Genomic DNA, 56,807 nt, shown 5'->3' with positions numbered 1-56,807 from the left:
GCTTTTCTTATGGAAAAAATACCCGACAGTCAGCATTCAGTGTCGCAGTGATTTTATAAACATGGAGGGATCTACAATGTCAACGCAAGCTAAGCTCACCAAACGTCAATACCTCACACTCGGTTCTTTGTTATTCGGCATGTTCTTTGGAGCCGGAAATTTAATCTTCCCGATTCATATGGGGCAGCTAGCCGGAGCGGCTTGGCTACCGGCTGCCATCGGATTCTTACTATCGGCCGTTTTACTGCCGCTGCTATCCATCATGGCCATTAGTCTCACCCGTGCGAGTAGTATGTATGATCTCGCTCGTCCAGCAGGCCATGGATTCGCCTTATTCTTCCTGCTTGCCACCCATGCCAGTCTCGGCTTGCTAATTGCTTCGCCAAGAACTGCCACTGTTACTTACGCTATTGGTATCGCACCTTTTCTAAACAAAGGGCAACAGCAAATCGGTTTGTTGATTTTTTCGTTTATTTTCTTTTTGATAACATTTCTGCTTGCCCGCAATGAAAGTAAAATCACGACCTACATCGGTAAGCTGCTGAATCCGCTATTGTTGCTTTTACTGGCCATTATTTTCTTCTGGGCCTTGTTAATTAAAGGCGACATTCGAGCTATTAGCTTCACTGCCAACGCAAAGCTTATCACCGGCAATCTCACCAATGGTTTCTTACAAGGCTACAACACGATGGACGCACTTGCCGGATTGGGCTTTGGCGTTACCATCATTACCGCGCTGAAATTGATGGGATTACATCATGCTTCCAGTCGGGCTAAAGCCGTTGCCAAGGTTGGCTCATTGGCAATGGGACTTGAAGCACTCATCTATATCCTGCTGATTATGTTAGGTGCCATTAGCCTCGGCTTTTCTAAGATCACCGCAAATGGCGGCACCGCGTTTAATCAAATTATGACGCATTACACCGGCCTTATAGGTACTGCCTTGCTCGGAGCGATGACGCTGCTGGCTTGCTTAACCACTGCCATTGGTCTGGTCACCTCTTTTTCACAGGATTTGGGACATCGCTTTCCGAAACTGGGCTATCATTTCTTTCTTCCGATCACAACTATTGGTGCTTTTCTGATTGCCAATTTTGGGCTCGATCAAATTATCGCCTATTCCACGCCGATCTTGATGCTGCTTTATCCATTAGCCATTGCGCTGATTATGTTAGGCTTGCTTCATCCTTGGATTGGCAAGAATACCCGGATTTACAAAACGACGATCGGTTTCACGCTGGTTCCCGCATTGCTTGATGCGATTCATGCCCTGCCGACGAGCTTAGCGCAACTGCCATTCTTCGCAGCCATTCAGCACTTTGCTACCACCTTTATTCCTTGGTTCTCAGTTGGCATGGACTTTGTACCGTTCCTTATCATTGGCTTCTTAAGTGGTCTTGCTGCTGCTAAATTAAGCGGCGCAAAATTGGCACCCGATTTACCTGATCCAGAGTAACCATTTTAAATGCCACCTTCATCATCATTTCCATAAGACACAAAAAAGCATGGTCGCCTTCAAATACCGAAGTGGCCATGCTTTTTGACACTAACTTTATCAAACGCTTCAAGGTCCTGTGGTCACACCATCAAGTGAAACCGTATAAACCGGATTATTGCCAGTCCAATCGAACCCAAGTGAATTGTTAATTTCGTTTTGGTGGGTATTGAAATTATTCAATGTCTTCTTTGACAAGCCTAGCTGAGCACGCATTTCATCAGATGCTTTTTGAAGCGTATCAGTCTTCATAACCTGATAAGCCGCGTTATCAATATAAACACCAATGCCTTGCAGCTGTTTGCGCTCAATCGTTGAAGCCGAACTGCGATAATTTTGGGCGATTGCCATCATGTCATCAAAAGTAAGATTGGTTCGCATGCTAGATGACAGCGAGTCCATAACCTTCTGATAGTTCGTCAGTGATTTAACTGACATCAGGTGTTTAACAATCTGATTGATGACTTCCTGCTGACGTTTTTGCCGGCCATAATCGCCTTCAGGATCTTCATCACGCATCCGGGCATAGGCAAGAGCGAGTTCACCGTTAAGATGCGCCTTACCTTTTTTAAAGGTTTGCCCGCCTGTATTCGCATCCGTCCAGGTAAACGGCACATTAACGTCCACTCCACCGACAGCATCGACAATCTTTTGTAGTCCTTCCATGTTGACGGTCACGTAATAATTAATCGGAACATTTAGTAATTTTTCAACGGTTTTGATCGCCGCGTCTGACTTGCCATACGAGTATGCCGCATTGATTTTTTCATAGGTAGGTGATTGATCGCCTGTCCCCACCATTTCTGCTAACGTATCGCGGGGAATACTGAGCATCGTTGTCTTCTTTTCTTTAGGGTTGATGGTCACAAGCATCAACGTGTCGGAACGACCTGTATCCGTGCGGCCAAAAGCACCGGTATCGGTACCCATCAAAAGAATACTGATTGGCTTTTTGCCATTGAGGTCGGAATTGACTGTTTTCGTGCTAACCGGGTCATAAGTCTTCGCAACTGCTTTTTTTGCTTGTGAGTAGAACCTGGCTGCATAGCCACCCGCCAGAAAAAGCGCCACGAGCACAATGAGAACCACCGCACGTAAAATTGGATGGCGCCGTTTGGGTTTGCGATTTTTGATTCGTAGATCAGATTTTTGTTGCTTGGACATATGTGCTTCACTCCAGTTTTAGTTTCCACGGTAGTGTATCAGATAATTATGAAGAAAAAAGGGAATTAGCTCAAAAATCGGCTTGATATGGTAACATTAAAGAAATATTAGAAATTGGAGCTGATTAGATGCAACATTTACCAGCACGAGAGGATGTCCCAACGCAATTGACCTGGGACCTGACAACGATTTATCCAGATGATTCAGCTTGGGAAACCGACTTTAAAGCTGTCCGTGCCCAAGCCAAAGCGGCCGTCGCATTGAAAGGAACGTTAGGCAACTCGGCAGACGCCCTTGTTACCGGCATTAAAGCCGTACTTGCAGTTTTTCGACGCTTCGAGAAGGTTTACGTCTATTCAAGTTTAAAAAGCGATCAAGATACCGGTAACGCCACTTATCAGGCGATGAATGCCAAAGCTGAAAGCCTGGGTGCTGAATTAGCCAGTCAGTTAGCGTTTTTGGATCCGGAAATTCTGGCGATCCCAAGCGACAAATTAACGGCCTGGCGTGACACTGAAAGCTTGAAGCCATTCGGACATTTTATCGATGCCATCACGGTAAATCGAGAACACGTCTTGACAACCGCTGCCGAGGCCTTGATTGCAAGTGCGGGTGATGCCTTAAATGCCAGTCACGCGACCTTCAATGTATTAAACAACTCTGATCTGCAATTCGGGTTTGTTGAAAATGAAGATGGCGAAACCGTCCAGCTTAGTAACGGTTTGTACGGTCAATTGATTCGCTCGACTAACCGTAAATTACGCAAGGAGGCTTTCGAGGCCCTTCTGCGTGCTTACGAAAGTTTGAAAAATACGTTTGCGCAAACGTTAAGTGGTCAAGTGAAAGCCCATAATTTCAACGCGACGGCGCATCATTACAAAAATGCGCGTGCTGCCGCTATGGCAAGTAATCACATTCCGGAAAGTGTGTACACGACGCTTATCGACCAGGTTAACACCCACCTGCCGCTTTTACATCGTTATGTCGCCTTGCGCAAAAAGGTGTTGGCAGTCGATCAGTTACACATGTATGACATTTACACACCACTGACTGGCCAGCCGCCGTTGACTTATACGCTTGAACAAGCCAAAGCAGAGGCCTTAAAAGCTTTAGCCCCACTAGGCGATGATTATCTTGAGCATGTTCGCGAAATTTTTGACAATCGCTATATTGATGTTGTCGAAAATAAAGGCAAACGTTCAGGTGCCTATTCCGGTGGTGCTTATGATACCAATCCGTTCATCTTATTGAACTGGCACGATGCCGTTGATGAACTCTATACGTTGGTTCACGAAACCGGCCACAGCGTTCACAGTTGGTACACGCGTCACAATCAGCCGTATGTCTATGGTGATTATCCGATCTTTGTTGCCGAAATTGCTTCAACGACCAACGAAAATCTGTTAACTGATTATTTCCTGACACATTCGGATGATTCCAAAGTACGAGCCTACATTTTGAATTACTATCTCGATGGTTTTAAGGGAACTGTTTTCCGTCAGACACAATTTGCCGAGTTCGAGCACTGGATTCACCAACAGGATCAGCAAGGCGAACCGTTAACGGCCACCAGCATGTCACAATATTACGCCGATCTCAACGCCCGATATTATGGACCGGAAGTTGCACGCGATCCGGAAATTGCCTTTGAATGGGCCCGCATTCCGCACTTCTATTACAATTACTATGTTTACCAGTATGCAACCGGCTTTGCTGCTGCCTCAACCTTAGCAGCGGGCATCAGTAGCGGCGAACCTGACGCGGCTGCCCGTTACTTAGACTATTTGAAGTCAGGGAGTTCTAAGTATGCCATTGACACCATGAAAACAGCTGGCGTTGATATGACCAAACCCGATTATCTTGAAGCCGCCTTTTCAGTATTTGAACAGCGCTTGATGGAATTGGAAAAAATCTTGCAGAAAGGATGAGTCGTTTGAAACTCGGATTTATTGGTACCGGTGTTATGGGCACCGGGATCGTTAAAAACTTTCTTAATGCCGGTCACGAGGTCATCGTTTACAACCGCACAAAAGCCCACGCGCAAACAGTGCTAGATGCCGGGGCCACTTGGGCGGAATCTCCGCATGCGGTGGCGGCACAGTGTCATGTTGTCATGTCCATGGTCGGTTTTCCTCAGGACGTTGAAACCGTTTATTATGGCTGTGACGGGGTTCTTGCTGGTACCCACGCTGGTGACTTAATCATTGACATGACCACGAGTACGCCAACACTAGCCAAAAGTATTGCTTCCAAAGCTGCAGACAAAGGAGCTCATGCCATTGATGCGCCGGTTTCGGGAGGCGACATTGGCGCTAAGAACGGCACTTTGACGATCATGGTAGGCGGTGAAAAAAACCTGCTGTCTCGATTGAAAGATTTATTTGCACCGATCGCGACATCGGTTAACTATTTCGGCCCGGCCGGATCTGGTCAACATGCCAAGATGGCCAATCAGATTATGATCGCTGGCACGATGACCGGACTCACTGAAATGCTGGTTTATGGCAAAGCGGCCGGGCTTGATTTAAATGAAATGCTCACGGTGGTCGGCAGCGGGGCCGGTGCCAACTGGAGCTTAAGCAATTACGGTCCCCGCATGTTGCAGGCTGATTATACCCCCGGTTTTTTCGCAAAACATTTTCTCAAGGATCTCCGAATTGCTTTAGATGAAGCCAAAAAAATGCATCTGCAGTTACCGGCAACCCAACTGGCCGAACAGTTATACGCTAACATGGTGGCAGCCGGTAAAGGCGATCTGGGAACGCAAGGCTTAGTCACAATGAACGATCACTGGAGGAACGCATGACAAAAATCGCCATTTTATCAGATATTCACGGCAATATGACCGCCTTTTCAGCAGTGCTTAAAGACGCACAGGCACATCACGCTGACGAATACTGGTTCCTTGGCGACTTATTCCTACCGGGACCGGGAGCAGCCAAGCTTTGGGACCGACTGCATGCACTGCCGTTGACGCATCTGGTTAAGGGCAACTGGGATGATGACCTATTCTGGGTATTGGACGGCCCGGTAGACTTAAACCAGCCCACCGATGTCTACTTTAGTCGGCTCGTTGCTTATTTATGGCCGCAGCTAAATGCTGACATACTGACCGCCATTCGCCACTGGCCATTACATGAAGTCTTTGAACAAGACGGTCTGACGATCAGTCTCGCCCACAACTTGCCGACTAGCAACCACGGCCATCGACTCTATCCGGATCAACCACAAAGCAATTTCGACCAGATCGCGCCTGACCCCAAAATCGACGTTGCCATTTACGGGCATACCCATCAGCAATTACTGCGCTACACCAGCAGTGGTCAGGTGATACTGAATCCTGGCTCAATTGGTCAAGCATATTCACCGCGACCACATTTACAAACCACGACTTATGCAGACTATGCTTTGCTGAGCCTTCATCATGGGGCAATGACGGATCTGGATTTACGTCAGGTTCCATATGACGCTGCGGCCGAATTAGCCCAAGCCAAACAAGCTGCCTTGCCTTACTTAGAGGTATATACGAAGCTGCGGCATACCGGAGCCACTAGCACCCACAATGCTCCTTATCTGGCACAATTCGAGCAAAAACACGATTATCGCGCAGAAGTAACGACTTTTTTGCGTCAACTTAAACCGCATCGATAACCCACTGGCGCCAACAACGGTTCTTTACAGCTTCAGATATAAAAATGGCCCTAGAGCAACGAGATTCTCGTCGCTCTAGGGCCATTTTTATTTGAAGACAACCAAGCAGCTCTTAGTTTGTCTTTTGGTGATACCACAATGCCAAAAAGTAAAAACCAAACTCAATCGCAGCAATGAAGAACGTAACCGGCCAGTTTGTCAAAAAGCCAAGGTAAAGGCCGCTCCAGACACCGATCAATGCGGTCACAACCGAGATGACAATCATCTGCGGCAACGTTTTGCCCAGATACTTGGCAACATTCGGCGGTAAGGTCAAAAGGATGAACACAAGCAAGCTGCCGACAATCTGGGCGCCAATTGATACCGAAACTGCCAGAATAAGTAGGAAATAAATCGAGATATACTTACTCTTCAACCCCTGTGCGGCAGAACCGACCGAATCAAACGAATCAAATGCCAACCGCCGATAACCAAAATACAAGGTGAACAACACCCCCGCGGCTAATGCAACCAGCTGCCACACGTCACCCTGGGAAATACCAATAATACTGCCGAATAAAATCGTTGTGGCATAACTGGCATTCGCACTCGAAAGTGATAAGAACAGAATACCTAAACCGATAAACAAGCTAGAAACCGCACTGATCGATGCTTCCCGACGCGAGGCTTGAACCGACATGCGCCCAACGCTGATACTGCTGATCGCGGTAAAGAGCAGCATCCCGTCCAATGGCCTAATGCCGGCAAACACCGCAAACGCAGCCCCGGCAAAACCAACCTCAGACAAAGTGTGCGCCAAAAAGGACATGTTACGCGCCACCACAAAGACCCCGACAATCCCCGTTGTAATCGCAATAAAGGTGCTGGCCATAAAAGCATTTTGCATAAAAGCATAGGCAAATAGATTCATGCGATCACCCCGCGATTCTCGGCATCGTTGCGTAACTCTTCCGGCATTGAAGCCAAATTCATTTCCGCAGTCGGCTTCATTTCGTAACTGTCCCCCGTCAGCAATAAATACTGGTTGGTATATTGCTTGGCTAAACTGAGATCATGGGTGACAAACAGGACCGTTAATTTTTGGGTTTGGTTAAGCTCTTGTACCAAGTCCATTAACTCGTGCTTCGTATTAACATCTAAGCTAGCAGTCGATTCATCAAGAATCAGAAAATTAGGCTCATCTAACAGCGCCTGAGCTAAGTACGCCTTTTGCTTTTCGCCACCACTCGCCATGCCCAGCCGTGTATTCGCGATCTGAGTTAAATGTGTCGCCTCAATCACCCGAGCTAAAGCCGCCTTTTCCTTGGCAGTATGCCAGAAAAAAAGGTGATCCAACTGGCGCAACTGAATAAAACTACGGATCGACAGCGGATACTCGGCATCCACATTTCGAAACTGCGGCACATATCCCAATCGAACTGAAGGTTGCTTACGAAAACGGATGGTCCCGGCTTGCGGCTTCAACTGGCCCATCAACAGGCGAATCAAAGTCGTTTTACCCACCCCGTTCGGCCCGACCAAGCTCGTCATGGAGCCAACATCCAAATGAAAACTCAAATCCTGATAAAGCTGCTGATCCCGGAACCCGAAACGAAGATGGTCCACGGTCAAAATTGGTTCACTCATAGCTGCCTCCCAATAGCAAACGGTAACGATTACGATTTACTATTGTACCGAAGTTTTCATGAAAAGACCAGTGCTATTTAGATCACACGAAAGCCGGTATCCGTGGATGATCGGTATACGAGCAGCCATGAGTGTGAAATCACGCCTCTGTGACCACCCGCAGATCAGTCCTTTTCCGCAGCTTTGAGTGGATTGGCCGCACTGAAGTCAATTCGGATCGTTTTAGGCTTGTCCTTGACCACTAAGATATAGCCATGACCTAAGAATGGCTTGTCGCCTTTGTAAGTGAGCGGAAACTCCTGCGCCGGTGCCAAATTGCCCTGAATAATCATCGCATACATTTCGTCATCGGTATAATCATCGGAAAAAGCAATCGCAACCGGCGCCGTCACAATCTGTTTGGCCTTACGCATCACCGCAATGACATCAAAAATCTGATTTGTCACTTCTTCAGGAAAAATCTTGGCAACATCTTCGGCAACGCGCCGTTTTTTGGTTGGTTCGTACATAATTTTATAATCTCCGTTTCTGTATCTATAGATGGCGTAAGTTTATCATATTGAACGAATCATCGCGACCACTACCACCATTATATTCACGCAAAAAGGCCGACTCTATGCCGACCTTCTACTCCCTATTATTTAAACAAACAAGCTTAACAACAACACCCCGCCGAGACCGACTACTGAGATAATCGTTTCCAGCAATGTCCATGTCAACAACGTTTGCTTGATAGTCAGATCAAAATATTCACGGAACATCCAGAATCCGGCATCATTCACGTGACTGGCAGCTAACGAACCGGCACCGATTGCCAACACCATTAATGCCGGTTGAATGCCTGCGCTTTGCATCAGCGGCAGCACTAGTCCGGAAGCGGTCATTGCAGCTACGGTTGCCGAGCCAAGGGCAATCCGAAGTACAACCGCAATTAGCCATCCGAGTATTAATGGTGAAATTGATGACCCGACGAAAAGATTTTTCACGGAATCACCAACGCCACCATCTATTAGAACCTGTTTGAAGGCACCGCCACCACCAATGACCAGTAGCAACATCGCAATCGACTTCACTGCCTCTTCAAGTGTGGTCATGATGTCTTTAGCCGGTAACTGACGCGCATAACCCATTGCCCACATCGCAAACAGAAGCGAAATCAACATGGCAATGCTTGGCGAACCAATAAAGGCAATCACATTATCCATGCCTGACGGGGTCTTTGGCATTTTGCCACCGTGAATCACTAATTCATAAATCGTTGCAATTGCCATTAAAATGACTGGAAACAACGAGGTCAAAACCGAGATCCCAAAGCCCGGGGTTTCTTCCAGTTTAAAGGACTTTTGCGGGCCTAATGCTTTTAAATTACCGCGCCGTTCAAACGCATCAGGAACAAACCGATGCGCGAGTTTTGAAAATAATGGACCAGCAATGTAAACAGTCGGAATCGCTACGATAACTCCATATGCCAGCACCAAACCGGCAGACGCTCCTAGTGCTGTGGAAATTGCTGTTGGCGCCGGATGTGGCGGCAAGAATCCGTGGGTGACCGATAACGCCGCCGCCATCGGAATGCCAAGTGTCAGAATCGGGACTCCTGCTTCAGCCGCAATCGCAAACACGATCGGCACTAACAAGACAATCCCCACTTCAAAGAATAACGCGATCCCGATAATGAATGACGCCAAAACAACAGCCAGCTGTAACCCCCGTCGACCAAATGCGTTAATCAGGGTATGGGCAATCCGATACGCACCCCCGGCATCAGCCACCAACCGGCCAAGCATTGCCCCAAACCCAAAGACAAGTGCCAACTCGCCAAGCTGTGACCCAATGCCGGTTTGTATACTCGTAGCAATCTTAGCCGGCGCCATCCCCAAACCAAGTGCGACAACAACTGCAGTAATAATCAGGGAAACATACGTATTAAACTTAAATTTGATGATGAGTACCAATAACAACAAAATACCTAGTATCAAGACAAGCAAGTCCATTTAATTTCCTCCTCAGGATTTAGTGAGCGCGAGCCGGCGCGGTTAGGGATCGGAGTGTAAGTGGCCTTGGGCGTGATGGCCCGGGCTTGGCCATTGCGACCAAGGTTCTTACACGCAGATCCCTGCGCCGGGGAGCGCGTTATGAGCGCGAGCCGGCGCGGTTAGAAGTCGGAGTGTAAGTGGCCTCAGGCGTGATGGCCGGGCTTTGGCCATTGCGCCTGAGGTCCTTACACGCAGACTTTTGCGCCGGGGAGCGTGTTATGAGCGCGAGCCGGTGCGGTTAGGGATCGGAGTGTAAGTGGCCTTGGGCGTGATGGCCTGGGCTTGGCCATTGCGACCAAGGTTCTTACACGCAGATCCCTGCGCTAGGGAGCGCGTTAATATGAGCGCGAGCCAACCAAAATCTCGCATCCCGGCAACCGAAACCGCTTACAATACCACTTATAAAAAACGGCAGCCGCGTCTAAACTCAAAATGCGTCTGTCGACCTAACCGTTCATCATTTAGTGTTTTAAAACCGGTCACCTAATAATTGCAAGACATAAACACAAACTGTCCACTCTTTAAACTTAAAGCCTAATCCTGCGCCTGATTGCGTGCCGCCGGATCAGGATGCGCCCGCTGATAATCCGCAATGGCTTGATATTCGCTACCCAATTTGCGTGTCAAACGAATCCAAATTGGCAATAACGCTCGATACGCCGCGAAATTCGCTTCGTTAGGTTCATGGGTATTCGTCACCCCGATCATATCCTTAACTGCACTAAGGTCATCAATCAAACCCAACGACTTCATCCCGATGACGACCGCCCCTAGCGCTGAGCTTTCGAAACTTTCCGGAATATTGACTTCCTGCTCAAAGACATCAGCAAGCATTTGGCGCCACAACGCGCTGCGGGCAAACCCGCCAGTTGCCTGAATTGCCCGGGGTTTTCCGGTGATACCTTCAATCATGAGCATGACCATATACAGGTTATAAACAATGCCCTCCAGTGCTGCCCGAACCATGTGTGCGCGCGTATGCTGACGGGTTAAGCCGAAGAAGCTCCCGCGGGCGTTTGCATCCCAAATCGGTGCACGTTCGCCGCCAAGGTACGGGTGGAATAATAAGCCATCTGCCCCGGCAGGAATCTTGCTCGCGATTTCCGTCAAGATCTCATAAGAATCAACCTTCAATTGTTCGGCGGTCAACTTTTCCGGAGCAAAAAGTTGATCGCGAACCCATCGAAATACAATCCCGCCATTATTAACGGGACCCCCAACGACCCACTGATTAGGCGCGAGGTAATACGTGAACAAACGCCCTTGTGGATCGACAACAGGTTTGTCCGTCACAACCCGCACTGCGCCTGAGGTCCCAATCGTCACTGCAAGGACACCTGGATCAATGGCCCCTACACCCAGATTGCTCAAGGTACCATCACTCGCGCCGAGAATAAACGGCGTCTGATCGTCAATACCGGTCACCGCAGCATAATTGGCATTCAAACCGGTTAGTTGATAGCTGGTATCCACAAGCTCAGGCAACTGATCGCGGCGAACTTTGGCAACACTCAACGCCTGATCGTCCCAGTCCATCGTATGAATATTAAACAGCCCAGTCGCATTAGCAAGCGAGTAATCCTGAACATAGCGGCCAAAGAAACGGAATAAAATATAATCTTTAATGCCAATAAAATGGGTCGCCCGCGCCATTAACTCCGGATGCGCATCATTCAACCACAATAACTTAACCAACGGCGACATCGGGTGAGTCGGTACGCCGGTAGCCTTAAACAACGTCATCCCTAAATCACTTTGTTTCAGTTTGGTCGCATACGCCGCAGCCCGATTATCCGCCCAGGTAATGACCCGCGTCATCGGCTTATCATGTTCATCCATCAAGATTAAACTATGCATGGCCGCAGAAAATGAGACACCACCTAGTTCGCCAGGTTGAACATTGCCACGATGCATGACCTCGGTTAAACCACCAACCGTTGCGGCAAAAATTTCTTCTGGGTCTTCCTCCGCCATGTCCGGCGTATCCTGATACAACGGATATGGGTTATTAGCAGTCGCAATGGCGTTGCCTTTTAGATCAAATAAAACAACTTTAGTGCTGGTGGTGCCTAAATCAACCCCGATCATGTATTTGACCGTCATCATCATCTTCTCCTTTTTCAATCTGTATCCGCCAGCGTCAAACCTTCGCGTCACATGCCGAAACACTTCAAACAGCTTTTACCTGATCCGTTTTTGCGATATGAAGTTTCAGCGGCAATGATCGTAGCCGTCCATTCTCCAAAACGTTGCTCTCATCCAGCACCATAACGCATAGATCGGCTCAGTGACGTTGAGTTGTGGGATCAACTGCATGCCCACCAAACTGATTACGCAATGCGGCTACGACTTTACCGGTCATTGTATCGGCCTCTTCTGATCGATAACGCATCATGAGCGCGCTGGCAATAACCGGTGTAGCAACGTGCAAACGTAACGCTTCTTCAACTGTCCAGGCACCTTCACCGGAACTATGCATAATCCCTTGAATTTTCGCCAAGTCAGCATCTTCACTAAAGGCGTCACCGGCCAGTTCCATCAACCAGCTGCGAATCACGGAACCATGATTCCACATTTTGGCAACCGCCGCATTGTCATAGGCATAGGGACTGTGGGCTAAGACATCAAAGCCTTCGCCGATTGCCTGCATCATTCCATATTCAATCCCGTTATGCACCATTTTCAAATAATGACCTGAGCCAACCGGACCGGTGTAGAGATACCCGCCTGGAGCTGCGATGGCTTTAAAAAGCGGCTCGATCTGAGCAAACTGTTCTTCATCACCACCGATCATGAAGTTACCATTTGCGCGGGCTCCAGCCATGCCGCCTGAAGTGCCGACATCGAAAAAGTGAATGCCTTCCGCCGCTAACAACTTACCATGCGCAATTGAATCCTGATAATAAGAATTCCCGCCATCAATGACCACATCGCCGGGACTCAGTAGCTTAGCCAGCTGCTGAATCGTTGCCGCGGTTGGTTTGCCAGCTGGTACCATACTCCAAATAATCCGCGGTGAGGCCAAGCTCATTACCAAGGCATCCAGACTTGCAACCGCCTTAACCTGATACTTACCAACTTCCGTGCGCGCCTGATCATTCAAATCAAACGCCACAACCTCAATATCATGATCGCGCATATTTGCAACCAGATTCATTCCCATTTTGCCTAAACCAACCATACCTACTTGCATGTTTGCAACCTCCTGTGCGTGCGCGTGAGCCGGCGTGGCTACCACGCGAGCATCAATCAATCTCTGTACCAATGAATCTACCATTATTTAACTTCTGTGCATCTTCAAGACACCGCCGATTCATCTTAGATAGCAACAACGAATCATTCTTCCTGGAAGCCATCTTTCTTGATTACGGTGCCATTGTATGTAAAATAATTACAAAAATAAAGCAATTTGTTCGTAAATAATTTTCAATTCAAACGAATGATGCTATAATAATCTTGAAATGGAGGGGGCAACATGCACGACTTTCTGGTCCAATTGCAGATTTATAAACCGAATCTAAGTCGCCAAGAAAAAAAACTGGCTGATTATTTGCAGCAGCACCCTGATCGTGCGAGCCACGCGAATATTGCGGAACTAAGCGCCATCACCGGTGTCAGTACGGCCACAATTTCGCGTTTTGCCAAGGCCCTAGGGTATCCAAGTTTTCAAGCCTTGAAAATGGCACTGGTCCAATCAACACCTGAACCAGATCACACGCTGTTTGCTGAGCTTAGTCCCGCTGATTCGGTCGAAACGCTGGCTCATAAGATCTTCACCTCCAATATAGATGCATTACGTACCACGCTGACAAATTTAGACTCGGCTGCTTTAACCAAAGCGGTCGACTGGATCACCCATGCAAATCAGTTAGGCCTTTTTGGATTGGGCGCCAGCAATCTCGTGGCCTTGGATGGTTATCACAAGTTTTTACGAACCGCTATTCCGGTCGTTTACGCGGCGGATTACCATATGCAACTGATGGCTGCAACACATCTTACTGCTGCCGATGCGATGATTTTGACTTCCCACTCCGGCAAAGACAAAGATGCAATCGCTTTGGCCGAACTAGCAAAAAAGCAAAACGTTCCCTTAATCGTCATCACCGGCGCTCCCGGCTCACACTTAGCCAAAATGGCCGATGCCGCCTTTGTTGCCGTGGCTGAAGAATCCCGCTATCGCACCGAAGCCCTTCACGCCTTGATCGCCGAGCTCAGTCTTATGGACACTTTGTTCATGATCAGCGCGATTCAAACCAACAGTCAAACTGCACCGCTTTTCCGTCGCGTCAGATCCACCATTGACGCAACCCGGCAGTAACAATAGGGACAACATCGTATTAACCAAAGACATCATTTTAAGTATACAAAAACGGCAGCTCGGATTTCTTTTTCGAGGTGCCGTTTTTCAGAAAAAAGCTAAACCTGATTCAATTGCCGCGACAGGCTCGTCACGTTTTCAATAAATGCAAACCAGACTGAATTGATTGTAAGGTGACGTCATTTGACCAATCAACGCGATCAGGCCACGCAAACACATTGTTGGTGATGATCCCGTCAAAATGGCGCTCATTCAACACCTGATAAAGCGTTGTAAAATCGACTTCTCCTCCCCCTGGGTTCAAGTGTTGGTGAATCGTTACCGGAGCCCCAGGCGGATTGATAATATACCGCAAGCTGAAATTACCTTTATGGTTAAATGTATCCGCGATTAAAACATGGGTAATCCGCTCCCCCGACTCAGCAAACTGCTGACGAATATCTCCACGCCCGTCGTCCATATAAAATGCGTGCGCGCTACACCAAACCTGATGCACCCAATCCAAATCCAATGAACGAATCAAGCGTGTGGCAGCGAGATTAGATTCGATGAAGTCATTGGGATGCGGTTGAATTTCCAGCTCAATATTATTTTTTTCAAACACCGGCGCTAATTCTGCCATGGACTTATACCACTGTCCCTGAGAAACAAGCGGCTGAAACTTATCGCCAGCAAATTCAGTATTCAAAACCGGCACCTCAAGCTCTGCGGTAATTTCAATCGTACGTTTCAAATTGCGAACCGCAAACTCGCGCTCCTGTTCATCAGGAGAAGACCATTGCTGTACCGGCAGTACCGACGAAATTTTCACGCCGGCATCCTTAGCGTACTTTTTTACCTGCTTAATTAGCGTGTGATCGGCTACTGGGTGCTCATAGAACCAAATAAAATCGCGGCGTGGCGACAATTCAACATACTCATAACCTAACCGCGCAACCTCATCAAACATTTGCTTCAAGGTCATTGAGTCGCGGAACATAGAAGGATCATAGGCTAACTTCATGGTTGCGTCACCTCCGTACTAAACACTGCAGTTGGCTGATTCAACCGTTCAATACTTGCTAATATCTGCTGAGTAAGTTGCTGGTTGGTTTCGGCTGCCAACCGGCTTGAAAATGGCTCAAATGAATAATGGCCCCGATAACCCATTGCCTCAAACAAATGAACCTGCTCAATATTTTGCATGATATCGCGTTCGGTAATCAGAATCCGATCTTCATCCACAACTTCTCGCAATGCGTGGATCGGCTCAATTCCCGACAGATGAATTAATCCCACGCGGTTAATATCAACACCTGCTTTGAATTGTTCGGCTGTTAGATGTGCCAAGAAGAAATGAAACGTATCAATCGTCAGCTTAAACTCGGTCCGGCCAGATAAATTAATGGCATCCAGCGCTGTCCACGGATACCGCATTGTGCTGGCCCTAAAGCCCAACGGTTCAATGAATCCCGTCAAATGGTAAGCAGCCAGAATGTCCCCAAACACCTGTAAACTGCTAACGGTATCATCAAGTCGCTGTTGCTCGGTTCGCTTGTCCCGTGCGTTAACTTCCGGTACAAAGATAATCGCCTGATTGCCAATTTGCGCCGACAATTCCGCCAGCTTGGTCAAAAGATCGCGATTTTTGCTTAATTTGGCTGGATTATTGAATTGCTGAATCGCATTAATCGTTAAAATCTGCATGTCGTATTTTTGCTTTAACGTCTGAAATTCTGCAACCTGCATGCCATCAATGACAGTCTCTGAGCCATCAGAAGTGGTCATATCATTGCGTAACTCGACTTGATGAATGCCAGCAGCTTCGGCTAATTGAAAAAATTTCGCCAGTGGCCGCTGCTGAGCAATTTTTCGATTCAAAGCCATTTGTGTCAGTTCTATCCCCATCACGACTCCCCCACTTCTCTTCGCCTACCCAAACAATCTGCGACTTAGTGTGAACGCAATTGTGGCGTCAACTAAAGCAGTTGCCCGCCACCGATACAGACGCCTCGGTGCAGCAACCTGCACATATACGAACTTTGAGCACCATGACCAAACGCCCCTATGCTCCCGTTTCTGACCACACCGACTCGCGTTCACAAAAATGCCTTGGTCGATTCCTCTGGCAAAGTTCCAGAAGCGGCCAAGGCATCCTGCTTTACTTGATATTCTCTTTATAAACTGCCATCCAAAAATTGGGCTTTGCCTTGGCCAAAACTCCAGCCTTGATCATGATTAAACGAAACATTGACCATGAGATCGTTCTTATCCACTAATCCTGCTTCGGATAAGCGCCTTGCCAAACTTTCATAAAACTGCTCTAATTGGTGAACCGTACGAACGCGACTCACTAACGAAATCACAACCACCTGATCCGTTCGTGGTATGCCCAACCCGGTATCCTCAACCACCATTTCATATGGCTCATGTTGGTGGACAATTTGATAACGATCACGCTCGGGTACCTCAAACGCTGCAACCATCACTTCATGGGTTATTTGCAAAATAGCTTTAATAGTCTCGGGTGACCGCCCTTTTAACATGTCAAATCGAACTAATGGCATCGTTTCCCCTCCTCATACGCAGCGGTAACTGACAATCAGTATTCTTATTAGACTATGACCGACATGAGCCAGTTCAATCGCCATGCGACCGGACAATTATTCAAAGGTCACTGAGCGTTTACTCTTTCCCAGAATATGAAATGCCTTCATCTTACTTTCAACTAATTGCGCAATCGCCTTTTTGCCTGCCAAAAGAATCGGTTGCGGATCATGACCGGAACGTTTGACTTGCACCGCTTTTGTGATAGCTGCAGTCCATACCGTGTTCACTTCTGTATTGATATTGATCTTAGCCGTTCCGGTTTGGATCGCCTGTTGAATCTGATCATCAGGAATGCCAGATGCACCATGCAAAACGAGTGGTAACTTGGTAGCGGCGGCAATAGCAGCCATCCGTTCAAAGTTCAGATTCGGACGGCCCACATAATCGCCATGAACCGATCCCAGTGCTGCAGCTAGGGCATCGATCCCGGTTGCGGCCATTTTAACGGCATCGGTGACACTAGCATAACGGATACCATTGATTAAGCCATTTTCATTGCCACCGACACTGCCGACTTCTGCTTCAACCGAAACATGATGCTGGTGCGCATAACGAACTACTTCGTCGGTTAAAGCCACGTTTTCTTCAATGGGCAGCTTAGAGCCATCAAACATAACGGACGTATATCCCGCATCAATAGCCTGATAAACATGCTCAACTGACAGGCCGTGGTCCAGATGCAATACGACCGGTACGGTGATATGCAATGCCTGCACCATAAAGCGTACATAGCTAGCAATGAAATCGAATCCGCCAAGAAAATCAATAATTCGATCAGAGGTAGCAACAATAATCGGCGTTCCGGTTTTCTGCGCAACTTTAAGATACGTTTCCAACCAATCGGCACCATTAATATTAAAGTGACCGATTGCTGCGTGATCTGCCAGTGCAGCTTGAATCAGTTTTGTTGCCGGTATCAACGCCATAAAACCATATCCCTTCTCGAACAGAACCCTTAAACTGCTTGGGGAATCGTCATGATCGTATCTAGATAATGCTTAGCCTTTAGCGCATATTCAAACGGATTTGCTTTTGCTGGATCTTGTTCAGCTTCAACCACAATCCAGCCGTCATAGTGTTGCTTTTGAATGGCTTCCCAAATCGGCTTGAAGTCAATCATGCCATCGCCAGGCACGGTAAACATGCCATTTTTAACGCCTTGAAGGAAGCTTAAGTGGTCAGTACGTTCTTGCTGGGCTTGTTCAGGACGAACATCCTTGAAGTGAATATGCTTAATCCGATCATGGTAGCGATCAAAAATTGTTAATGGGTCCTCACCAGATAGAACCAAATGTCCGGTATCAAACAAAAGAGACACTTTATCCGGATCCGTCATGGCCATTAATTTATCAATTTCTGCCGTTGTTTGAACTCCGGTGCCCATATGATGATGGTAAACAATCTGCATCCCGACTTCATGGGCGCGATCCCCCAACCGTTCCAAACTAGTGGCCAAGCGTTGCCACTCTTCATCGGTAAAATGCGGTTTATCATCAAAGACCGACTTATCCAACATGCCTTGAACACTATGGCCTTGTTCTGCTACCACGATTACCTTGGCTCCCATGGCGTGTAGAAAATCACGATGCTTGATAAACGCTGCTTCGGTTTCTTCATAGGGCTTGGTCGTTAAAAAGGCGCTAAACCAGGCACTGGCAATTTTCAGATGTCGCAGGTCCAAGTAATGCTTTAAAACCACTGGATCTTTAGGATATTTATTCCCAACTTCCGTTCCTTGATACCCTGCCAGCGCCATCTCATCAATGGCCTGTTCGAAAGTCACTTCTTTGCCCAAGTCAGGCATATCATCATTCGTCCAGCCAATCGGGGCAATTCCTAATGCAATCGTCACTTTAAGCACCTACCTTTTTATCAACATCGGTCACCTTGACAATATCGTTCTTTTCGTACGCGCGTTGCAGTGCCAGCGCGGCTTTGGTCCCTTGAAGGCCATCTTCCGCCGTAATGCCGACTGTCTCACCAGTTAAAATACTGTCGACAAAAGCCTGTTCTTCACTTAAGAATGCCTGGGCAAAACGCTCTGGGAAGTTTTGTGAGGTTGGCCGAATGATGCCTTCTTCATTCATGACCGTCACCAGATTCTTCTCAGGCACTTGCGCAACCCGCAGCATGCCCTTGGTTCCGATAATCTCCGTTTCGACATGATAGCCATGAGCAGCGTTGCGTCCGGCTACTAAGATCGCCATCGTCTTATCCTCAAGTTGCATCAGTGCAGCACCTGTCTCAAGCTCGCCTGCCTGATCCAAAACCGGATAGGCGCGATTTAAGCCGATAGCCCAGACTTTATCAATTTCCTTACCGGTCAACCAGCGAATAACGTCAATATCATGAATCGACATATCCAGGAACAAGCCACCGCTATTGGCTGAAGTTGCGAACTTGACAAAACTTTCCATCCCGGCTGCAGGGTCAATACTGTAACTGCGAATAAGGGTGATATCACCAATTTTGCCTGCATCAACTAATTGCTTGGCATAAACATATGAATCATCAAAGCGCCGCATAAATCCAAGTTGGAATTTTAACTCCGGGTGATCGGCAATCACTGCCTGAGTGTGTTTAATGGCATCCAGATCTAATCCAATCGGCTTTTCACTGAAAACATGCTTGCCTGCTTGCATGGCACTTTCTATTTGCGGCAAATGAAACCCAGACGGTGACACGATAAAGACGGCGTCAATATCGGCATGTTGAACCATGTCATCAAAGTCTTCATAGGTTTCTTCAACTCCGAGTTCTTGACGTGCCCAGGCTAACTCCTCCGGTACCACACTCGTTGCCGCTTGCAACTTAGCATGTGGAATCTTCGTGGCGAGATTGGTTGCATGGATTTTACCAAGTCGTCCTAACCCCACAATGCCAATTTTAACTTCCCTTTGAACCATCGCGTTTTCCCCCTCTTTTTTACATTGCTTGACTAGATGGCTAAGCCTTTACCGGTTGATTCGTTTGATAAAATGTTGGCGTCTCGGCAACATTGATCAAAACCGGTTCTTGATCCTTTTGCGAACGAATCGCGGCCTCGGCCGTCACCGCTGCAACATACCCATCCCAGGCACTCGGGCCGACCGGTGATTGATCCTTAGCCACGTGATCGATAAATTCCTGAACTTCGGTGTTGTATGCTTGCAAGAAGCGGTTTACCCAACTTGTTTCCATAGCGGTTTGCTGAGTTGCTTGGGTGCGAACGATTGGCTCGAATCCGTAATCCGGTAGCTTTAATTCTCCGGTTTCGCCGACAACTTCGAGTTTGACTTCATAACCGTACTGCGCCGTCACATGAACCAACACTTGAATGACCGTTCCTTTTTTGGTGGTCAATGTGGCTAATTGCGGATCCCGCAACCCTTCATTGGTCACCTGACTTGACTGGCGCGGATAGGTGATTTGAATCGATGCATAATCATCATCAAGTAACCAATGCATTTCATCGATTTCATGAATCAATGTATCCGTAATGGCCATTTCATTTGAATAATTGGCCGCAACATTAGGATTAATATGACTGGCGCGCACAACCAACGGCGTTCCGATGATGCCCGAATCCAGCTTAGTCTTCAAGGCATGGATGCCCTCATCATACCGGCGCATAAAGCCTACTTGAATGACTTTTCGCGGTTTGCTTATTTCCTTATCCACGATCCGTTTAGCTCCCTCAAGGGTCGTTGCCAACGGTTTTTCGGTGAAAATGAATTTATCGGTGTCTAAGGCTTTGAGAATAGTCGCCTCATGTGCACCGCCAAAACTAACAACAAAAACGGCATCAATGTCCGGATCCTTTAACAAACTCGTGTCATCCGGATAAACCTTTGCGTTAAGCTTAAAATCCCGAACAGCGGCTTGGGCAGCTTCTTGATCAATATCCGTGACGGCAATGACTTCAGCTCCGGTTAAAACATTGGTTAGCCGATCAATGTGTGCGCGTCCCATTGCGCCTGTACCGATAACCCCAACTTTGACAACCATGTCAATCGCTCCTTTGTATTGTTGTTTTCCTCAGTATTTAAATGCCTGATCAATACCTGTCTGAATGTCTTGATACGCTTTTTGGACGTTTGGATTGTCGGATACTTCGGAAACCCCGACTCGCCACCAACTTTGGCCGTATCCTTGTGTCATCGTTTTAGGCAGCACTTTGATATCAATTAATGTCGAAACTGTTTGCTTCTTGGCATCCTCCAAGGCAGCGACTAAACTGTCACGATCATTGACGTGATAAGTTTTAGCCCCATATCCTTCCGCAATTTTGGCAAAATCGATTGTTAAGATATCATGGTCGGCAGTTCTAAATTCGGTTCGATAGCTATTGCTGCCTTGAGCCATTTGTAAGTTATTGATGGAAGCAAATCCGGAATTATCAAAGACTAAAATGTTGATCTTCTTATGATATTGCAGCGCGGTGACAAGTTCTGAATGCAACATGATGAAGCTGCCGTCACCAACCAAGGCATAACTTTCTTTATCCGGTTGTGCCAACTTAATCCCCAATGCTGCCGGAACCTCGTAACCCATCATGGAATACCCATATTCCATGTGATAGGTATTGGGCACAATTGGATCCCAGATTCGTTGAACATCCCCTGGTAACGATCCCGCTGCAGCAACAATAATGCTATCCGGCGCAATCGTGTCATTCACAGCAATAACCGCTTCCGTCTGAGTGAAATGGGTTTGTAACTTCTCGGCATACTCAGCTAATGTCGCCGCACTGAATTGACCCTTAACCTCAGGCGTATAATCTGGCGCATCATAGTTTGTATGGGCCAAACGCTGCCGTTCCTGTTGCCAAGCAGCTTTGAGGTCTGCGAGGTTGGTAAAGTCACTTTGATATCCAGACAATTCACTAGTCAGTTGGCTCAGTGTATCCCGGACATCTGCCACAATCGGAAAGCCGTCAAACTTATACGACTGCATGCGATTCAAATTAATGTTAAGCACGCGGGTTTTCTCCGGATGAATAGCCGTCTTGGAAGCTGTTGTAAAGTCTGTGTAGCGAGTTCCAGCACCAATAATGAGATCAGCTTTTGCGACCACTTCATTAGCCGCTGTTGTTCCTAGAATCCCGGTACCGCCCATATTATTGGCAAACGTTGCCGAAATAGTGGACTTGCCAGTTGGTGTTTCAACAATCGGAATATTTAGCTTATCCGAGAAAGCTTCAATCGCCGAACCGGCTTCACTGAACTTGGCGCCACCACCCACAATTAAGACAGGATAGCGACTGGCCTTAACAAGTTGAACCGCTTCCGTTAATTCCGCCGCACTCGGTTGAATCCGCTTGATCACATGCACGCGCTTATTGAAGAAACTACGCGGATAATCATAAGCTTCACCCTCGGTATCTTGTGGCAACGCAATCGTGACCGGGCCTGCTGTTTCAGGATTTGTCAGCACTTCAAAGGCTTTTAAAAGTGCGCTCATCAGCTGCTCGGGCCGTTCGATGCGATCCCAGTACCGCGACACCGGCTTCAACGCATCGTTCGTGGTAGTAGTTGCGCTGCTGTCCACTTCAATTTGCTGCAAAACCGGATCCGGCTGACGTGTGGCAAATGTATCCGCGGGCAAAAAGAGAATCGGAATGTTGTTCACGTATGCATTTCCCGCCGCCGTGACAAAGTTAGCCGAACCCGGACCTGCCGAAGCAGTCACCGCAAAAATCTTATGGCGATACAACTGACGGCTATAGGCAATCGCAGTACTGGCCATTCCTTGTTCGTTATGCCCTTGATAAACCTTTAAGTGCCCCGGGTCTTCCTGCAAGGCTTCCCCCAAACCCAGTACATTGCCATGGCCAAAAATTGCAAAGATCCCTTCGACAAACGGGGTGACCTCACCATCAACATCAAGATATTGTTGGTTTAAAAAGCGCACGAGGGCCTGCGCGGTTGTCAATCGAACGGTATCGGCCGCGGCCGGTTTTGCTTCTCCTCCCTGCGCCTTCAACTCCATTGCGCTCATCCTAATGCACCTCCTGCCTCTCTGCTTCGTGAATAAATGCCGTGAGTTTCGCCAAATCCGGCATCGCTTCTGAAGAACTTAACTGACTAATCACAATAGACGCTGCAGCACTGCCATACTTCAAGGCAGTTTCTATTCCCAAGTCGTGGCTGTAAGCATATAGGAACCCGGCAGCAAATGAATCGCCAGCGCCGAAACTCTTAAGAACCTTCGTCTTGAAAACTCCAAAGTGATAATGATCGCCGGCTTTTGTATACGCATTTGACCCCTGAACGCCGCTTTTGATCACGATTAGCTTAGGATCGTATTGGAAAAGTGTCGCAATTGTCTGCTCGTCCGTGTTGCCGTGATGATTTTCCAGAACATCAAATTCGTCACGCGTGCCAATAATCACATCTGCACGCTGGGCAACTAATTGATAATAAAGACTCGTTTCTTCGGCATTTTTCCAGGTATACGGGCGATAATCCAGTTCAAACACCACTTCCACTCCAAGTGATTTTGCAACTGTGAGTGCCTTTAAAATCGCCTCTCGCGACGGGCTTTGGGCTAATCCGGTCCCGGAAATCACCAACATCTTGGCTTGCGCTAAATATTCTTCTGAAACATCAGCCGTTGTCAGATATAAATCGGCGGCTTCATTTCGATACATCAAAATATCGCTTTCTTCAGGACTAATGATTTCAGTAAACGTTAAGCCAATTTTGTGGCCCGCATCATCCTTGACCATTTGCGTTGTGTCAATGCCTACGTCTGCCATGTATTGCGTCACATAATGACCCAGCTGATCATCGGACACCTTCCCGATGAATCCTACTTTTTGGCCTAATTTGGCTGACCCGATTGCAATATTTGCCGGCGATCCGCCAACAAATTTTGCAAAGCTCTTGGTTTCTTCTAAAGGTCGATTATATTCAACCGCATTTAAATCAACTGCTGCTCGACCAATAGCAATCAAATCGAATTTTTGTGACATTTAAAATGTCCCCCCCTCGTCAACTTAGCTGCAAAGCTATCCTTTTTCATTACTTTCGATCAATAATCCAGGCATGTTCTGGCGCATTGTGAAAATGCCAAACTCGTGTCGGTCCCGCCATAATGTTGAGGTAATAACTGTCATACCCATCCGGTACACCAACAGGATGATAGCCTTTAGGAACAATCACAACGTCTTGGTTTTGCACTGTCATCGTCTCGTTAAGCGATAAATCATCGGTATACACGCGCTGAAAAACAAATCCTTGCTTCGGCTGCATTTCGTGATAATAGATTTCTTCCAACAGCGATTCTGTCGGTAAATTATCGTGATCATGTCGATGTGGCGGGTAACTGGACCAATTTCCGGAGTCCGTGTAAACCTCGACCAGCAATAACTTATCCGCAAATGGGAGATCATCCGGCAAGATGTTTTGAACCAGACGTTTATTCTGATACCTGCCGCGATGTTCGATTTGATGAATATCGCCCTTAATCAACCGAACCGGAAATGAAGTCGTGGTCGGCGAATATGCAATCAGAACCTTCGCGGCAGTTTGTGCGGCAAGCTTAAAGGATAAGTCCGTTCCAACATAAACACTGTCTGTCGGAATTTTGTCAAAGACTGATTGCCGTTGACCGATACCTTCAAAGCGCTGATCACCGACAGTGACGGTCACCTTACCCGCCAGAATAACAATACCGGCCTCGAAGTTACCTAAAGTCTCGGCAAATGAACGTTGCGCATCAAGCTCCAAGACTTTCACTGCGGTGTATTTCATGGGAGAATTCGTTGCATTGACGTCTTGAATCAAATGAACGCCCGGCTGTATTTCCTGATTTTGCTTTGGATACAACAAGCTCATCGTTAATGCCTCCTCGTCAAGCATCTGGAATTTCTAATTAAAACGATGCTGGTCATATCTTGCCGTCACAACCTTCTTATGCGTGTAGAAGTCCACACTATCCTTGCCGTTAGCGTGTAAGGTGCCAAAGAATGAATGTTTCCAGCCAGAAAATGGGAAGACAGCAATCGGTGCCGGAACGCCCAAGTTAATGCCCAGCATGCCCGCATCAATATTTTCTCTGAAGTAGCGAATAGATGCGGCCGAATCCGTAAACAGGCAAGCGCCATTGGCTAGCTCGGACTGATTGGCAATGGCAACCGCTTCCGGTAAATCTTTTGCACGCATCACGGACAGTACCGGGGCAAACATCTCATCGTGCCAAATGGTCATGTCGGTTTTGACATCTTCAAAAATAGTTGGCCCAACGAAATAACCATCACGCTTCTCGGCTTCTGCTGACCCGTCTAAGACCAGCTTGGCGCCTTCCTTAACCCCGGTCTTGATATAGTTCAACGTCCGTTCCTGATTCTCCTGACGAATCACTGGTCCAAGGAAAACATCTTTATCCAGACCATTACCGATTTTGATGTCTTTAGCTGCCTGCGTAAATTTCGCCATAAACTTGTCAGCGATGCTTTCTTCCAGTACCAAAACCGATGTCGCCATGCAGCGTTCGCCGGCGGATCCAAATGACGAACTGATAATGCCTTTAACTGCAGCATCGAGATCAGCATCGGCTAAAACGATCGTGTGATTCTTAGCGCCAGTTAATGCCTGAACGCGCTTCAAATGGTCACTGCCGCGCTTATAAACATATTCGCCAACCCGTTCGGATCCCACGAAACTAATTGCCTTGACATCGGGATGATCCAACAGACCGTTGACGACATCAACCGCCCCGTTGACGATGTTCAAAACACCATCGGGCAGACCAGCTTCTTGGAATAACTCAACCAGACGCTGGCTGGTAAGCGGTGTCTTTTCTGACGGTTTCAACACAAACGTATTACCTGTTGCAACCGCCATCGGGAACATCCAACACGGAACCATCATCGGAAAATTAAACGGGGTAATCCCGCCAACAACACCGATTGGATAACGATAATTCGTGGCCTCAACATCAGTCGCAACCGCCGAGAGCGAATCCCCCATCATCAGAGTCGGCACGCCTGCCGCGAACTCAACATTTTCAATCCCGCGCCCAACTTCGGCAATCGCTTCACTGAGACTTTTACCATTTTCCTGCGTGACAATACGTCCCAACTCTTCTTGATGCTCCACCAGCAGCTGTTGATATTTGAAAAGAATCTTGGCACGTTTAGGAATCGACACCCGTTTCCACGTTTCAAACGCTGCTTTGGCCGCTGCAACTGCATCTGCCACATCCTCGCTAGTCGAATGCGGCACCCGTGCCAAAACCTCTCCCGTCGCCGGATTATAAACATCTTCAAAAGTATCGGTCTTAGCATCAACCCATTGACCATTAATAAAATTCTTCAAGGTCTTAACTGCTTGTTGCGTTGTCATGAAAACAAACCCCTTTCGTATAGTGAGCGCGAGCCGGCGCGGTTAGAAGTCGGAGTGTAAGTGGCCTTAAGCGTGATGGCCGGGCTTTGGCCATTGCGCTTAAGGTCCTTACATGCAGACTTCTGCGCCGGGGAGCGCGTTATGAGCGTGAGCCAGCGCGCTTAGAAGTCGGAGTGTAAGTGGCCTCAGACGTGATGGCCGCCCTTTGGCCATTGCGGCTGAGGTCCTTACACGCAGCGAACGCGTTATGAGCGCGAGCCGGTGCGGTTAGGAACCGGAGTGTATGCGCCCCAGAGTCCTCACGCTGGCTCCATCACCCGTTTACACACGCCCCTGTCCAACTCAAGAATGGTATGAAGCGCTTACATTTTCAAATAAATTGACTTAAGAAACTTAATTCTTATTAATCTTGCTCTTTTCAGGAAACTTATCGTCAAACTTGTTGTCCAATTCGATTTCTTCCAATGTTCTGCCTGCTGTTTCCGGTGCAAACTTCCAAGCAAAAATCAGTGAAATAATATTGGCTCCGACAAATACAAGGAACGTGTTCGACATGCCTATACTTGCCAACATGACTGGGAAGAAATATCCGACAAAGAAATTACCGATCCACAAGAAGAAGGTGGCAAAACCCATACCTAAGCCGCGGATACGTGCTGGATAAATTTCGGACAGCAGTAACCAGGTGAGCGGACCCAATGCTCCTTGGAAGAAAGCCAGATAGATGACGGTCAATAATATCGTGAAGTACGGTAACATTGGACTGCCCGCGAGAAAATGACTCGTCAACGTGATGCCGATCAACGAGAATAAGGTCCCCATAATCCCAGTCAGCAACATTGGCCGACGTTTGTACTTACCCATGAGATGCATTGTCACAATCGTTGCGACCACTGAAGTTACACCGTTTAAAATATTGGCAATCAAAGCGGCATTTTGGCCAAATCCGGTTGTCTGTAGGATCGTGGTGCCATAATACATCATGACGTTGATACCGACGATCTGCTGCATAATCCCCAAGCCAATGCCGATTAAAACAAGTCGTCTAATCCATCTAATCTTTAAATCCTTAATCGAGGCACTTTGCACTTCTTGTTCCGATTTTAAGGAAATTCGAATTTTTTCCATTTCGTCTTGCGCTTGGTCTTCTGTCCGAATTTGCCGCAACACCGTTAACGCCTGATCCAATTTGCCATTAGCGGCTAACCAGCGCGGCGATTCCGGAACAAAATTCATCCCAATCCACAAAATAACTGCGGGCACCGTTGCCAAAACAAGCATCCACCGCCAAATGCCGGGAATGTGACCTAACGTTGTCCCCAAAATCGCGTTAAACACAAACGCCAACAACTGCCCAGAAACAATCATGAACTCGTTTTGTGTGACGATTCGTCCGCGAAGATTCGACGGTGCGACTTCAGCTAGAAATGTTGGCACAATAACCGAAGCACCGCCCACCGCTAAGCCCAAGACGAAGCGAACGGACGCCAAGATTGGTGCGGTCGGTGATAATGCTGAGGCGATGGTCGAAACGACGAACAAGATAGCAAGTCCGGTAATGACCTTGTGCCGCCCACGCCGATCCGAAATGCGCCCGGTCAAAACAGCACCAAAGGCCGCCCCCAATGTTAACGAGCTGGCCACTAAGCCCTCCATGGAAGGCGACATATTCAGTTCGCCTGCTCTGGTCATAAACGGTAACGCGCCGTTGATAACCCCAGTGTCATATCCAAAAAGCATCCCGCCAAATGTTGCGATAATCGAGATAACCCGCAAACGACGACGAGCCGATTTTGGCAATTTTTCGGATTTAACCCCCAAATCCGGCTGGGGAGCCAGTGCAGCATCGCCTTTGTTAGTAACAACCCCTGCTTTACGCATGCTATTAACCTCCAAACTTTCAAGAGTCTTTCCACGTATCGGTTAAGCGCTTACTTTTCGATTACATTGTCATCATATAAGCAGATATGGTCAAAGTCAACTAAAAAGTGTTCATAATTTAATCATTAGATGTTCACTTGTGAGCGACTTCATCAAAATAAATGAAGTGGCATGTAGCAAAATGATATGATAAAAGTAACTAGTCAGGTACTTGTTAGCCTAACGAGCGATGTCTATTTTTTCACGAGCTCCCCAAATGACTCGCTTTGGATGACGTTCCAACTTATCAACGAGTCTACGGAAATCAGCGTTACTGCTATATGCTTCGGCATCGGGCTTAAAACATGGTCATAATATGTCCAAAATATATTCATAACGTGCTATAATCAGATTAGCGAAGACGGCTTAAAGAAGGTGACATTCATGCTTAGAAAAGAACGAATTGATGCGATGCAGGCTTATATCAGCGAAGTTAAAACCGCGTCTATGAAAGAGCTCGAAGATAAGTTCTCGATAGCGCCAAGCACTTTGCGGCGTGACTTAGCAACCTTAATTGCAAACGGTACGGTAAAAAAAGTCTATGGTGGGGTCACAACCACTCCTGATAGCACAAAGGACAATCCGCTCACCGTTTACAGCGAGCGTCAATTAGCCGCACCTAGCGAAAAACGACAAATTGGCCGGGCTGCTGCACAGTTGATTGAACCTGAAGATTTAATTTTTATTGACTCTGGCACTACGACTGCGGAGATGGGCGAATTTCTGCCGACCGATTTTCCTTTTACGTTGGTAACCAACAATCTTCAAATCATCAACCAAGCCGCGCCGCTTGCCAATATTAAGCTTGTCATCATCGGCATGAACTTTGATCGCCGTACCCAATCGTTTACCGGCATTGATAACATGAATATTTTCAGCCGGTTCAATATCGGTAAAGCCTTTATGGCAGCAACCGGAATTTCGCTCACCCGCGGATTATCCAACTCGGAGTACAACGAATATTTAATTAAGTCTGAGATTTTCAAGAAGGCGCATCGCAAAATTCTGTTGATTGATCAATCGAAATTCGGCCGGGTATCGCTGCTCACGTACGGCACTGTGCAAGATATCGATGCGATTGTCACTTATGGCGATATCGCCGCTAAATACCACGAATTTTTAACCGAAAACAGCATCCAGTTAATCAATGCCAAAACCGGCGCTAAGACCCTACCTTAATACAGTTCGCCATCGCCAGCCGCACGCACTTATTTGACAAAAAAATTCCCGCAATGATCGTTTGCGGGAATTTTTGGGTGCTGGATTATTTAATTGTTATCGACCTGACAGCTATCGTTTACTTAATCGCCAAAAATCATGGTTGACGACTTAACGCTAGAAATTCGTGGTATCCGGATCTGTCGCTAAACCAGCTTCACCATGTAAAGCATCAATTAACGTCATATCATGATGACTCAACTCAAAGTCAAAGAGTTGGGTATTTTCCTTGATGCGGTCATCGTGTACCGATTTTGGCAGCGGCAGGAAGCCATGCTGCAGCGACCAGCGAAGAACGACTTGAGCCACACTCTTGTTATACCGTGCAGCAATCTTCTTAAGTGCGTCAACTTGGAAAATCTTACCTGTACCCAGTGGACTGTATGCTTCACTCAAAATATCATGGGCATCATTATAAGCAACCACTTCCGGCTGCAAATCACTAGGATTTAAGAAGATCTGGTTCACCATCGGCTTGACATTAGCGGTTTTCAGCAATGCATCCAAATGCTTGGCGCGGAAGTTTGAAACCCCAATCGCCCGCAACTTGCCGTCTTTATAAGCTTCTTCCATCGCTTTCCAAGAGCCGGCATTGGCCTCTTCCCAGTTGTCACGGAACTTAACTGGATTTGGCCAGTGAATCAAATATAAATCAACGTAATCTACGCCTAATTTTTGAAGCGAACGGTCAATCGCTGCCTTAGTTGCGTCATAACCGTGATCAGCATTCCAAAGCTTCGTGGTCAAGAAAATTTGATCACGTGCAACGCCCGACGCCTTAATCCCGGCACCCACGCTTTCTTCGTTACCATAGGCAGCTGCGGTATCAATGTGACGGTAACCGGCAGCCAACGCAGCTTCCACACTATGCTTGGCAACTTCCCCATCCGGTGTCTGCCAAGTTCCAAAACCAACGATTGGAATCTTGACCCCGTTGCTCAAGGTATATGTGTCAGTTAATTTGGTTAAATGTGCCAAAATATGCCATCTCCTTTATTGGGTACTAATTAAAGCTTACCACAAGTAAGTATTATTTTGCATGACCCGCTCGATGCCTATAGTCATAAAAAGCGCCGGAAGTTACTGATATGAACCAGCTGCTTCCGACGCCTTTTTCCGGCACACTAACGCACCATCATTTGATTCAACAATGCCTTACCCGCTGCCTCACTTTTCCGAAAAGCCTTACCGAGTGCAATGGTCTTGTCCACGATAATACTTTGAGCATCAATCACATGATATGGATGATCACCGGCTTTTTCCTGAGCAAACGAAAGCTCGGTGCAGCCAAGAACAATGACGTTAACCTGAAAATCATCGTGCATCCGTTTCAAGATGCGATGATATAACTCGGCATTGACTTCGCCCTTTTCTTTGACGTACTTATAAATGAGCTCTGTCACCATGTCCTGCAACGCCTGATCTCCTAAAATAACCTTGCGCCCTGTATTTTCGATTTCATGACTGTAAATGCCATCTTTGATCGTACCTTGGGTTGCAATAAGACCGATCCGCTCCTCATTCGGGAATCGCTCGCACATATCGCGAATGGCCAGCCGCGGCATGTGTAACAGTGGCACAGACGATGCAGCAGCTAATTGATCATAAAAGTAGTGCGCCGTGTTGCAAACGATCACGATGAATTCAGGCTGCAACAGACTTTGTGCCCGAACGTCTTCTAGTAAATCCGGGAAGAAGCTCGGTTTACTGTGATCCAGAATATAATCGGTTCGATCCGGCACTGTGGCATCATTGACCAAAATATAATTGAGATATTCCTGATCGCTATGGGCATGCGTGCGTTGATTCAGCAGACGCACATAACTCTCGGTTGCCGGTGTCCCCATGCCACCAATAACGGTGAAAAATTGACGCATTCAAATCAGCCTTCCTGTAACGATTGGGTGACTTCCTTGACAACGGCCATATCAGTCGGCCAAGGTGTGTTGACGCCCCGAATTTTTTGATACGGATCTGCGCCTTTACCGGCAACAACCACAACATCTTTGGGACCACTGGCCTTAATCGCTTCCGTGATCGCTTCTTTACGATCAAGCACCTTGTGAACCTTAACTTTGGTGTGATCAATCTTAAGGTCGATTTCATTGATAATATTGGCTGGATCCTCATAGCCGGGATCATCTGTTGTTAAAAAGGCTTCTGTTGCCAACTCAGTTAATACTTTGGCAAAGCCCGGGCGCCGCGAAACCCCTTTATCACCAGGGGAGCCGACAACGACCAGCAAGCGCGGATCTTTGTAGGAACGTTTTAGGAACGATAACAAAGCCTTCATACTAGCATAATTGTGGGCATAATCCACATAAACCGTACCGTGGCCCGGAACCTGAAAATGTTCCATCCGTCCCGGAATTTTGACTTTGGCGATGCCAGGCACCGCAGCAGATGCATCCACACCTGCCAGGCCGGCGCCGATAATCGCTGCTGTCGCATTACTTTCATTGAAGTCGCCGATTAAAGCCAGCGAATAATGACCGCCAATATTAAGTGCCGCTGCTTTTTCCGTTACCGGCACGAGTGTAAAGCGACTTTCGGCGACATCAGCTTCTTGGCTGTCAAATCGGAAATCAATATCAATGTCGTCGCGCTTAGGCTTGAATCCAGCGCTGGCGAACAAATAAATGCTCTCCGGATAAGTCGTGGTGGTTGCTGCCGCATAGACCTGATCAAAATGCTCGGTTTCCGCGTTAATCACTACTTTGCGCGCATTGACCAACAACTGCAGCTTATTGTGCAGATAATTGGCAAAAGTCGGATGTTCGTTTGGTCCGATGTGATCGGGGGTAATGTTTAAGAAGAAGCCTACATCATAAGTCAGCCCAAAGACGCGATTACGTAAATAAGCCTGACTGGAAACTTCCATCACCAAATGCGTCATACCATTTTCAACTGCTTCGCGCATATCCCGGAACAAGTCCAAACTTTCCGGGGTGGTTAAGTTCGATTTAAACCGCTGATCCGGCTCAGGGCCAACCACTGTATCAATGGTGGAGAACAAGGCGATGTGCCGCGGCCGAGCCTCATTCAAAATCGCCTCGGTGAAATAAGCGGCGGTTGTTTTGCCCTTAGTACCGGTATAAGCAATTACAAACAAATCATCTTGCGGATAATCGAAAAAGGCCGCACTGAGAATCGCCATTGCTTTTGTGATATTCCGAACGATTAAGGCATTTAAACCATTACCTTCCACGTAAGGCTTTTCGGCAACATAGGTTCTGGCGCCGTTATCTTTGGCCATGGACAGATAAATCGGCCGAAATTTGTCCCCTTTGCAGAAAAACAAAGTCGGCCCGGAAACTTTTCGTGAATCATAGGCAATGCCGGTCATATCGACATCTTCAGTGGTCTGAATTGCCGCACTTTTTAATAAGTGATGTTCCTTCAATAATAAAATACAAGCTCTAAGTGATAGTGCCATTGGGCTGCTACTCCTTTTTATATGCCGTGAATTCAAGCTTCATTATAGCATAAGCACTGTGGCAGCTTTCATCTTGATCTATTTGAAACCATGATGAAAAACACGCCTCAGATGCTTGTTCTTCTGACATTCGGTTATGGCCAACATGATCCTCGCATCAGCATTGAAAGTTTCCGTCATAAATCGAGGAGTTTGCTTCAGTCGTGCTGCTCGACTGACTTACCGGGCGCATGCGGACTAATGGCCATAACCGTTACCTGATAAGTGCCACTCGGTGCCGTGACGGTGACCGTATCGCCAACATGATGGCGACGAACGGCTGCTCCCAGTGGTGAGTTGATGGCAAGTTTAGCTGCCCCCATCCCCGCTTCTGCTGGCCCGACCAACTCATAAGTGTCTTCATCCTGATCATCGTCAAATTCAAGTGTCACCCAATTACCGATATCAGCAAGGTTGGCCGCGGCCGGCGTCGTCACTTTGGCATACCGAATCAACTTGTCCAAATATCGCAAGCGACCCTCTAATTGCCGTAATTCGCGTTTAGCGGCGCTGTATTCTGCATTCTCTGAACGATCACCCAAAGCCGCTGCTTCAGCCAGGTTCTTAATCTTAGCTGGCCGAATCGCCTTGAGATCCGCAACTTCTTGTTTAAGATTAGCCAAACCAGCCGGGGTAATTTCATGATACGTTACCATCTTGCTAGCCTCCCATGAAATTCAGTGCTTCGTGATCCTGTTCCATCATAACGCGTTTTTTAACCCAGAAACCTGCGTGTAAGGACCTTAGCCGCAATGGCCAAAGCCCGGCCATCACGGTTGAGGCCACTTACACTCCGGTTTCTAAACGGGCTGGCTCGCGCTCATTTTCTATAACGCGCTCCCCGGCGCAGAAGTCTGCGTGTAAGGACCTCAACCGCAATGGCCAAAGCCCAGCCATCACGGTTGAGGCCACTTACACTCCGACTTCTAAGCGCGCCGGCTCGCGCTCACAAAAAAGGCGAACGCGTTGACCTCCAACCGGGAGTCCAAAACATTCACCTCATGATGTCAGCAGTGCCGACTAAAAAATGTGACTGAAGAAATCACCAATGCCACGGAAAATCAGGACAAAGAAATTAGCTTTCTGATTGGACTTGGTCGTTTTAAGGGTGATACCTTCTTGTGCGTTATCACCCACAAAGCCAAGTTGATCGTCTTTTGCGGTTACCTTCAAATTACCGATCGTGGTACCTTTCTTGACGGGTGCTTCAATTGTGTTCTTTTTGACACCCTTAGCCGGTGTGTAAGTATACTTAAGTGTCTTTTTACTTGCATCAGCGGGAACAACGGCAACGGCTTTTGCGCTTGGTGCAATCGGTGTTGTCCGTGATGCGCCACGGTTGACATTGACCTTACTGTAGCCCTTGATACTTTGTCCGGCATTCGCAAGCGTTATGGTCTTCCAGTTTTCCAGAACATGGGTCATCAGCTTTTTGGTTTCATCAAATCGCCGTGTCTTGGCATCGCCGTTTGCGTGCAACACCACGGTGATAATCCGCATGCCATTCTTTTCAACCGTCCCGGTAAAGCAGTCGCCAGCCGCATCGGAAGTCCCGGTTTTTAGCCCGTCAACTGGCAGGTTCTTATCGTAGGAAACCAAACCTTTGAGCATCCAATCCCAGTTTTCCATATTGATCGCATCATCGGTCCCTTTACGGAAGGTCTGCTTGGCAATACTGGTTGTTTTTAAAACTTCCGGATGATCCTTAATTAAGTGTTGCGCGACTTGTGCCATATCTTTGGCTGACATTTCGTTTTCCGCGTTGTCGCCAGTGCCTGGTACTTTGGCATCTTTCAACTGACTATTATTCAGCCCTGTCACATTGACAATTTTGGCGTCTGTAATGCCCCAGCTCTTGAGTTTGGCATCCATTTGATTAACAAACTTCTCCTGGCTGCCGGCTACTGCCTTTGCAAGCAACATCATGGCTGCATTGGCTGAGTAGATGAGCGAGGCATCATATAACTCGCGCACTGAGTATGAGCCATCACGTCGCAGCGGCACATTGCTGAGATCACGGTCTTGACTAATTGTCCATATTGACTGATCCAACGTCACCTTGTCGTCCCACTTGATCTTGCCTGATTTAATGGCATCGAGAACTAACTCAATACTGATCATCTTGGTCATGGATGCAATCGGCAAAACCGTACTTGCATTCTTAGCATATAAAACCTTGCCAGTTGTAGGTTCAATTGCAACCGCGGCTTTGGCATTAACCAGATTTGTATCACTGCTTTCGGCAGCTGCAACGGACGCCGCTGGAGCAGCACCACCTATCATTAATACCGCGACCATTGCGGCAACCAACCCACGTAACAACTTCTTCATTTCGTCTTTCCTGCTTCCTCATTAGATTTAGTTTGTTTATCCGTCAGCGAGGCGCCAACTTTTAATGGTAAATGAATCACAAAACTGGTTAATTCAGGACTGGAATCTGCGTAAATATACCCGCCATGCAACGCAATGATGCTTTGCGCAATGGCCAACCCTAGTCCTGTGCCCCCGGTTTCTTGGGAGCGGCTTTCTTCCACCCGGTAAAAGCGATCAAACAACTGGCTTAAGGCATCGTTGGGAATCTGAGCCCCATCATTTGAAACCTTCACGACGACTTCGCTGCCAATTCGCTGGGCGTCAAGGAAAATGTGCCGTCCGCCTTGCCCGTATTTCAACGCATTGACGATCAGATTATTGAAAACGCGTCCCAGCTTTTCAGTGTCAGCTTCCATCATTAATGGGTTCGGTTCGCCACTGACTAGGATCCGCATGTGTTTCTTATGGGCTTCCAACTCAAAGCTCGCGGCAAGCTGTTCCAACATCGCAATCATATTGAACCGGACCGGATTCAACTTGGTCGTGGTTGATTTAACCTTGGTATACTCAAACAGATCTTCAACCAAAACCTTCATCTGCTTTGCTTTCAAATACGCTGTGTGCGTGTACTTGAGTAGCTCTGCTTCACTTCGGTATTGATGATCCTCAATCAAGCCTAAGTAGCCAATGATCGAGGTCAACGGTGTGCGGATATCATGACTGACATTGGTAATCAGCTCATCTTTACTCTGTTCGATTCGTCGTTCCTCTTCCATAGAGTTCACGGTAGAATCAACCAGCGCATTAATGCTGCTAACCACTTTTTGCAGCTCGGTATTCACCTCAAATTTAATTCGGTGATCCAAGTGGCCATCCGCAATATAATGCAACTCTGCAATCACGTGGCGCATCTGCATCTGCCGATATCGCCGTGCCAATCGCCAGTACACCACAATGACGTCTGCAATGCCCATCAAGGTAAGGAAAAGATTCGACCAGCTCCACAGATGAAAACCGCCGCGGCCAAAAGTCAAATTCGTCTTCACACCCCAGATTGCATTCTCCAACCCGGGATTATGCGCAATCATCTGATTAATCAGCACTAACAACGCAAAGTTCAGCATCAGTAACAAAATAACTGTCACAATGCCTTCAATCCACAACTCGGACTTTTCCTTACCAGTGAGTTTGACCTTTTCGCTCATGAACTAGGCCTCGACCTTGTAGCCAACGCCCCAGACTGTTTCGATGACCTTCTCACCATCTGTTGCCTCTTCAATCTTGTCACGCAGGTGTGAAACATGCACCATCACGGTCTTGGCGGATACAATTGACTCCTGTTGCCAAACCCGCTCAAAAATCTCGTCAGCGGAAAAGACGCGATTCGGGTGACTGGCAAGTAAGTAGAGAATTCCAAACTCCAAAGCCGTTAACTGAATCTGTTTGCCGGTCAAAGTTGTGACCTCGTGGCTATCCTTTTTAATCGTCAAAGGCCCGACTTCCAGCACATCCGGCTCCGAATTGGTCACCTCATTTTGACTCCGACGCAAAAGACTCTTGACTCGCGCCATCACCTCAAGTGGATTAAATGGTTTCGTGACGTAATCGTCAGCACCGGTGATCAATCCTTGAATCTTATCCATATCTGCTGTTTTGGCTGACACAATGATAATCGGAATTTGCGAATCCTTGCGTACTTCCTTAACCACATCCATGCCTGACATATTCGGCATCATAATATCCAAAATCATTAACGCAATATCGGGATTGGTCACAAGCTTGGTAATCGCTTCTTTGCCCGAGTATGCTTGAATAGGTTCATAGCCTTCGTTTTTAACATAAATGCTCAATAGTTCAACGATTTCTTTATCATCGTCTACAATTAATATCTTCATAATTTTGACTCCATTTATACGGCAATCGTTAGGGACTGTAACATCACTGTCCATTGTACCAAAATTGGACCGGGAATTCTTTACGAAAACCCTAAGAAAACGAGCGCCATGCGTGCTTTGCATTTCAAGTGGGAGGTGTTCTTTTGCCAAAATTAACAACCCTCGTAGCTGCCAGTTTGCCGCAAACGATGCAAATTGCCGGTATTAACATTGCCCATTCAAGCGGTAGTACCTATTGGCTGCTTCACCACCAAGACGAATGGTTGACCCTACGCTTGGCAACCCACCTTCATTGGCTACGCGGTGTTCGGCAGCTGCAGGTGCTTTATTCAGATAAACAAACCACTACTGAGCTCCAGTCAAAGCTACGCCAAGCATTCGCCAGTCCTGCAGCACAGCAGCTTGCTTTCAATTTCACGGCAACCGATGCTGCTATTGCCAATATGTTGTTGTGGGCAGCAGCACATAAACTGGTTTTCATGTTACGACTCACGCCAGCAATGGCCAGTGCTCATAAAAGCCGGACATTTGATTTACAACGCGACTTCGCAGGACTGCCACTGTTTTTGGGTGATCGCAATAATAGCAATGATTTGCTGTTGCCAATCCATGACCCGCTTCTACAGCGGCACCTGATCCTATTTTATAGTGAGAATCTGTTATTTACCCAATTCTCCAGTCATCGGCTGATAAAACTACTGCCGACTGCGCAATGGCTGCAAACATTGTTGACGACCACAGAGCACCCCGTTCCTTGGCCGTTAGCAATTGCCGCCACTTTTGGCACACCGATACTGACTGCTTTTCATCGGACACGTTATCAAAACCGGTAAGCTCGCACGTTAAAACTGTCTTGCTCGCGATTATCATAACGCGCTCCCCGGCGCAGAAGTCTGCGTGTAAGGGCCTTGGGCGCAATGGCCAAAGACCGGCCTTCACGCCTGAGGCCACTTACACTCCGATCCCTAACCGCGCTGGTTCACGCTCGCTTTCTATAACGCGCTCCCCGGCGCAGCAATCTGCGTGTAAGGACCTTAAGCGCAATGGCCAAAGACCGGCCATCACGCTTAAGGCCGCTTACACTCCGATTGCTAACCGCACCGGCTCGCGCTCACTAAAAAAGAGCCTGCAGCTGCCTCAAGTGGGTAACTGCAAGCTCTTAAACTGAATATCTTGATTATTGAACGGAGTAGTTTGGTGCTTCCCGGGTAATTTGGACGTCATGTGGATGACTTTCACGTAATCCGGCACCGGTAATTTGAATGAACTGCGCATTATCCTGTAGTTCTTGTAAGTTCGGTGCGCCAACATAACCCATACCGGATTCAATGCCGCCAAGCATCTGGAAGATCACATCGCCAAGGCTGCCTTTGTAAGCAACCCGGCCTTCAATCCCTTCAGGAACGAGCTTGTTAGCTTCATTGACACCGCTTTGGAAGTAACGATCACTTGATCCATGAGCCTGTGCCATCGCGCCTAAGGAACCCATGCCGCGATACGTCTTAAAGCGCCGGCCTTGATAAATCTCAAACTGGCCTGGTGCTTCATCGGTACCAGCCAAGAGTGAACCGAGCATGACGGCGTTACCACCGGCAGCAAGCGCTTTGACAATATCGCCGGAATATTTGATCCCACCATCGGCAATAATGGTTTTACCACGCTTGCGAGCAACACTGGCAGCGTCATAAACGGCGGTCAACTGGGGAACCCCAACGCCGGCAACAATTCGGGTCGTGCAAATCGAGCCAGGGCCGATGCCGACTTTCACAACATCAACGCCAGCGTCATATAACGCCTCCGTTGCTTCTGCCGTTGCAACATTTCCGGCAATTAAGGTTGCCAATGGAAAATGTTCGCGAATTTCTTTGATCTTACGAATAACACCGGCGCTATGACCGTGAGCGGTATCAATGACAATCGCATCAACCCCTGCATCCAACAGCGCCTGGGCCCGTTCAAACGTATCCGAGGTAACCCCGACTGCGGCAGCGACTAACAACCGACCATGGGCATCTTTAGCGGCATGCGGGAATTCTACCACTTTTTCGATATCCTTAATCGTGATGAGTCCACTGAGCCGGCCTTGCTTATCAATCAGTGGTAACTTTTCAATCTTACGGGCTTGCAGAATGGCTTCAGCGTCTTCAATTGAAGTGCCAGCCGGAGCAGTGACCAAACCTTCCTTGGTCATCACGGTATCGATCAGAACGCTCTTATCATCGACATACCGCAAGTCACGGTTCGTAATGATCCCGGTCAGTTTACGATCGGTTGTATTATTAACGATCGGAACACCGCTGATGCGATACTTCTTCATCAACGCTTCTGCATCACTAACCGGCTTGTCAGCAGTGAGGAAGAACGGATCAACGATGACCCCGTTTTCACTGCGCTTAACCTTAAGCACTTCATCAGCCTGAGCCTCAATGCTCATGTTCTTATGGATAACACCTAAACCGCCTTGACGCGCCATTGCAATCGCCATGGCACTTTCGGTCACCGTATCCATCCCCGCTGAGATGATTGGGATATTCAACTTTAGATTGTCCGCAAGTTGTACAGACAGATCGACATCGTGAGGCAAAACATGACTTTCTGCAGGTATCAACAACACATCATCAAATGTAAAACCACGCCGGGCAAACTTTGTATCCCAATTACTCATTGCGTAAATCCCTCTTTCAATTTTAGTTGTTGACTAATGTACTACCGGAAATTGGCCTCGTCAAACGTAGACGTTAATTTTTTTGAAAAGACCGGTATCATAGGCTTAAAAATGAAAGAAAATCTCATAATTGTTCATTAAGACCCGAACAAAATAAAAACGGTTGCCAGTTTGCGAAATTAATGTTCGTCTTTTGCAATCATGCTCATAAAATCACCTGTTATTATTCGGCATTAGCTCCGAGGCGTTTAGTTTTCAAGCTACTCACGCTTAATTTCCTTTGGCAGCAAAGAAAAAACGGACACTAGAAGACATATGCATCCTGTCTTCTAGCACCCGTTGAGTTTATTGAGCCTAGTTGTTCAAGAACCGCAACCTTTGATTTCCCAAGTCTACCGTTGGAAAAAGCTCTTGAGATGATACCGATGCTGCAACACCCAGTGAATGCCGTAAGCAACAACCCCAACGATAATGTTGGCAAACCATGGCATCGGCTGAGTCAGCGGCGTATTGAGCAACGCAAGCGCACTGCTGAGGAAGGTAACCGCAACGACCAATAAGACGCCGCCTCCAAGAACCAACCATGCACTGCGGCGTTCTTTCTTGTCTTTTTGCATCCAGTCGGCGTAGTACACGAAGAAAATTCCGGCCATAAAACTCAGCAGCAAGAGGCTAAGAAAACCGCTAGTAGCTGTGTTCTGGGTCTTGGGATTGAAGTAGGCCAAAGCACCGTACATAACCGCCAAAATCGCCATAAAGAACAGGCTTTGATCGACAATCAGTAACCACATTGGCTTCTTGGGTTCAGGCTTGGGCGTATGCAAAATTTCGTTTGCCTTCACCGTTACCGGCCCGTATAGCTGGGTAGCGGGCTTGCCTTGACGTTGCGCCGTAATCATTTCCGGCAACATCGTCTTAAGTAAGGTCTCTTCATCAGTTGCAGACATGCCGCCATCTTTCAATTCACGCCGCAACTTGAACACGTACTCATCATTCTTTTTGGTGAGTTGTTCAATCATTTCCGGAACTGTTGAAGCCGGCCGCACCTGTTTAACATGGGCATTCTTACTTGCCGCATCGGTTGCGGACGAAGCTTCAGAAGTACCGCCTGCTGCTTGCTGTTGATCAACTGCAGCACTGTCTACCGCTTGACTCGTGTCTGCTTCATGCTTTTCTGCCATTTGAAACTCCTATCTTAAAAAATCATCATCACTGCGGGCCTTATTTGGCCAGTCAGCTTAAACATTGAACCGGAATTCAATGATATCCCCGTCTTGCACTTCGTATTCTTTACCCTCGGAGCGATAACGTCCGGCTTCTTTAACCGCTTGAACGGAACCGTATTTATCCAAATCGGCAAAGGACATGGTTTCTGCCCGAATAAACCCACGCTCGAAGTCTGAATGAATGATACCGGCTACTTGAGGCGCCTTCATGCCGCGACGGAATGTCCACGCACGGGTCTCCTTGCCACCGGCTGTAAAGAAGGTCGCCAACCCCAAAAGATGATAGCTCGCTTTGATCAGCTTATCGAGGCCAGATTCATCCACGCCTTCCGCTGCCAAAAAGTCAGCTTTTTCGTCATCGTCCAACTCCGCAATTTCTTCTTCGGTCTTGGCGGAAATGGCGATAACTTCGGCACCTTCTTTAGCGGCTTCGGCTTTAATTTGCTTAACATAGTCGACTGAATCCGGATCAGCCATCGCTTCTTCGGCAATATTAGCGACATATAAAACTGGCTTACTCGTGAGCAGAAAAAGGCCTTTGACAATTTTTTGCTCATCTTTATCAAAGTCGATGCTGCGAACCATACCGCCATTTTCGAGTACTGGCTTGATTTTTTGCAACACTTTAAACTCAGCCTGAGCTTCTTTATCGTTTGTTTGTGTCCGCGCCACTTTTTCGACCTTGGCATAGCGTTTGTTGACTGAATCCAAGTCCGCAATGGCCAGTTCCATGTTAATGGTGGCCATATCTTCTAGCGGATCGACTTTACCGGTGACGCTGGTAATATTGTCATCATCAAACGCACGGACAACATGAACAATCGCATCCACTTGCCGAATATTTTCCAGGAACTTGTTGCCCAGTCCTTCCCCCTTAGAAGCACCTTTGACAATTCCGGCAATATCGGTGAATTCAAAAGTCGTATGAATGATTTTTTTAGCGGGAATCAGTTCATCGATGCGTGCCAGTCGTTTATCCGGCACTTCAACCATCCCAACATTCGGGTCAATGGTGGCAAACGGATAATTTGCCATCTCCGCACCCGCCTTAGTAATTGCATTAAAAAGCGTGGACTTGCCAACATTGGGAAGTCCGACAATACCTGCTGTTAAAGCCATTTGGTTATTTCACACTTTCTATTTAGTCTGTTTGTTCTGCCTGACCCAACACTTTTTTGAGTCGCTTCTCAAAATCACGGCGCGACATCATCACGATATGTCCGCAACCGGTGCAACGTACTTTGATATCTGCCCCTAAGCGGATGATCTCCCAACGATTTGTGCCGCACGCGTGCGGTTTCTTCATTTGAACCAGATCATGTAGTTGATACATGCGCCCACCTCCAACTGTTTTGCCAGTTAATCAATATTGACGTCAAGCATGGCTAAAATACGGTTCAGGTCTTTTTCAGAGCTAAAATCAATTTCGATCTTGCCCTTGCCTTTACTGCCTTCATTAATATTGACCTTAGTTCCGAAGCGCTCACCTAACTGATTCTCGGTTGCGCGTACATACGGCGACTTCGGTTTTTCCTTGGTCGCTGGCCGATTGGTGCCGGCATTCATTTGATTAATGAGCCGTTCAAGTTGGCGAACCGTCAAATTTTCGCTGATCGTCTTTTTAGCAACTGCCACCATTTTGGTCTTATCTTTAAGACTCAGCAGCGTTCGGGCTTGCCCCATCGACAGCTGATTAGCGCTCAACATCTGCTTAACCGGTTGTGGCAACGTCAATAGCCGCAGATAGTTAGCGATGTAAGGCCGACTTTTTCCTAGCCGGGCCGAGACCTCTGCTTGCGTCAGATTTAAGCGTTTGATCAACGTATCATATGCCTGTGCTTCATCCAACGGGGTTAAATCTTCTCGCTGCAGGTTTTCCAACACGGCAATTTCCATCATTTCCGGATCATTAAAGTCGCGAACAATGGCGGGAATGGTTTCCTTGCCGGCCAGTTTTGACGCCCGAAAGCGCCGTTCACCAGTGATGATTTCATAACCCGAAACACTTTTGCGCACAATTATCGGCTGAAAAACCCCGGTTTGCTTGATCGAATCAGCTAGTTCTTTTAAGCCTTCTTGATCAAAGGTTTTACGCGGTTGGTAGGGATTGGGACGGATATCGACCAGCGGCAGTTCCTCAACGGTATTGTTGGCACTTAGATCGGGACTTTCAAAATCCTTGAAGATCGCATCGATTCCCCGACCTAATCCTTTACTATTCTTATTCGCCATGAGCAGCCAGCACCTCCTTGGCTAATGCCTCGTAAACTTCGGATCCCCGTGATTTCGGATCAAAATCCACGATCGGCAGGCCATAACTTGGCGCTTCAGCCAGCCGGGTAATCCGCGGAATCACGGTTGTATAGACTTTATCACCAAAATATTTGCGCACTTCATCAATCACTTGCGCCCCTAAATTGGTTCGCGCATCATACATGGTTAACAAAACGCCTTCAATTGCCAAACTTGGATTGAAATGCTTTTGAACAAGGCGCACCGTATTAAGCAGTTGGCTCAATCCTTCCAACGCGTAATATTCGCTTTGTACCGGAATCAAAATCGAATCGCTTGCTGTAAACGCGTTGATGGAAAGCTGGCCTAAAGATGGTGGACAATCGATCAAGATATAGTCGTACTGCTCCGCCACCGGGTGTAAACCTAACTTCAGCCGCATCTCCCGTGCCATCTGACTGGTTAATTCGATTTCTGCTCCTGCTAATTGAATCGTTGCCGGAACAATAAAAAGATTCTTGTGCTTTGTCGGTAAAATGGCTTCAGTAATCGGATCCTCATTGACTAACACGTCATAGATATCTTTTTCGACTTGGGCCTTTTGAATCCCGACACCGCTTGTCGCATTGCCTTGAGCATCAGCATCTACAATCAGAATTTTCTTACCCAGGTTAGCCAAACACGCTCCCAGATTAATGGTCGTTGTTGTTTTCCCAACACCGCCTTTTTGGTTGGCAACAGCAATGATATGTGTCATGAGTTCCTCCTATCTCTTCTCTTTTGGAATCTCGATGATCATACGGTATGCGTCATCGGTATCTTCTTCTTTGGCCGTGACTGTCATTCCCGTATCCCGAATCATCTTAACCGAACGTTTCAACGTGTTCCAAGCGATGCGGGTATCATGACTCACCGCTGATCGCCGAACTTTTGGCTTAGGCTTTGGTGTGGGCTTCTTTGGGCGCAACCGTTCATTTACTAACGCAGCTGTTTCCTTGACTGTCAGTTTTTCCGCAAAAACCTGTTGTAAGGCTGGTACTTGTTCGGATTCATCGAGTTTTAACAACTCACGGCCATGACGCTCGCTGATTTGACCATTCATAATGGCTTCTTGCACCGGCGCACTAAGCTTCAGCAGCCGGATCTTATTGGCAACAAAAGCCTGACTTTTACCTAATTGTTGGGCTAATGCGCCTTGGGTTAGGTGATTCAGTTTCATCAGCGCAACATAAGCCTGCCCTTCTTCAATCGCACTTAAACCTTCACGTTGCAGGTTTTCAACTAAAGCCATTGACGCACTTTCATCATCATCCATCTTTTGCACAATGGCTGGTGCTTTTTCCCAACCTAGCAGTTGCATTGCCCGGTAGCGTCGTTCTCCGGCAATAATTTCGTACTGATCTGGCGCGTATTCACGCACAATAATGGGCTGCAACAAGCCGTGTTCTTTGATCGTAGCAGCTAATTCCTGAATGGATTCGGAAGTAAAAACTTTTCGCGGCTGAAATTGATTGGGGACAATAGCTTTAAGCGGTAATTGTTGCACGACCGTCTCGTCATCTGACTTTTTATGGCCAAAAAATGATAATGCCACGCGCTATGCACCTCCCAATGGTTGTTTATTCGGCATTCCCGGTTTCCGGGGATATTTATTCGGTGTCGGTTTAACTTTTTCAATCACTAACAAATGGCGCGTATCCCCGGTTTCCGGCAAGGTCAGCGCTGCATCCTGAACGAGTTTACCGCCAAGTAGGTTGATTGCCGGTTTGGCCGCTATTAATTCTTCAGGAGTTGCGGCGGCCTTCATCGCTACAAACTGCCCGTGCTGCTTGGCGAGTGGTAAACAGAGTTCTGCTAAGACGTTCAGCGCCGCCACCGCGCGTGCTGTCACCAGATCATACTGGCCACGGTGCGGCGATTTTTTGGCACCAAAAGTCTCGGCCCGATCATGAAAGAGCTGCACATCGGTCAACTCTAACCGCGCCGTTAAACGTTCCAAAAAGCCAATCCGCTTCTGCAGCGAATCGACAATGGTGATCTTCAACTGAGGAAACGCAATTTTTAAGGGGATTGATGGAAAACCCGCCCCGGCGCCAACATCACACAGCGACAATGGCTGGCTTTGCAATTTTGGCACCACCAAGCCTAATGTTAGGGAATCATAAAAGTGCTTGAGGTAGACGTCCCCTTCAGCAGTGATACCAGTCAGATTCATTTTCTCGTTCTCACTGATCAGATACTGATAGTAAGCCGCAAACTGATCCTGTTGGTGGTCATTCAACACGATACCGTGATCAGCCAAGGCGTGGACAAAAGCTGTTGGATCCATGTCTGCCTCCGTTTTTTTGGGTTTGATTTTGTGGAACAAACAGGGTTTCACGTACCCGTCAAGTGTAACGTAAAAGCGGCATCTCCTCAACTGTATTCTTAGTGAGCGTGAGCCAGCCCGGTTAGAAGTCGGAGTGTAAGCGGCCTGAGGCGTGATGGTCGGGCTTTGACCATTGCGACTCAGGTCCTTACACGCAGACTTCTGGGCTGGCGAACGCGTTAGAAGCGCGAGCCGGCGCGGTTAGAAGCCGGAGCATAAGTGGCCTTGGGCGTAATGGCCGGGCTTTGGCCATTGCGTTCAAGGTCCTTATGTGCAGGCTTCTGCGCCGGAGAGCGCGTTATGGGAGTAAAGGCCAACTCTTTCTCAGTTCTACTATAATTAAGTGATTTCCGATACTCCGAGCTGGCTCGACTTCTTTAAGGCCAGTGAAAGCTAATTGTCTTGTTTTAAGTTGACACTTACCACTAAGGATTCACTTTTGACAATCACCTGACACAGTTCGATAATAAGGAAGTAATTCAACTCAGAGGCGAAAAAAATGGAATTAGACGGTAAAGAAATTAAAGAAAACGAACAATTAACGGATGCTCAGTTAACTGAACTTCATCAGCAGTATCAGGCACTGTGGGATAAGCTGAAAAAGGACAACTACAAGACCGACCATCAGTTTATGGAAGTGTTGTATGAAGAACCTGACAATATTCAAAATTATGAAGCGGCGTTTTTCACCTACCAAATTCGCAAAGATACCGGCGACAACCAGTTTGACCAGCTGAACATCATCTTAAACAACAAGCCGACTTTTCACGATCAGCCAGATGAATTCGTGTTTGAGATCAGTGACTACTCGGATATGGATGCAATTTATCAAGCGATTGAGGAAAAGGCTCAACCTTGGATCAAGGCACATAAACGTTAAATCCTGCTATTCATATGGCAGGGCAACTAAGTGCGGATAAAGCACCAGTCTGGCGTTGTTCCAGCTGATACTTTACCCGCCTTCTTTAATTGTCCATCACCAATCAATCAGCTCACTTCTCTTTTTCCCTTCACTTGTGGTAAGCTGTTGCCAATCAAAAAAACGGAGGCGCTCGGTCCATGGCTGATACGATCAAAATCGCTTATTTGTATGAGGATCTCATGAACACTTATGGCGACAGCGGGGATGTTAAAATTCTGCGTTACTTGCTGAATCAACAAGGCTATCAAGTACAAGTCGATAACATCAGTCTTGGTGACGACTTCAATGCCGATGACTACGACTTCATTTTCTTTGGCGGCGGTCAGGATTATGAACAAACCGTTGTCGCCAAGGATTTACTGCGCTATGCCCAAACCTTGGGCCGCTACATCGAAAATGGTAAACCGATGCTGGCTATCTGTGGCGGCTACCAGCTACTCGGTGACTATTACAAGACTAGTGAAGGAACGGTCATTAAAGGGCTCGGTATTTTGCCGCTGCATACTGTTTTCAAACCGGACAGTCGTATGATCGGCGACACCAAATACGAAACCGAGTTCGGTACCGTCAAGGCATTTGAAAACCATAGCGGGCGAACTTATTTTGACGACAAAAATAAGCTAAAACCTCTAGGAAAGATGATCGAAGGCTACGGTAACAATCCGGAAGACGGTGTTGAAGGCATGCGCTATAAGAATACGATCGGCAGTTACTCACACGGTCCAGTCCTTAAGAACCAAAACATCGCCAAAGCCATTGCCAAAATGATTGTGGCAAATCACAAAAAGCGTATCGGCCAGCCGGTACAGTGAGCACATATCAAAATTAGACACAGCGTTAATGCCAATAACAAAATAACCGCAAACAAATCGACCTTAGTGAGAGAGCTTCTCCACTAAGGCCGATTTTTGATTATCATGTCTTCAATTGCAGCGAGCGGCTTTTTAAAAAATGCTCATCCAGCCCAGCAGCAAGGCCGAAACAAACGCCCTTGGCCGCGACTTTCCTTCCTGAACCAATCGCGCGTACTCGCTGGTGCTAATTACCCACAAGAAAGTCAGCGCGATGATGAACAAAATGCCATAAAAGAAAATCATCAATTTTTTCTCCTGTGTGCAAAGTGAGCTACCATGCTGCAGTCACTTATTTGCCTGCGCCCGAACTTGATCAGCATCACCGGTGAACAGGAATAACGGGCCATCTGCTTGAGCCGGATAGCTATTAGCCAAATCACCAAGATCAACAACATCAAACCCGATCTTTTCAATCAATGCAGTGACTGTCTTTTTCGCCGCTGCATCATCCCCGGCAATAGGGATCGCAATCCGCCCGGCTGGTTGATTCGGTTTAGCCAGACTGCGAATTTTCGTCATCGCAATCGTATTGAACGCCTTGACGACTTTCTTAGTCCCAAAGTGTTGCGCCACAAGTTGCGATGAAGCGATTTGGTGGCTCGTCAATTCGGATCGTTCGCCGTCACGGCTAGGAAAATAATTTGTAGCATCAATCACCACGGCATCAGCTTTCACTTGCGCCGGCAACTCGTCTAACGCATTGAACGGTACCGCCAAAACGACAATATCCTGATTGGCCGCCTCGGCAACTGTACCCGCTTCAACTGTTGATCGCATCTCCGCAATCACCGGAGCCAGTGATGCCACCCCATGTCGATGCGACAAAATAACTTGCTCGCCAACATGACTAAAAAGCTGTCCCAACGCACGTCCAACATTACCTGATCCAATAATTCCGATACTCATGTTGTCACAACCTCCCTTTGCCAAACTGAGGATGTATCCGTGTCCTTATCTCTGCCTTTATTATATCGCCCACCCGGAGAAAACGGAAAAATCGGCCATTAAAAAATCCGCACGCCCTAGTGAGCTTGCGGAAAATGTCAACGTGAATCTTCAATTAATGATTTTTGCCTTCAACGGTTTCAAGGTCGTCTTTGCCATCGTGTGCGACGATGGCGGCAATGGCTGCGGTAATGCCTTTAACGTCATCTTCAAGCGACAATGCCGGTGTCTCTGGCCGTGCAACAACTTGTTCAGGTAAGAACGGGATGTGCATGAAGCCCGCTTTAATCGTCGGAAATTCCTTATCGCGCATGTACTGCACTTGATAGAAAATATGGTTGCAAACATAGGTGCCGGCTGTATTTGAAACCGCCGCGGGAACACCGGCTTCTCTGATCGCTTTAGCCATCGCTTTAATTGGTAATTGCGTAAAATAGGCGTTTTCGCCGTCTTCATGGATCGTATGGTTTAACGGCTGATAGCCAGCGTTATCTTTAATGCGGCCGTCATCCAAGTTAATGGCCACTCGCTCCGGCGTCAGTTCATAACGTCCGCCAGCCTGACCAATACTCAGAACGTAATCAGGCTTTTCTTTAACAATCGCATCATGCACCACTTCTGCCGAAACATTGAATTTAGTGGGAATTTCTAACTTCACAATTTTGGCCCCGCCGATTTCATCTGGCAAACGTTTAACCGCTTCAATCGCCGGATTAATCTTGTCGTCACCAAAAGGATCAAACCCTGTCACAAGAATCTTCATACTTAATCGTCCTTTCTAAAACGCCAGGAAATACATCAGTCCGATTTGAATCACCAAAAGCAGAATCGCAATGGGTGCCTGCTGCTTGATGACCCCCAATGGATCTTCCATTTCCAGCAACGCAACCGGTAAACTATTGAAATTCGCTGCCATAGGTGTCAATAAGGTGCCGCAATAACCGGAAGTCATCCCAATGGCCGCAACGATCGCAGGATTAGCACCTTGGGCAATCACAAATGGAATCCCGATCGCCGCCGTAATGACGGCAAAGGCAGCAAACGCATTACCCATGATGATCGTGAATAATGCCATCGCCACACAGTACAAAATAACCCCGCCAAGATGACTGCCTGCCGGAAATAGACCTGCAATCAACTTAGCCGTTAAAGTGCCAACCCCTGCAGCTGTGAAAACGGCGCCTAATGTTGCCAACAACTGCGGTAAAATACCGGCTGCACCGACTGATCGTACCATCCGTTGGGTATCATTATAAACCATTTTGACGGGGGCCTTGGTCATGATGATCGCCACAATCAATGAGACCGCCGCGCCAATGCCGATCCCGACCTGCCCGCCTAACTTGGTAAACTGGGCAACGGCAATTGAAACGATCGCCAGTACAACACTTGGAACAAACACCCAGCCGCCAAGTCGTTTGGCTGCCTGAGCCGCATGCGCACCATCAACCGGCTTGATCTTGCCGATTTGAATCTGCTTGAATAAGGCCAAAATACCGATAATAACGACCAAAATACCAACGACCATTGCCGGTAATAGCGTCCCGAACGCAAAAACAATTGCCATGATGATCCAAAACAGGCCGGTTCCGATTCGAGCCGGATTGTCTTTTGCCCGAAAGGCTTCAATCCCGGCAATCGCCATGACAACGCCGATGAGTGCATAAAGAATGAGCAGTAACGTGTCGACCATCACTTTTTGCCTCCTTTACGCGGCGTCTCTTCAAATTGTCGATCAAACCAGCGATTATAAACCGCCACTACAACCAAGGTGATAATCGCGATCGGAATTGATGCCAGCACCACCTGCATCGGCTCTACCGGATGCTTGAGACTCTTCATCGTGCTCGCAATCAACAAAACGCCAGCGGTTGCGACAAATAAGTTTTGAGCAAAAAAGTTTCCGAAATTATCCGTGGCGGCAGATCGGGCTTTAATCAAGTCGATTTCTTTATCCGTCAGCTTACGTTTCGCTTCTGCCGCGGCAGTGACCATCGGCGTAATCAGCGGCCGCACAAATTGAACCTGGCCGGACAAGGAAATCCCAAAGACGCCGCCTAATTCACGAATGACCAAGTAAAGATTCAAAATTCGGCTTGGCGTTAATTTCTTCAGTTTCTGAATCCCATTAACGGCCACTTCTTTCAAACCATGACTCTCAACCAATCCGATCATCGGTAAGGTCAGGAAAAACAACGACACCATCCGATTATCCACAAAACTTTGTCCCAGTGTCGTCAACAAATCCGGAATGCTCATACCAGAAAACACGGCTGTCACAATCGCAGCTAGCACAACAACCGCGGTGGTATCCCATTTCAAGGCAAAGCCAACAACAATGATGACAATGCCGAGTAGCTTCAAATATTCCATGATGTTCCCCCTTTGATATTGGTAAAAAGTTTAATAGTTATTGGCAGGAACGTCAATTAGTTAAACCGTGCAACTATTAAGAACAGCCATTATCTAACCTACTATATTGGTCTCGGCTATGAAGACACCCCGACCCTGCCGAATATATCGATACCTTTGTTTTTAAAGACTTGTTCTCAGCCTTGATCATGCTAAGATACTCAAAAAGGTGATTTTATGGATATTACATTTGACTGCTATGGTACTTTGCTAGACACCCGCCCCATTCGAACCCAGTTTATGACCTTCAGTGCTCGTCATGGTATTGACGGTCAGGCTGCATGGCACCAATTCGAATCGTGGGAGGATCGCCTCATGTATGGCGAGACCACCTTGCCTTTCACCACCTTATTGAAGCGCGATCTGCAATATCTTGATATGACTTTTCGCACCAATTCACTATTTAGCCATTATTTTCATGATTTATTTGAGTCCTATATTAACTTACAACCATGGCCAGAAGTCATCCCCGCTTTGCAGCAATTGCGCCAAGCCGGTCATCGAATCATCATCATGTCCAATTCCACCCCGGATTTAATGACCCACCACTTTGACCAGCTGGAGCACCAAGTTGATCAAGCCATTTTACCGGAGCAAACGCATTGTTATAAACCAACTTTGTCCTTTTTTACCACGGCCGAAACCCGACTCAACCAACCCCATCTCCACGTGGCAATGGGGTATTGGTGGGATATCGTACCCTGTCATAAACTCGGCTGGCCTTGCGTATGGATTAATCGCCAGCAATTATCACCACTACCAGACATAACGCCGACTTATTCCCTGCCAAATCTGACAGAACTACCCGCGTTGGTCGAAAAAATTGCTTCTTGAACGTCAAAAAGGGATAGCCCCCGATGGATGATGGGCTATCCCTTTTTACCGGTTTATATATATTGACTCATTAAGCCGGCTGTAATTCTTTGTCACTGTTCTTGTCGCTGTTTTTAGCTTCATTGCGGGCAATTTCTTCTTTTGTCAGCATGTTCTTGACGGTCATTTTCACTTCTGTCACATTCAGACCGGTCATCTGGCGAACGTTTTTGGCAATTGCCATGGTGACTTTGTTGAAGATTTCCGGCACATTCTCACCATAGCGCACCGTTGCATCAAGTGTGACTGAAACGTCCTGGTTATCGCTCAAATCAACGTTAACGCCTTTGGTTGGGTCTTCATCCTTGCTGAACATATCCGTAAGATTAGCCATCATGCCGCCTTCAAGCGAATAAACACCTTCGACTTCATTGCAGGTAATCCCGACGATTTTTGCGATCACAGCATCATCGAACTTCAATTCCTTATTGATTCCGTTGGGTTTCTTGTTGTCCATTAAAATCTCTCCTTTAAAATGAGTGTGAACCGGCGCGTTTAAGGATCGGAGTGTAAGCGGCCTTGGACGTGATGGTCGCACTTTGACCATTGCAACCAAGATCCCTACACGCTGATCCCTGCGCTGGCGAACGCGTTATGGGGTCCCTTAGCGCCGATTAGCGTTTTTGCCATTCCCGCTTCGTCAAAACATCTTTGACATGCATGTTTAATTCGACTAACTGCAACCCGGTCATTCGTTCAATTTGTGCGCTGATTTTCTCACACAATTGTTTGAAAATGGCTTGTGCGTTGCTGTCGAATTCTAGGAAAACATCCATATCAAGGGCCACTTGTTTTTCACCGACTTCAGCGGAAATGCCTTTGGTCAGGTTCTCGCCACTTGAGAAGGTTTCAGTCAGGTTATCCATCACCGAACCATCCATCCCTAGAATGCCATCAACATTTTGTGCACAAATTGCGGCAATCTTTTCGACGACCTTATCTTCAAATGTTAAGCGACTGTTGGCCATCAGTGTTTCTTGATGGCTTGCAACTGATGCTGGTTTTGGCGGTGCTACTGCATCCATCTACTCACCTACTTTCCTTTGCTAAATGCATCTTTGCCCGCGGTCAGCCAACTTGTGAACGTCGCCCAATTAGGCACCAGATAACGTTCAATGAGCCAGCCTAAACCGCCGAATATCAAGACAAGCAACATGCCCATAAACCCGAAACGCATCCAGGCAAAGGCTAGTATGACGCCGACAACAGCGCCAATGGTTCCTTGCTGCATCGTGTATCACCCTTTCGTAGCTGATAACCACTGCTGCCACCGGTGCCAGTTACGGCCACCCGCTTTGAATGACAGTCAGTGATCCATCAAAGTCGTTTGAACTAAATGACCCGCGCAGTCTTGGCTTTTACTTTCGTTGCTGGAAGTAAATGTACCCGGACATGTTTGACCGGAACGCCGAGACACGCTTGCAACTTCTGGCGTGCAGTTTCTTCGATACGCTGCGCCTCTTGTTTTAGTTCCTTGACGTTTCCGGAAAAGGCCTCAATTCGCATCCGCGCCACTTGCTTCTTGCGGATGCTGACATCAACATCCACCGACTTGGCAAAATGCCGGTCGACAATCGCTTTGGCTACCGTATTTTCGATGGCACTTTTATCAAGTGTCAGATCACCATCGTCACCGGCTAGAATCAAAGCATTGGCGGTGGAGCGGCGGAAGATAGCGACAAGCAGCATGATGGCAAAAGCCAGAATCACAAGCCCGGTTAGTCCAATCATGACAGGACGTAACCAACCGGCCTGCTGTACGTAAAAGCGCGTAAATTCGCGATTGGGCCACAGCAACAGGCCAAAGCCAATACTCTGAAGTAAGCCGCAAATCGCAACAATACCGAACAATACTTTCGTGATCGGTTTCATATCCTGCCGCCTCCTATGCCTTGCGCCGAGTCGTGCCCAGCAACAAGGAAACAAGGAAGACGACGATGATAGCTCCGATAATGGCAGGAATCAAAGCCATACCAGCCAGTGATGGTCCCCAGCTACCAAGTAACGCCGTGCCGAGCCATGCACCGATAAGCCCACCGATAATATTTCCGATCCAGCCAAGTGGCATGTCGCGTCCGACGATCAGCTGACCAATACAACCAATCACCGCACCAATAATCAGTGTCCAAATTAAATGCATCATGGTTCTCACCCTTTCTTTTGGTTGACATCCTTCTGACTATCTTAAGCTTAACGAACCGGCCTGATTATTCGCAATAAATATGCTAATAATAACAATTAGTATTTAATTCAGAACACAAAAAAGCCCGCCGTTATGCGCTTTGTCACAACGGCGGGGTATGAATTTACTAATTAAAAAGATTAACGGAACTGTCCGTATCGCCTTACAAGTCTAAAATCACGCTGATATCATCAACGCGGCATTAGCCTTCGATCAGATCACCGGCACTTGGACCGGCATCCAGCTTATAGATGCGATCGACATTGATAACAACCGCACTGATAGCTGCAGGCAAATGACGCTCCTTAGCAAAAGCCTGCGCGTCTTCAAAGATTTGATCATCGTTATGAAATTCAACGGTGCCTTCAAACCGGAAGCCCTTCAAAGCTTTGTAATCAACCGTTGCTACGGCTGCTTTCTTTGAATACTGCAAGTTATGCCAAGCCTGTTTGCCGGTTTCTTCGTTATAGATCAAGTGGTGATCATCCAAAACCCGCATGGTACCTTTAGGGCCGACTTGCGGATTACCATTTTCATCAGCCGTCGCCAAGTAATTCAGCTGTGCACCGATCATATCTTTCATATCTTGCGTTAAAGTTGCCATCAACGATCAATCCCCTTTGCTTACTTTTTGTTACCAAAAACAGTGTAACACAAATGAGTCGTGCACGTCATATCTTGCCTCGTTTTTTACTGGGTTCCTACCAACAAGGTTATTCTTTCGCGCTGAGTTTGGCGTCGCCCACACTTTTTTCTCTGCGCTGTATTAAACTAAAAGTGAATCAGATACGGATGACCACAGAAAGGTGGATATTCATGGCACAAGTTTATATTTCTGCAACCTTACCGAAATCGGCCAACAACGCTTTGAAACGTGCAGGCGTGGACTTTGAAGCCTATCGCGGTAAGGGCTTGATTACCGAAGCCGAGCTCCAGGCACATTTAAGCGATGCAAAAGTGCTTATCACCGCGCTATCGACTCCGGTAAGCGCCGCAACATTGGCAAAAGCGCCTCATTTGAAATTAATCGCAAATTACGGCGCTGGTTTCAATAATATCGACATCACTGCTGCTAAAGCGCATGGTGTCCTCGTGACCAACACCCCCAAAGTATCAACCACGTCAACTGCCGAGGTGACGCTAGCTTTAATGCTCGCCGTTTTACATCGCGTCACAGAAGGCGATCGGCTCATGCGCGGTCCCGGGTTCTCCGGCTGGGCGCCAACCTTCTTCTTAGGCCATGAACTCGCCGGCAAAACCGTGGGCATTATCGGTATGGGGCAGATCGGCCAAGCAGTTGCCAAACGTGTCCATGCTTTTGATGCGAACATCCTTTACACGCAGCATCATCAACTGCCATCGGAAAAAGAGCAAAGCCTAGGTGCCACCTTTACGGATCAGGCGACACTCTTGCAACAAAGCGATCTTGTCACCCTTCACCTGCCACTAGTCCCGGCTACCCACCATTTGTTGGATGCTCAGGCACTGGCAACCATGAAACCGAGCGCTTATCTGATCAACGCCGCACGCGGTCCCTTGATCGATGAAGCTGCCTTACTTGAACAACTCACGGCGCATCGCCTCGCTGGTGCTGCGCTGGATGTCTACGAAGCCGAACCCCACGTTAGCTCAGAACTAAAGGCCCTTGATAATGTGGTTTTGACCCCGCATATCGGGAACGCAACAGTCGAGGCGCGTGATGCCATGGCAAAAATTGTCACGGACAACACTTTGGCGATTTTGTCAGGCAAACAGCCACGCTATATTGTCAACGACTAAGTTACCGGTCAACGAAGCAAAAATGCCAACCAAGCCACGGCGCAAATTTTCCGGCCGCGGATTGATTGGCATTTTTTGAATGATTATTTTTAAGGCTTGCGCGAATGATGCACGGGCCAAAGATTGGCAAGCAGTAAAGCAAGGTCAACGCCGAGAATTAAGCCAAGACTGCCAACCAAAAAAGGATTCGCGATTTGTTCTTGCTGCATTAAACCATAAAGAACTCCGATAAGAATGACAGCAACTACCACCAAGGCTACGCGATACCAGACTGTCTTCGTCATAAGTGAGCTAGGATCGTATACTTGCCAACATCTTTGTATGCGCCTTTAGCCTGTGAATCAGGTGTACCGGCAGCCTCATAAAAGACCGAATACTTGCCGTCTTTATCTTTGGCAACTACCAAGCCTTCATCAACGACATGCTGTGCTTTGTAAATCTGCGCACTACGCCGAGCAGCTGCGAAGTCGAAATCATTGGCAACTGCATCGCCGGGATTGAAGAAAACAATTTCCTCACTCATGAAGATCCCCTCGCTTTCTGGCTTTAGTATACCACGCGCCAACGGGTCACTTCTTGTTTTGCAGCGCTTCGGTTTTTTTGATCAGACTTTGGGTAAATGTCGCAAACTGAGGCATCTCTTCTTGTTTAACGTTTAAAGCAATCTTGACCGCGGTTGCGCCTTGAACTGCACCGCTAGCTTTCAAAACGGCTTCAAATTTTTCCGGAGCGGTATTATAATCCTTGCCATAATACGGATCACCCGTACCCAGCACTCCAAATACCAATGGCTTAGCCGAAAAATCCAGCTTACTTAAGTCATCATAAAAGTCTTGGGTCTCTTCAGGGATCACGCCGCCAGTCCAGGTATAAGTTGCCAGCACCAACACGTCAAAGTCTTTAATCGTTGCCGGATCAGTCTGAATCATTTCGCCAAGCGTGACATCCCAACCATAATGCTCAAAGAACTGCTGCTCAATCCGAGCCATTCCTTTCGCGTTGCCTGTGATTGATGCATATAAAATAATCGCCTTCATCGTCCTCACCTCATTACCTTCAGTATACTGATAACATAGAGGATGTAAAAGCTTACACGCCCAGCTAATCTGGCTACAGTTAGCTAGCTGTTTCAACCGCACCTTCGCCTTGAAGAATGAAATGAACGGCATCCGCTAATTCATTTTCCTTGAAAAACTTAATTTCCTGATGCCCGGAAAAATCATCAACTTCAATAATTGGCTCAAAACCGTTAAAACGTCGCAGCTCCTGACGCAACCATGCATCCCAGACCTGAGTAGCCAAGCCCTGATGCTGGCTGAG

General features: G+C 47.5%; 60 protein-coding genes (1 of these 60 running past the window's edge). 11 read left to right on the top strand and 49 right to left on the bottom strand.

From position 1 onward, the window contains the following. Positions 1-76 precede the first annotated feature (76 nt). Entirely contained in the window at positions 77-1,456 is a 1,380-nt protein-coding gene (brnQ, locus tag EL173_RS01435; protein ID WP_005685364.1) for a branched-chain amino acid transport system II carrier protein, read from the top strand. A 108-nt stretch (positions 1,457-1,564) separates the two neighbouring features. Here the strand turns inward: brnQ and EL173_RS01430 are convergent, their stop codons facing one another. Then, positions 1,565-2,659 carry an LCP family glycopolymer transferase gene (locus tag EL173_RS01430; protein WP_005685362.1) on the bottom strand — a complete coding sequence of 365 codons (1,095 nt, stop codon included), beginning with the start codon at positions 2,657-2,659 and terminating at the stop codon, positions 1,565-1,567. Between the two features lie 128 nt (positions 2,660-2,787). On the opposite strand from EL173_RS01430, the gene pepF reads away from it, so the two are divergent. From pepF to EL173_RS01415, 3 genes are read left to right on the top strand one after another with little or no spacing between them, the layout of a single operon-like run. Beyond that, a complete protein-coding gene (pepF, locus tag EL173_RS01425) occupies positions 2,788-4,587 on the top strand; it encodes an oligoendopeptidase F (RefSeq protein ID WP_005690004.1) in 1,800 nt (599 codons plus the stop codon). Beyond that, positions 4,584-5,465, top strand: coding sequence for an NAD(P)-dependent oxidoreductase (locus EL173_RS01420; protein ID WP_005690006.1), 882 nt, complete (start codon positions 4,584-4,586; stop codon positions 5,463-5,465). The genes pepF and EL173_RS01420 overlap by 4 nt, the downstream gene beginning before the upstream one ends. Further along, positions 5,462-6,310, top strand: coding sequence for a metallophosphoesterase family protein (locus EL173_RS01415; protein ID WP_005690009.1), 849 nt, complete (start codon positions 5,462-5,464; stop codon positions 6,308-6,310). The genes EL173_RS01420 and EL173_RS01415 overlap by 4 nt, the downstream gene beginning before the upstream one ends. 112 nt (positions 6,311-6,422) lie before the next feature. Here EL173_RS01415 and EL173_RS01410 read toward each other — a convergent pair whose 3' ends face one another. From EL173_RS01410 to gnd, 6 genes are all read right to left on the bottom strand, one after another. Continuing rightward, entirely contained in the window at positions 6,423-7,220 is a 798-nt protein-coding gene (locus tag EL173_RS01410) for a metal ABC transporter permease (RefSeq protein ID WP_005685358.1), read from the bottom strand. Beyond that, complete coding sequence (locus EL173_RS01405; protein ID WP_005685357.1) at positions 7,217-7,936, bottom strand: metal ABC transporter ATP-binding protein; 720 nt, start codon at positions 7,934-7,936, stop codon at positions 7,217-7,219. The genes EL173_RS01410 and EL173_RS01405 overlap by 4 nt, the downstream gene beginning before the upstream one ends. A 164-nt stretch (positions 7,937-8,100) precedes the next feature. Beyond that, positions 8,101-8,445, bottom strand: a complete 345-nt coding sequence (locus tag EL173_RS01400) for a hypothetical protein (RefSeq protein WP_005690011.1) — start codon at positions 8,443-8,445, stop codon at positions 8,101-8,103. A 132-nt stretch (positions 8,446-8,577) separates the two neighbouring features. Continuing rightward, entirely contained in the window at positions 8,578-9,930 is a 1,353-nt protein-coding gene (locus tag EL173_RS01395; RefSeq protein ID WP_005690013.1) for a gluconate:H+ symporter, read from the bottom strand. A gap of 576 nt (positions 9,931-10,506) precedes the next feature. After that, a complete protein-coding gene (gntK, locus tag EL173_RS01375) occupies positions 10,507-12,075 on the bottom strand; it encodes a gluconokinase (protein ID WP_005685346.1) in 1,569 nt (522 codons plus the stop codon). Positions 12,076-12,256: 181 nt separating this feature from the next. After that, positions 12,257-13,249, bottom strand: a complete 993-nt coding sequence (gene gnd / locus EL173_RS01370; protein ID WP_005690016.1) for a phosphogluconate dehydrogenase (NAD(+)-dependent, decarboxylating) — start codon at positions 13,247-13,249, stop codon at positions 12,257-12,259. Between the two features lie 198 nt (positions 13,250-13,447). On the opposite strand from gnd, the gene EL173_RS01365 reads away from it, so the two are divergent. Then, the gene (locus tag EL173_RS01365) at positions 13,448-14,290 is read left to right on the top strand and encodes a MurR/RpiR family transcriptional regulator (protein WP_005690017.1); all 843 of its coding nucleotides are present in this window, start codon (positions 13,448-13,450) and stop codon (positions 14,288-14,290) included. Positions 14,291-14,420: 130 nt separating this feature from the next. On the opposite strand, the gene EL173_RS01360 is transcribed toward EL173_RS01365, so the two are convergent. The 12 genes from EL173_RS01360 to EL173_RS01300 all read right to left on the bottom strand — a co-directional run bounded on the left by EL173_RS01360 (position 14,421) and on the right by EL173_RS01300 (position 28,089). Next, entirely contained in the window at positions 14,421-15,293 is an 873-nt protein-coding gene (locus EL173_RS01360; protein WP_005690018.1) for a sugar phosphate isomerase/epimerase family protein, read from the bottom strand. After that, the gene (locus tag EL173_RS01355) at positions 15,290-16,177 is read right to left on the bottom strand and encodes a TIM barrel protein (RefSeq protein ID WP_005690019.1); all 888 of its coding nucleotides are present in this window, start codon (positions 16,175-16,177) and stop codon (positions 15,290-15,292) included. Before EL173_RS01355 ends, EL173_RS01360 begins: the two co-directional genes overlap by 4 nt. Positions 16,178-16,446: 269 nt before the next feature. Continuing rightward, positions 16,447-16,836: a tautomerase family protein gene (locus tag EL173_RS01350; RefSeq protein ID WP_005685340.1), complete on the bottom strand. Its 390-nt coding sequence runs from the start codon at positions 16,834-16,836 to the stop codon at positions 16,447-16,449. Positions 16,837-16,932: 96 nt separating this feature from the next. Beyond that, the gene (locus EL173_RS01345; protein ID WP_005690021.1) at positions 16,933-17,805 is read right to left on the bottom strand and encodes a class II fructose-bisphosphate aldolase; all 873 of its coding nucleotides are present in this window, start codon (positions 17,803-17,805) and stop codon (positions 16,933-16,935) included. 29 nt (positions 17,806-17,834) lie between these two features. Further along, positions 17,835-18,731, bottom strand: coding sequence for a myo-inosose-2 dehydratase (iolE, locus tag EL173_RS01340; RefSeq protein ID WP_014571062.1), 897 nt, complete (start codon positions 18,729-18,731; stop codon positions 17,835-17,837). Between the two features lies 1 nt (position 18,732). After that, the gene (gene iolG, locus EL173_RS01335; RefSeq protein ID WP_005690025.1) at positions 18,733-19,785 is read right to left on the bottom strand and encodes an inositol 2-dehydrogenase; all 1,053 of its coding nucleotides are present in this window, start codon (positions 19,783-19,785) and stop codon (positions 18,733-18,735) included. A gap of 40 nt (positions 19,786-19,825) precedes the next feature. Then, a complete protein-coding gene (locus EL173_RS01330; RefSeq protein WP_005690027.1) occupies positions 19,826-20,866 on the bottom strand; it encodes a Gfo/Idh/MocA family protein in 1,041 nt (346 codons plus the stop codon). A 30-nt stretch (positions 20,867-20,896) separates the two neighbouring features. Beyond that, positions 20,897-22,858 (bottom strand): 3D-(3,5/4)-trihydroxycyclohexane-1,2-dione acylhydrolase (decyclizing), encoded by a 1,962-nt coding sequence (gene iolD, locus EL173_RS01325; protein WP_005690029.1) that lies wholly within the window; start codon positions 22,856-22,858, stop codon positions 20,897-20,899. Between the two features lies 1 nt (position 22,859). Next, positions 22,860-23,834 (bottom strand): 5-dehydro-2-deoxygluconokinase, encoded by a 975-nt coding sequence (gene iolC, locus EL173_RS01320; protein WP_005690031.1) that lies wholly within the window; start codon positions 23,832-23,834, stop codon positions 22,860-22,862. A gap of 49 nt (positions 23,835-23,883) precedes the next feature. Continuing rightward, on the bottom strand, positions 23,884-24,699 hold the full coding sequence (gene iolB / locus EL173_RS01315) for a 5-deoxy-glucuronate isomerase (protein ID WP_014571061.1): 816 nt from the start codon (positions 24,697-24,699) through the stop codon (positions 23,884-23,886). A gap of 33 nt (positions 24,700-24,732) precedes the next feature. Next, positions 24,733-26,208: a CoA-acylating methylmalonate-semialdehyde dehydrogenase gene (locus tag EL173_RS01310; protein WP_005690034.1), complete on the bottom strand. Its 1,476-nt coding sequence runs from the start codon at positions 26,206-26,208 to the stop codon at positions 24,733-24,735. A gap of 393 nt (positions 26,209-26,601) precedes the next feature. Continuing rightward, positions 26,602-28,089 (bottom strand): sugar porter family MFS transporter, encoded by a 1,488-nt coding sequence (locus EL173_RS01300; protein ID WP_005690036.1) that lies wholly within the window; start codon positions 28,087-28,089, stop codon positions 26,602-26,604. Between the two features lie 423 nt (positions 28,090-28,512). Here EL173_RS01300 and EL173_RS01295 point away from each other — a divergent pair, with 423 nt between their 5' ends. Continuing rightward, positions 28,513-29,307 carry a DeoR/GlpR family DNA-binding transcription regulator gene (locus EL173_RS01295; protein WP_005690037.1) on the top strand — a complete coding sequence of 265 codons (795 nt, stop codon included), beginning with the start codon at positions 28,513-28,515 and terminating at the stop codon, positions 29,305-29,307. 156 nt (positions 29,308-29,463) lie between these two features. Here the strand turns inward: EL173_RS01295 and EL173_RS01290 are convergent, their stop codons facing one another. The 7 genes from EL173_RS01290 to croR all read right to left on the bottom strand — a co-directional run bounded on the left by EL173_RS01290 (position 29,464) and on the right by croR (position 37,029). Further along, positions 29,464-30,324 (bottom strand): aldo/keto reductase, encoded by an 861-nt coding sequence (locus EL173_RS01290; protein ID WP_005690039.1) that lies wholly within the window; start codon positions 30,322-30,324, stop codon positions 29,464-29,466. Positions 30,325-30,470: 146 nt separating this feature from the next. Continuing rightward, on the bottom strand, positions 30,471-31,223 hold the full coding sequence (locus tag EL173_RS01285; RefSeq protein WP_005690041.1) for an aspartate/glutamate racemase family protein: 753 nt from the start codon (positions 31,221-31,223) through the stop codon (positions 30,471-30,473). Positions 31,224-31,228: 5 nt separating this feature from the next. After that, complete coding sequence (locus tag EL173_RS01280) at positions 31,229-32,782, bottom strand: UDP-N-acetylmuramoyl-L-alanyl-D-glutamate--2,6-diaminopimelate ligase (protein ID WP_005690042.1); 1,554 nt, start codon at positions 32,780-32,782, stop codon at positions 31,229-31,231. A 197-nt stretch (positions 32,783-32,979) separates the two neighbouring features. Further along, positions 32,980-33,477, bottom strand: coding sequence for a transcription elongation factor GreA (gene greA / locus EL173_RS01275; protein WP_005685322.1), 498 nt, complete (start codon positions 33,475-33,477; stop codon positions 32,980-32,982). Positions 33,478-33,841: 364 nt separating this feature from the next. Next, a complete protein-coding gene (locus EL173_RS01265) occupies positions 33,842-35,152 on the bottom strand; it encodes a D-alanyl-D-alanine carboxypeptidase family protein (RefSeq protein WP_005690048.1) in 1,311 nt (436 codons plus the stop codon). Beyond that, the gene (locus EL173_RS01260; protein ID WP_005685320.1) at positions 35,149-36,339 is read right to left on the bottom strand and encodes a sensor histidine kinase; all 1,191 of its coding nucleotides are present in this window, start codon (positions 36,337-36,339) and stop codon (positions 35,149-35,151) included. The genes EL173_RS01265 and EL173_RS01260 overlap by 4 nt, the downstream gene beginning before the upstream one ends. A gap of 3 nt (positions 36,340-36,342) precedes the next feature. After that, positions 36,343-37,029, bottom strand: coding sequence for a response regulator transcription factor CroR (gene croR, locus EL173_RS01255; RefSeq protein WP_005685318.1), 687 nt, complete (start codon positions 37,027-37,029; stop codon positions 36,343-36,345). A 143-nt stretch (positions 37,030-37,172) separates the two neighbouring features. Between croR and EL173_RS01250 the strand changes: the two genes are divergently transcribed. Then, a complete protein-coding gene (locus EL173_RS01250; RefSeq protein WP_014571059.1) occupies positions 37,173-37,862 on the top strand; it encodes a hypothetical protein in 690 nt (229 codons plus the stop codon). A gap of 344 nt (positions 37,863-38,206) precedes the next feature. Here the strand turns inward: EL173_RS01250 and guaB are convergent, their stop codons facing one another. The 8 genes from guaB to rsmG form a co-directional block, all read right to left on the bottom strand. Continuing rightward, a complete protein-coding gene (gene guaB / locus EL173_RS01240; protein ID WP_005690053.1) occupies positions 38,207-39,694 on the bottom strand; it encodes an IMP dehydrogenase in 1,488 nt (495 codons plus the stop codon). Positions 39,695-40,086: 392 nt separating this feature from the next. Next, complete coding sequence (locus EL173_RS01235) at positions 40,087-40,875, bottom strand: DUF1129 domain-containing protein (RefSeq protein ID WP_005685315.1); 789 nt, start codon at positions 40,873-40,875, stop codon at positions 40,087-40,089. A 57-nt stretch (positions 40,876-40,932) separates the two neighbouring features. Beyond that, on the bottom strand, positions 40,933-42,039 hold the full coding sequence (ychF, locus tag EL173_RS01230) for a redox-regulated ATPase YchF (RefSeq protein WP_005685314.1): 1,107 nt from the start codon (positions 42,037-42,039) through the stop codon (positions 40,933-40,935). A 22-nt stretch (positions 42,040-42,061) separates the two neighbouring features. Beyond that, positions 42,062-42,253: a DUF951 domain-containing protein gene (locus tag EL173_RS01225; protein ID WP_005685313.1), complete on the bottom strand. Its 192-nt coding sequence runs from the start codon at positions 42,251-42,253 to the stop codon at positions 42,062-42,064. A gap of 26 nt (positions 42,254-42,279) precedes the next feature. Continuing rightward, on the bottom strand, positions 42,280-43,152 hold the full coding sequence (locus EL173_RS01220; RefSeq protein ID WP_005685312.1) for a ParB/RepB/Spo0J family partition protein: 873 nt from the start codon (positions 43,150-43,152) through the stop codon (positions 42,280-42,282). Continuing rightward, positions 43,142-43,909: a ParA family protein gene (locus tag EL173_RS01215; RefSeq protein ID WP_005690055.1), complete on the bottom strand. Its 768-nt coding sequence runs from the start codon at positions 43,907-43,909 to the stop codon at positions 43,142-43,144. Before EL173_RS01215 ends, EL173_RS01220 begins: the two co-directional genes overlap by 11 nt. A gap of 9 nt (positions 43,910-43,918) precedes the next feature. Then, on the bottom strand, positions 43,919-44,746 hold the full coding sequence (gene noc / locus EL173_RS01210; RefSeq protein WP_005685310.1) for a nucleoid occlusion protein: 828 nt from the start codon (positions 44,744-44,746) through the stop codon (positions 43,919-43,921). A gap of 3 nt (positions 44,747-44,749) precedes the next feature. Continuing rightward, positions 44,750-45,481, bottom strand: coding sequence for a 16S rRNA (guanine(527)-N(7))-methyltransferase RsmG (rsmG, locus tag EL173_RS01205; protein ID WP_014568987.1), 732 nt, complete (start codon positions 45,479-45,481; stop codon positions 44,750-44,752). Between the two features lie 538 nt (positions 45,482-46,019). On the opposite strand from rsmG, the gene EL173_RS01195 reads away from it, so the two are divergent. Further along, positions 46,020-46,400 carry a hypothetical protein gene (locus tag EL173_RS01195; RefSeq protein WP_005690057.1) on the top strand — a complete coding sequence of 127 codons (381 nt, stop codon included), beginning with the start codon at positions 46,020-46,022 and terminating at the stop codon, positions 46,398-46,400. A gap of 179 nt (positions 46,401-46,579) precedes the next feature. Then, a complete protein-coding gene (locus EL173_RS01190; RefSeq protein WP_005685307.1) occupies positions 46,580-47,254 on the top strand; it encodes a type 1 glutamine amidotransferase in 675 nt (224 codons plus the stop codon). A gap of 132 nt (positions 47,255-47,386) precedes the next feature. On the opposite strand, the gene EL173_RS15045 is transcribed toward EL173_RS01190, so the two are convergent. The 5 genes from EL173_RS15045 to EL173_RS01170 all read right to left on the bottom strand — a co-directional run bounded on the left by EL173_RS15045 (position 47,387) and on the right by EL173_RS01170 (position 50,614). Continuing rightward, complete coding sequence (locus tag EL173_RS15045) at positions 47,387-47,539, bottom strand: hypothetical protein (protein ID WP_005690058.1); 153 nt, start codon at positions 47,537-47,539, stop codon at positions 47,387-47,389. Between the two features lie 42 nt (positions 47,540-47,581). Further along, positions 47,582-48,202 carry an NADPH-dependent F420 reductase gene (locus tag EL173_RS01185; RefSeq protein ID WP_005690059.1) on the bottom strand — a complete coding sequence of 207 codons (621 nt, stop codon included), beginning with the start codon at positions 48,200-48,202 and terminating at the stop codon, positions 47,582-47,584. A gap of 154 nt (positions 48,203-48,356) precedes the next feature. Continuing rightward, entirely contained in the window at positions 48,357-49,004 is a 648-nt protein-coding gene (gene pcp / locus EL173_RS01180; RefSeq protein ID WP_005690061.1) for a pyroglutamyl-peptidase I, read from the bottom strand. Between the two features lie 15 nt (positions 49,005-49,019). Continuing rightward, positions 49,020-49,934, bottom strand: coding sequence for a DUF979 domain-containing protein (locus tag EL173_RS01175; protein WP_005690063.1), 915 nt, complete (start codon positions 49,932-49,934; stop codon positions 49,020-49,022). Continuing rightward, a complete protein-coding gene (locus tag EL173_RS01170) occupies positions 49,934-50,614 on the bottom strand; it encodes a DUF969 domain-containing protein (protein WP_005685301.1) in 681 nt (226 codons plus the stop codon). Before EL173_RS01170 ends, EL173_RS01175 begins: the two co-directional genes overlap by 1 nt. A gap of 216 nt (positions 50,615-50,830) precedes the next feature. On the opposite strand from EL173_RS01170, the gene EL173_RS01165 reads away from it, so the two are divergent. Continuing rightward, complete coding sequence (locus EL173_RS01165) at positions 50,831-51,487, top strand: HAD family hydrolase (protein WP_005690065.1); 657 nt, start codon at positions 50,831-50,833, stop codon at positions 51,485-51,487. A 70-nt stretch (positions 51,488-51,557) separates the two neighbouring features. On the opposite strand, the gene EL173_RS01160 is transcribed toward EL173_RS01165, so the two are convergent. From EL173_RS01160 to EL173_RS01130, 6 genes are all read right to left on the bottom strand, one after another. Continuing rightward, positions 51,558-51,983 (bottom strand): Asp23/Gls24 family envelope stress response protein, encoded by a 426-nt coding sequence (locus tag EL173_RS01160; RefSeq protein WP_005685299.1) that lies wholly within the window; start codon positions 51,981-51,983, stop codon positions 51,558-51,560. Between the two features lie 157 nt (positions 51,984-52,140). Beyond that, positions 52,141-52,551 (bottom strand): Asp23/Gls24 family envelope stress response protein, encoded by a 411-nt coding sequence (locus EL173_RS01150; RefSeq protein WP_005685298.1) that lies wholly within the window; start codon positions 52,549-52,551, stop codon positions 52,141-52,143. Between the two features lie 8 nt (positions 52,552-52,559). Continuing rightward, positions 52,560-52,757, bottom strand: coding sequence for a hypothetical protein (locus tag EL173_RS01145; protein WP_005690070.1), 198 nt, complete (start codon positions 52,755-52,757; stop codon positions 52,560-52,562). A gap of 101 nt (positions 52,758-52,858) precedes the next feature. Beyond that, positions 52,859-53,398: an alkaline shock response membrane anchor protein AmaP gene (gene amaP, locus EL173_RS01140; RefSeq protein WP_005690072.1), complete on the bottom strand. Its 540-nt coding sequence runs from the start codon at positions 53,396-53,398 to the stop codon at positions 52,859-52,861. A 13-nt stretch (positions 53,399-53,411) separates the two neighbouring features. Next, positions 53,412-53,669, bottom strand: coding sequence for a GlsB/YeaQ/YmgE family stress response membrane protein (locus EL173_RS01135; RefSeq protein ID WP_005690075.1), 258 nt, complete (start codon positions 53,667-53,669; stop codon positions 53,412-53,414). Positions 53,670-53,910: 241 nt separating this feature from the next. Further along, positions 53,911-54,312, bottom strand: a complete 402-nt coding sequence (locus EL173_RS01130) for a pyridoxamine 5'-phosphate oxidase family protein (protein ID WP_005685292.1) — start codon at positions 54,310-54,312, stop codon at positions 53,911-53,913. Positions 54,313-54,524: 212 nt separating this feature from the next. On the opposite strand from EL173_RS01130, the gene EL173_RS01125 reads away from it, so the two are divergent. Next, entirely contained in the window at positions 54,525-55,487 is a 963-nt protein-coding gene (locus EL173_RS01125) for a 2-hydroxyacid dehydrogenase family protein (RefSeq protein WP_014571056.1), read from the top strand. An 89-nt stretch (positions 55,488-55,576) separates the two neighbouring features. On the opposite strand, the gene EL173_RS01120 is transcribed toward EL173_RS01125, so the two are convergent. The 4 genes from EL173_RS01120 to EL173_RS01105 all read right to left on the bottom strand — a co-directional run. Further along, positions 55,577-55,771, bottom strand: coding sequence for a hypothetical protein (locus EL173_RS01120; protein ID WP_005685289.1), 195 nt, complete (start codon positions 55,769-55,771; stop codon positions 55,577-55,579). Next, positions 55,768-56,010: a hypothetical protein gene (locus EL173_RS01115; protein ID WP_005685287.1), complete on the bottom strand. Its 243-nt coding sequence runs from the start codon at positions 56,008-56,010 to the stop codon at positions 55,768-55,770. Before EL173_RS01115 ends, EL173_RS01120 begins: the two co-directional genes overlap by 4 nt. Positions 56,011-56,056: 46 nt before the next feature. After that, positions 56,057-56,524 carry a flavodoxin domain-containing protein gene (locus tag EL173_RS01110; protein ID WP_005690082.1) on the bottom strand — a complete coding sequence of 156 codons (468 nt, stop codon included), beginning with the start codon at positions 56,522-56,524 and terminating at the stop codon, positions 56,057-56,059. 79 nt (positions 56,525-56,603) lie between these two features. Beyond that, positions 56,604-56,807, bottom strand: partial view of a hypothetical protein gene (locus tag EL173_RS01105; protein WP_005690084.1) — the 3' portion only. 102 nt of this gene lie beyond the right edge of the window; the window shows 204 of its 306 coding nt (coding positions 103-306); the start codon falls outside the window, past its right edge; it ends in the stop codon at positions 56,604-56,606.

Origin of the sequence: Lacticaseibacillus rhamnosus, from assembly GCF_900636965.1 — a bacterium.
GTDB classification, from domain to species: domain Bacteria; phylum Bacillota; class Bacilli; order Lactobacillales; family Lactobacillaceae; genus Lacticaseibacillus; species Lacticaseibacillus rhamnosus.
This window is presented reverse-complemented; position numbering and strand designations above follow the sequence as displayed.

Excerpts from the sequence above, each read along its gene's own strand:
- EL173_RS01235 (WP_005685315.1), bottom strand. The coding sequence starts at position 40,875 with ATGGCAGAAAAGCATGAAGCAGACACGAGTCAAGCGGTAGACAGTGCT.
- EL173_RS01280 (WP_005690042.1), bottom strand. The coding sequence starts at position 32,782 with ATGGCACTATCACTTAGAGCTTGTATTTTATTATTGAAGGAACATCAC.
- EL173_RS01220 (WP_005685312.1), bottom strand. The coding sequence starts at position 43,152 with ATGGCGAATAAGAATAGTAAAGGATTAGGTCGGGGAATCGATGCGATC.
- EL173_RS01260 (WP_005685320.1), bottom strand. The coding sequence starts at position 36,339 with ATGAGCGAAAAGGTCAAACTCACTGGTAAGGAAAAGTCCGAGTTGTGG.
- gnd (WP_005690016.1), bottom strand. The coding sequence starts at position 13,249 with ATGGTAGATTCATTGGTACAGAGATTGATTGATGCTCGCGTGGTAGCC.
- EL173_RS01125 (WP_014571056.1), top strand. The coding sequence starts at position 54,525 with ATGGCACAAGTTTATATTTCTGCAACCTTACCGAAATCGGCCAACAAC.
- EL173_RS01130 (WP_005685292.1), bottom strand. The coding sequence starts at position 54,312 with ATGGCAACTTTAACGCAAGATATGAAAGATATGATCGGTGCACAGCTG.
- EL173_RS01135 (WP_005690075.1), bottom strand. The coding sequence starts at position 53,669 with ATGATGCATTTAATTTGGACACTGATTATTGGTGCGGTGATTGGTTGT.
- rsmG (WP_014568987.1), bottom strand. The coding sequence starts at position 45,481 with ATGGATCCAACAGCTTTTGTCCACGCCTTGGCTGATCACGGTATCGTG.
- iolC (WP_005690031.1), bottom strand. The coding sequence starts at position 23,834 with ATGTCACAAAAATTCGATTTGATTGCTATTGGTCGAGCAGCAGTTGAT.
- EL173_RS01115 (WP_005685287.1), bottom strand. The coding sequence starts at position 56,010 with ATGAGTGAGGAAATTGTTTTCTTCAATCCCGGCGATGCAGTTGCCAAT.
- EL173_RS01420 (WP_005690006.1), top strand. The coding sequence starts at position 4,584 with ATGAGTCGTTTGAAACTCGGATTTATTGGTACCGGTGTTATGGGCACC.
- EL173_RS01185 (WP_005690059.1), bottom strand. The coding sequence starts at position 48,202 with ATGAGTATCGGAATTATTGGATCAGGTAATGTTGGACGTGCGTTGGGA.
- EL173_RS01160 (WP_005685299.1), bottom strand. The coding sequence starts at position 51,983 with ATGGACAACAAGAAACCCAACGGAATCAATAAGGAATTGAAGTTCGAT.
- EL173_RS01350 (WP_005685340.1), bottom strand. The coding sequence starts at position 16,836 with ATGCCATTAGTTCGATTTGACATGTTAAAAGGGCGGTCACCCGAGACT.
- iolD (WP_005690029.1), bottom strand. The coding sequence starts at position 22,858 with ATGAGCGCAATGGAGTTGAAGGCGCAGGGAGGAGAAGCAAAACCGGCC.
- EL173_RS01410 (WP_005685358.1), bottom strand. The coding sequence starts at position 7,220 with ATGAATCTATTTGCCTATGCTTTTATGCAAAATGCTTTTATGGCCAGC.
- EL173_RS01405 (WP_005685357.1), bottom strand. The coding sequence starts at position 7,936 with ATGAGTGAACCAATTTTGACCGTGGACCATCTTCGTTTCGGGTTCCGG.
- EL173_RS01175 (WP_005690063.1), bottom strand. The coding sequence starts at position 49,934 with ATGGTCGACACGTTACTGCTCATTCTTTATGCACTCATCGGCGTTGTC.
- ychF (WP_005685314.1), bottom strand. The coding sequence starts at position 42,039 with ATGGCTTTAACAGCAGGTATTGTCGGACTTCCCAATGTTGGCAAGTCC.
- EL173_RS01360 (WP_005690018.1), bottom strand. The coding sequence starts at position 15,293 with ATGAAGTTAGCCTATGATCCTTCTATGTTCCGCGACTCAATGACCTTG.
- iolG (WP_005690025.1), bottom strand. The coding sequence starts at position 19,785 with ATGGTTCAAAGGGAAGTTAAAATTGGCATTGTGGGGTTAGGACGACTT.
- amaP (WP_005690072.1), bottom strand. The coding sequence starts at position 53,398 with ATGAAACCGATCACGAAAGTATTGTTCGGTATTGTTGCGATTTGCGGC.
- EL173_RS01395 (WP_005690013.1), bottom strand. The coding sequence starts at position 9,930 with ATGGACTTGCTTGTCTTGATACTAGGTATTTTGTTGTTATTGGTACTC.
- EL173_RS01190 (WP_005685307.1), top strand. The coding sequence starts at position 46,580 with ATGGCTGATACGATCAAAATCGCTTATTTGTATGAGGATCTCATGAAC.
- EL173_RS01110 (WP_005690082.1), bottom strand. The coding sequence starts at position 56,524 with ATGAAGGCGATTATTTTATATGCATCAATCACAGGCAACGCGAAAGGA.
- EL173_RS01415 (WP_005690009.1), top strand. The coding sequence starts at position 5,462 with ATGACAAAAATCGCCATTTTATCAGATATTCACGGCAATATGACCGCC.
- greA (WP_005685322.1), bottom strand. The coding sequence starts at position 33,477 with ATGGTAACGTATCATGAAATTACCCCGGCTGGTTTGGCTAATCTTAAA.
- EL173_RS01345 (WP_005690021.1), bottom strand. The coding sequence starts at position 17,805 with ATGGCGTTGATACCGGCAACAAAACTGATTCAAGCTGCACTGGCAGAT.
- EL173_RS01215 (WP_005690055.1), bottom strand. The coding sequence starts at position 43,909 with ATGACACATATCATTGCTGTTGCCAACCAAAAAGGCGGTGTTGGGAAA.
- EL173_RS01285 (WP_005690041.1), bottom strand. The coding sequence starts at position 31,223 with ATGCGTCAATTTTTCACCGTTATTGGTGGCATGGGGACACCGGCAACC.
- EL173_RS01400 (WP_005690011.1), bottom strand. The coding sequence starts at position 8,445 with ATGTACGAACCAACCAAAAAACGGCGCGTTGCCGAAGATGTTGCCAAG.
- EL173_RS15045 (WP_005690058.1), bottom strand. The coding sequence starts at position 47,539 with ATGATTTTCTTTTATGGCATTTTGTTCATCATCGCGCTGACTTTCTTG.
- EL173_RS01150 (WP_005685298.1), bottom strand. The coding sequence starts at position 52,551 with ATGGATGCAGTAGCACCGCCAAAACCAGCATCAGTTGCAAGCCATCAA.
- EL173_RS01265 (WP_005690048.1), bottom strand. The coding sequence starts at position 35,152 with ATGAAGAAGTTGTTACGTGGGTTGGTTGCCGCAATGGTCGCGGTATTA.
- EL173_RS01330 (WP_005690027.1), bottom strand. The coding sequence starts at position 20,866 with ATGGTTGTCAAAGTTGGGGTTATCGGTACAGGCGCAATGGGACGCGCA.
- EL173_RS01300 (WP_005690036.1), bottom strand. The coding sequence starts at position 28,089 with ATGCGTAAAGCAGGGGTTGTTACTAACAAAGGCGATGCTGCACTGGCT.
- croR (WP_005685318.1), bottom strand. The coding sequence starts at position 37,029 with ATGAAGATATTAATTGTAGACGATGATAAAGAAATCGTTGAACTATTG.
- guaB (WP_005690053.1), bottom strand. The coding sequence starts at position 39,694 with ATGAGTAATTGGGATACAAAGTTTGCCCGGCGTGGTTTTACATTTGAT.
- EL173_RS01355 (WP_005690019.1), bottom strand. The coding sequence starts at position 16,177 with ATGGGGATAGAACTGACACAAATGGCTTTGAATCGAAAAATTGCTCAG.
- EL173_RS01225 (WP_005685313.1), bottom strand. The coding sequence starts at position 42,253 with ATGTATCAACTACATGATCTGGTTCAAATGAAGAAACCGCACGCGTGC.
- EL173_RS01120 (WP_005685289.1), bottom strand. The coding sequence starts at position 55,771 with ATGACGAAGACAGTCTGGTATCGCGTAGCCTTGGTGGTAGTTGCTGTC.
- EL173_RS01170 (WP_005685301.1), bottom strand. The coding sequence starts at position 50,614 with ATGGAATATTTGAAGCTACTCGGCATTGTCATCATTGTTGTTGGCTTT.
- EL173_RS01365 (WP_005690017.1), top strand. The coding sequence starts at position 13,448 with ATGCACGACTTTCTGGTCCAATTGCAGATTTATAAACCGAATCTAAGT.
- gntK (WP_005685346.1), bottom strand. The coding sequence starts at position 12,075 with ATGACGGTCAAATACATGATCGGGGTTGATTTAGGCACCACCAGCACT.
- EL173_RS01145 (WP_005690070.1), bottom strand. The coding sequence starts at position 52,757 with ATGCAGCAAGGAACCATTGGCGCTGTTGTCGGCGTCATACTAGCCTTT.
- iolB (WP_014571061.1), bottom strand. The coding sequence starts at position 24,699 with ATGAGCTTGTTGTATCCAAAGCAAAATCAGGAAATACAGCCGGGCGTT.
- pcp (WP_005690061.1), bottom strand. The coding sequence starts at position 49,004 with ATGAAGATTCTTGTGACAGGGTTTGATCCTTTTGGTGACGACAAGATT.
- EL173_RS01165 (WP_005690065.1), top strand. The coding sequence starts at position 50,831 with ATGGATATTACATTTGACTGCTATGGTACTTTGCTAGACACCCGCCCC.
- EL173_RS01195 (WP_005690057.1), top strand. The coding sequence starts at position 46,020 with ATGGAATTAGACGGTAAAGAAATTAAAGAAAACGAACAATTAACGGAT.
- pepF (WP_005690004.1), top strand. The coding sequence starts at position 2,788 with ATGCAACATTTACCAGCACGAGAGGATGTCCCAACGCAATTGACCTGG.
- brnQ (WP_005685364.1), top strand. The coding sequence starts at position 77 with ATGTCAACGCAAGCTAAGCTCACCAAACGTCAATACCTCACACTCGGT.
- EL173_RS01310 (WP_005690034.1), bottom strand. The coding sequence starts at position 26,208 with ATGACAACGCAACAAGCAGTTAAGACCTTGAAGAATTTTATTAATGGT.
- EL173_RS01430 (WP_005685362.1), bottom strand. The coding sequence starts at position 2,659 with ATGTCCAAGCAACAAAAATCTGATCTACGAATCAAAAATCGCAAACCC.
- EL173_RS01295 (WP_005690037.1), top strand. The coding sequence starts at position 28,513 with ATGCTTAGAAAAGAACGAATTGATGCGATGCAGGCTTATATCAGCGAA.